At 69.5% G+C, this 53,338-nt stretch carries 50 protein-coding genes and 2 pseudogenes; 27 read left to right on the plus strand and 25 right to left on the minus strand.

Annotated features, from left to right (window positions below; all coding sequences use genetic code 11):
• Positions 1–130: 130 nt before the first annotated feature.
• Complete coding sequence (locus MQH10_RS21430; RefSeq protein WP_242566015.1) at positions 131–475, plus strand: hypothetical protein; 345 nt, start codon at positions 131–133, stop codon at positions 473–475.
• A 65-nt stretch (positions 476–540) separates the two neighbouring features.
• Positions 541–996: a carboxymuconolactone decarboxylase family protein gene (locus MQH10_RS21435; protein WP_242566016.1), complete on the plus strand. Its 456-nt coding sequence runs from the start codon at positions 541–543 to the stop codon at positions 994–996.
• A gap of 7 nt (positions 997–1,003) precedes the next feature.
• Here MQH10_RS21435 and MQH10_RS21440 read toward each other — a convergent pair whose 3' ends face one another.
• Positions 1,004–1,381, minus strand: a complete 378-nt coding sequence (locus MQH10_RS21440; protein WP_242566017.1) for a hypothetical protein — start codon at positions 1,379–1,381, stop codon at positions 1,004–1,006.
• 89 nt (positions 1,382–1,470) lie between these two features.
• On the opposite strand from MQH10_RS21440, the gene MQH10_RS21445 reads away from it, so the two are divergent.
• Positions 1,471–2,739, plus strand: coding sequence for an acetyl-CoA C-acyltransferase (locus MQH10_RS21445; protein WP_242566018.1), 1,269 nt, complete (start codon positions 1,471–1,473; stop codon positions 2,737–2,739).
• On the opposite strand, the gene MQH10_RS21450 is transcribed toward MQH10_RS21445, so the two are convergent.
• A complete protein-coding gene (locus MQH10_RS21450; RefSeq protein ID WP_242566019.1) occupies positions 2,736–3,491 on the minus strand; it encodes a LytTR family DNA-binding domain-containing protein in 756 nt (251 codons plus the stop codon). The two genes, MQH10_RS21445 and MQH10_RS21450, sit on opposite strands and share 4 nt — an antisense overlap.
• Positions 3,492–3,634: 143 nt before the next feature.
• Here MQH10_RS21450 and MQH10_RS21455 point away from each other — a divergent pair, with 143 nt between their 5' ends.
• Complete coding sequence (locus MQH10_RS21455; protein ID WP_242566020.1) at positions 3,635–5,137, plus strand: nitrilase-related carbon-nitrogen hydrolase; 1,503 nt, start codon at positions 3,635–3,637, stop codon at positions 5,135–5,137.
• On the opposite strand, the gene MQH10_RS21460 is transcribed toward MQH10_RS21455, so the two are convergent.
• Positions 5,103–6,371 (minus strand): metal-dependent hydrolase family protein, encoded by a 1,269-nt coding sequence (locus MQH10_RS21460; protein WP_242566021.1) that lies wholly within the window; start codon positions 6,369–6,371, stop codon positions 5,103–5,105. The two genes, MQH10_RS21455 and MQH10_RS21460, sit on opposite strands and share 35 nt — an antisense overlap.
• A 247-nt stretch (positions 6,372–6,618) precedes the next feature.
• On the opposite strand from MQH10_RS21460, the gene MQH10_RS21465 reads away from it, so the two are divergent.
• Positions 6,619–7,701 (plus strand): sensor histidine kinase, encoded by a 1,083-nt coding sequence (locus MQH10_RS21465; protein ID WP_242566022.1) that lies wholly within the window; start codon positions 6,619–6,621, stop codon positions 7,699–7,701.
• Here the strand turns inward: MQH10_RS21465 and MQH10_RS21470 are convergent.
• The 3 genes from MQH10_RS21470 to MQH10_RS21480 form a co-directional block, all read right to left on the minus strand.
• Positions 7,698–9,089, minus strand: a complete 1,392-nt coding sequence (locus tag MQH10_RS21470; RefSeq protein ID WP_242566023.1) for a serine hydrolase domain-containing protein — start codon at positions 9,087–9,089, stop codon at positions 7,698–7,700. The two genes, MQH10_RS21465 and MQH10_RS21470, sit on opposite strands and share 4 nt — an antisense overlap.
• Positions 9,090–9,167: 78 nt before the next feature.
• Entirely contained in the window at positions 9,168–10,238 is a 1,071-nt protein-coding gene (locus MQH10_RS21475; RefSeq protein WP_242566024.1) for an AraC family transcriptional regulator, read from the minus strand.
• Between the two features lie 76 nt (positions 10,239–10,314).
• Positions 10,315–11,505 (minus strand): cytochrome P450, encoded by a 1,191-nt coding sequence (locus MQH10_RS21480; protein ID WP_242566025.1) that lies wholly within the window; start codon positions 11,503–11,505, stop codon positions 10,315–10,317.
• A gap of 371 nt (positions 11,506–11,876) precedes the next feature.
• Here MQH10_RS21480 and MQH10_RS21485 point away from each other — a divergent pair, with 371 nt between their 5' ends.
• The 3 genes from MQH10_RS21485 to hfaB all read left to right on the plus strand — a co-directional run bounded on the left by MQH10_RS21485 (position 11,877) and on the right by hfaB (position 13,951).
• Entirely contained in the window at positions 11,877–12,503 is a 627-nt protein-coding gene (locus MQH10_RS21485) for a hypothetical protein (protein ID WP_242566063.1), read from the plus strand.
• A gap of 76 nt (positions 12,504–12,579) precedes the next feature.
• Complete coding sequence (gene hfaA / locus MQH10_RS21490; RefSeq protein ID WP_242566026.1) at positions 12,580–13,008, plus strand: holdfast anchoring protein HfaA; 429 nt, start codon at positions 12,580–12,582, stop codon at positions 13,006–13,008.
• Complete coding sequence (hfaB, locus tag MQH10_RS21495) at positions 12,995–13,951, plus strand: holdfast anchoring protein HfaB (protein WP_242566027.1); 957 nt, start codon at positions 12,995–12,997, stop codon at positions 13,949–13,951. The genes hfaA and hfaB overlap by 14 nt, the downstream gene beginning before the upstream one ends.
• On the opposite strand, the gene MQH10_RS21500 is transcribed toward hfaB, so the two are convergent.
• Together MQH10_RS21500 and cysK are read right to left on the minus strand one after the other, a co-directional pair.
• Positions 13,948–14,814, minus strand: a complete 867-nt coding sequence (locus MQH10_RS21500; protein ID WP_242566028.1) for an enoyl-CoA hydratase-related protein — start codon at positions 14,812–14,814, stop codon at positions 13,948–13,950. The two genes, hfaB and MQH10_RS21500, sit on opposite strands and share 4 nt — an antisense overlap.
• Before the next feature lie 307 nt (positions 14,815–15,121).
• Entirely contained in the window at positions 15,122–16,168 is a 1,047-nt protein-coding gene (cysK, locus tag MQH10_RS21505) for a cysteine synthase A (protein WP_242566029.1), read from the minus strand.
• A gap of 152 nt (positions 16,169–16,320) precedes the next feature.
• On the opposite strand from cysK, the gene MQH10_RS21510 reads away from it, so the two are divergent.
• The 3 genes from MQH10_RS21510 (at position 16,321) to MQH10_RS21520 (ending at position 19,002) form a co-directional block, all read left to right on the plus strand.
• Entirely contained in the window at positions 16,321–18,147 is a 1,827-nt protein-coding gene (locus MQH10_RS21510; RefSeq protein ID WP_242566030.1) for a DUF885 domain-containing protein, read from the plus strand.
• Between the two features lie 70 nt (positions 18,148–18,217).
• On the plus strand, positions 18,218–18,505 hold the full coding sequence (locus MQH10_RS21515; RefSeq protein WP_272887079.1) for a type II toxin-antitoxin system TacA family antitoxin: 288 nt from the start codon (positions 18,218–18,220) through the stop codon (positions 18,503–18,505).
• Entirely contained in the window at positions 18,502–19,002 is a 501-nt protein-coding gene (locus tag MQH10_RS21520) for a GNAT family N-acetyltransferase (RefSeq protein WP_242566032.1), read from the plus strand. Before MQH10_RS21515 ends, MQH10_RS21520 begins: the two co-directional genes overlap by 4 nt.
• Positions 19,003–19,008: 6 nt before the next feature.
• Here the strand turns inward: MQH10_RS21520 and MQH10_RS21525 are convergent, their stop codons facing one another.
• The gene (locus MQH10_RS21525) at positions 19,009–19,245 is read right to left on the minus strand and encodes a DUF3297 family protein (protein ID WP_242566061.1); all 237 of its coding nucleotides are present in this window, start codon (positions 19,243–19,245) and stop codon (positions 19,009–19,011) included.
• A 152-nt stretch (positions 19,246–19,397) separates the two neighbouring features.
• Here MQH10_RS21525 and MQH10_RS21530 point away from each other — a divergent pair.
• The 3 genes and pseudogenes from MQH10_RS21530 (at position 19,398) to MQH10_RS21540 (ending at position 23,628) form a co-directional block, all read left to right on the plus strand.
• Positions 19,398–20,650: pseudogene (locus tag MQH10_RS21530) on the plus strand (acetyl-CoA C-acetyltransferase).
• Between the two features lie 11 nt (positions 20,651–20,661).
• Positions 20,662–21,876 carry an acyl-CoA dehydrogenase family protein gene (locus MQH10_RS21535; protein WP_242566033.1) on the plus strand — a complete coding sequence of 405 codons (1,215 nt, stop codon included), beginning with the start codon at positions 20,662–20,664 and terminating at the stop codon, positions 21,874–21,876.
• Between the two features lie 207 nt (positions 21,877–22,083).
• Entirely contained in the window at positions 22,084–23,628 is a 1,545-nt protein-coding gene (locus MQH10_RS21540) for an acyl-CoA synthetase (protein WP_242566034.1), read from the plus strand.
• Positions 23,629–23,636: 8 nt separating this feature from the next.
• Here the strand turns inward: MQH10_RS21540 and MQH10_RS26575 are convergent, their stop codons facing one another.
• Complete coding sequence (locus MQH10_RS26575; RefSeq protein ID WP_272887081.1) at positions 23,637–24,287, minus strand: carboxymuconolactone decarboxylase family protein; 651 nt, start codon at positions 24,285–24,287, stop codon at positions 23,637–23,639.
• On the minus strand, positions 24,288–24,812 hold the full coding sequence (locus MQH10_RS21550) for a VOC family protein (RefSeq protein ID WP_242566035.1): 525 nt from the start codon (positions 24,810–24,812) through the stop codon (positions 24,288–24,290).
• A 162-nt stretch (positions 24,813–24,974) separates the two neighbouring features.
• On the opposite strand from MQH10_RS21550, the gene MQH10_RS21555 reads away from it, so the two are divergent.
• Entirely contained in the window at positions 24,975–25,430 is a 456-nt protein-coding gene (locus tag MQH10_RS21555; protein ID WP_242566036.1) for a MarR family winged helix-turn-helix transcriptional regulator, read from the plus strand.
• Between the two features lie 162 nt (positions 25,431–25,592).
• Positions 25,593–27,797 (plus strand): TonB-dependent receptor, encoded by a 2,205-nt coding sequence (locus MQH10_RS21560; protein WP_242566037.1) that lies wholly within the window; start codon positions 25,593–25,595, stop codon positions 27,795–27,797.
• A 13-nt stretch (positions 27,798–27,810) separates the two neighbouring features.
• On the opposite strand, the gene MQH10_RS21565 is transcribed toward MQH10_RS21560, so the two are convergent.
• Positions 27,811–28,992, minus strand: coding sequence for a glycosyltransferase (locus MQH10_RS21565; RefSeq protein ID WP_242566038.1), 1,182 nt, complete (start codon positions 28,990–28,992; stop codon positions 27,811–27,813).
• 203 nt (positions 28,993–29,195) lie between these two features.
• On the opposite strand from MQH10_RS21565, the gene MQH10_RS21570 reads away from it, so the two are divergent.
• Both MQH10_RS21570 and MQH10_RS21575 read left to right on the plus strand, forming a co-directional pair.
• Positions 29,196–30,368, plus strand: coding sequence for an alpha/beta fold hydrolase (locus MQH10_RS21570; RefSeq protein ID WP_242566039.1), 1,173 nt, complete (start codon positions 29,196–29,198; stop codon positions 30,366–30,368).
• Positions 30,369–30,483: 115 nt separating this feature from the next.
• Positions 30,484–31,686, plus strand: coding sequence for an amidohydrolase family protein (locus tag MQH10_RS21575; protein WP_242566040.1), 1,203 nt, complete (start codon positions 30,484–30,486; stop codon positions 31,684–31,686).
• 3 nt (positions 31,687–31,689) lie between these two features.
• On the opposite strand, the gene MQH10_RS21580 is transcribed toward MQH10_RS21575, so the two are convergent.
• The 3 genes from MQH10_RS21580 to MQH10_RS21590 all read right to left on the minus strand — a co-directional run bounded on the left by MQH10_RS21580 (position 31,690) and on the right by MQH10_RS21590 (position 35,179).
• Positions 31,690–32,472 (minus strand): SDR family NAD(P)-dependent oxidoreductase, encoded by a 783-nt coding sequence (locus MQH10_RS21580; RefSeq protein WP_242566041.1) that lies wholly within the window; start codon positions 32,470–32,472, stop codon positions 31,690–31,692.
• Positions 32,469–33,206: an SDR family NAD(P)-dependent oxidoreductase gene (locus tag MQH10_RS21585; RefSeq protein ID WP_242566042.1), complete on the minus strand. Its 738-nt coding sequence runs from the start codon at positions 33,204–33,206 to the stop codon at positions 32,469–32,471. Before MQH10_RS21585 ends, MQH10_RS21580 begins: the two co-directional genes overlap by 4 nt.
• A 122-nt stretch (positions 33,207–33,328) precedes the next feature.
• Positions 33,329–35,179, minus strand: a complete 1,851-nt coding sequence (locus MQH10_RS21590) for an ATP-binding protein (RefSeq protein WP_242566043.1) — start codon at positions 35,177–35,179, stop codon at positions 33,329–33,331.
• Between the two features lie 270 nt (positions 35,180–35,449).
• On the opposite strand from MQH10_RS21590, the gene MQH10_RS21595 reads away from it, so the two are divergent.
• Entirely contained in the window at positions 35,450–37,021 is a 1,572-nt protein-coding gene (locus tag MQH10_RS21595; protein WP_242566044.1) for a S10 family peptidase, read from the plus strand.
• A gap of 6 nt (positions 37,022–37,027) precedes the next feature.
• Here MQH10_RS21595 and MQH10_RS21600 read toward each other — a convergent pair whose 3' ends face one another.
• The 6 genes from MQH10_RS21600 to MQH10_RS21625 all read right to left on the minus strand — a co-directional run bounded on the left by MQH10_RS21600 (position 37,028) and on the right by MQH10_RS21625 (position 42,817).
• Positions 37,028–37,420, minus strand: coding sequence for a hypothetical protein (locus MQH10_RS21600; RefSeq protein ID WP_242566045.1), 393 nt, complete (start codon positions 37,418–37,420; stop codon positions 37,028–37,030).
• A gap of 97 nt (positions 37,421–37,517) precedes the next feature.
• Positions 37,518–37,847 carry a low molecular weight protein tyrosine phosphatase family protein gene (locus MQH10_RS21605; RefSeq protein WP_242566046.1) on the minus strand — a complete coding sequence of 110 codons (330 nt, stop codon included), beginning with the start codon at positions 37,845–37,847 and terminating at the stop codon, positions 37,518–37,520.
• Entirely contained in the window at positions 37,844–38,689 is an 846-nt protein-coding gene (locus MQH10_RS21610) for an ATP-grasp domain-containing protein (RefSeq protein WP_242566047.1), read from the minus strand. The genes MQH10_RS21605 and MQH10_RS21610 overlap by 4 nt, the downstream gene beginning before the upstream one ends.
• A gap of 34 nt (positions 38,690–38,723) precedes the next feature.
• Positions 38,724–40,169, minus strand: coding sequence for an efflux transporter outer membrane subunit (locus tag MQH10_RS21615; RefSeq protein ID WP_242566048.1), 1,446 nt, complete (start codon positions 40,167–40,169; stop codon positions 38,724–38,726).
• A 19-nt stretch (positions 40,170–40,188) separates the two neighbouring features.
• A complete protein-coding gene (locus MQH10_RS21620) occupies positions 40,189–41,715 on the minus strand; it encodes a DHA2 family efflux MFS transporter permease subunit (protein ID WP_242566049.1) in 1,527 nt (508 codons plus the stop codon).
• A 10-nt stretch (positions 41,716–41,725) separates the two neighbouring features.
• Entirely contained in the window at positions 41,726–42,817 is a 1,092-nt protein-coding gene (locus tag MQH10_RS21625) for an HlyD family secretion protein (protein ID WP_242566050.1), read from the minus strand.
• 129 nt (positions 42,818–42,946) lie between these two features.
• Between MQH10_RS21625 and MQH10_RS21630 the strand changes: the two genes are divergently transcribed.
• Both MQH10_RS21630 and MQH10_RS21635 read left to right on the plus strand, forming a co-directional pair.
• On the plus strand, positions 42,947–43,894 hold the full coding sequence (locus MQH10_RS21630; RefSeq protein ID WP_242566051.1) for a LysR family transcriptional regulator: 948 nt from the start codon (positions 42,947–42,949) through the stop codon (positions 43,892–43,894).
• 61 nt (positions 43,895–43,955) lie between these two features.
• Positions 43,956–44,642, plus strand: coding sequence for an HD domain-containing protein (locus MQH10_RS21635; protein ID WP_242566052.1), 687 nt, complete (start codon positions 43,956–43,958; stop codon positions 44,640–44,642).
• Between the two features lie 3 nt (positions 44,643–44,645).
• Here the strand turns inward: MQH10_RS21635 and MQH10_RS21640 are convergent, their stop codons facing one another.
• Together MQH10_RS21640 and MQH10_RS21645 are read right to left on the minus strand one after the other, a co-directional pair.
• Complete coding sequence (locus tag MQH10_RS21640) at positions 44,646–45,041, minus strand: MFS transporter (protein WP_242566053.1); 396 nt, start codon at positions 45,039–45,041, stop codon at positions 44,646–44,648.
• 83 nt (positions 45,042–45,124) lie between these two features.
• Positions 45,125–46,015, minus strand: a complete 891-nt coding sequence (locus MQH10_RS21645; protein ID WP_242566054.1) for a spinster family MFS transporter — start codon at positions 46,013–46,015, stop codon at positions 45,125–45,127.
• A gap of 100 nt (positions 46,016–46,115) precedes the next feature.
• Here MQH10_RS21645 and MQH10_RS21650 point away from each other — a divergent pair, with 100 nt between their 5' ends.
• From MQH10_RS21650 to MQH10_RS21675, 6 genes and pseudogenes are all read left to right on the plus strand, one after another.
• Positions 46,116–46,751, plus strand: a complete 636-nt coding sequence (locus MQH10_RS21650) for a glutathione S-transferase family protein (protein ID WP_242566055.1) — start codon at positions 46,116–46,118, stop codon at positions 46,749–46,751.
• A gap of 297 nt (positions 46,752–47,048) precedes the next feature.
• The gene (locus MQH10_RS21655; protein ID WP_242566056.1) at positions 47,049–47,528 is read left to right on the plus strand and encodes a helix-turn-helix domain-containing protein; all 480 of its coding nucleotides are present in this window, start codon (positions 47,049–47,051) and stop codon (positions 47,526–47,528) included.
• A 110-nt stretch (positions 47,529–47,638) separates the two neighbouring features.
• Positions 47,639–48,505, plus strand: a complete 867-nt coding sequence (locus MQH10_RS21660; RefSeq protein WP_242566057.1) for an SIMPL domain-containing protein — start codon at positions 47,639–47,641, stop codon at positions 48,503–48,505.
• 142 nt (positions 48,506–48,647) lie between these two features.
• Positions 48,648–49,652, plus strand: a complete 1,005-nt coding sequence (locus MQH10_RS21665; protein ID WP_242566058.1) for a TonB-dependent siderophore receptor — start codon at positions 48,648–48,650, stop codon at positions 49,650–49,652.
• A 5-nt stretch (positions 49,653–49,657) separates the two neighbouring features.
• Positions 49,658–50,731 (plus strand): TonB-dependent siderophore receptor, encoded by a 1,074-nt coding sequence (locus MQH10_RS21670; RefSeq protein ID WP_242566062.1) that lies wholly within the window; start codon positions 49,658–49,660, stop codon positions 50,729–50,731.
• 14 nt (positions 50,732–50,745) lie between these two features.
• Positions 50,746–51,872: pseudogene (locus MQH10_RS21675) on the plus strand (PepSY-associated TM helix domain-containing protein); the annotation flags it as partial.
• A gap of 89 nt (positions 51,873–51,961) precedes the next feature.
• Here the strand turns inward: MQH10_RS21675 and MQH10_RS21680 are convergent.
• On the minus strand, positions 51,962–53,056 hold the full coding sequence (locus MQH10_RS21680) for a YeiH family protein (protein ID WP_242566060.1): 1,095 nt from the start codon (positions 53,054–53,056) through the stop codon (positions 51,962–51,964).
• Positions 53,057–53,203: 147 nt separating this feature from the next.
• A partial coding sequence (locus MQH10_RS21685) for a flagellin (RefSeq protein WP_272887084.1) occupies positions 53,204–53,338 on the minus strand: 135 nt, incomplete at its 5' end.

The raw sequence follows: 53,338 nt of genomic DNA on the forward strand, positions 1-53,338 counted from the left end.
GCCCCGACGGCGACCCCAACGGCCCCCTGACCCCGCCCCAGCCGGGCCAGCCCGGCGCCCTGCCGGACGACCGCACCCCGATCTCCGAGACCCCGGCCGGCCGAAGAGCCCGCAGGCCGCCGCCACCCTGGTGGAGACCTATTTCAGCCTGATCGAACAGGGCAAGTACGCCGAGGCGCGCAAGCTGTGGGGCGCCGACGGCGAGGGCAGCGGCATGACCGAGGCCGCCTTCGCCGCCCAGTTCGCCCCCTATCAGAGCTATCACGCCCTGGTCGGCAAGCCGGGCGACCCGGAGGGCGGAGCGGGCTCCATCTATGTGCAGGTGCAGGTCCAGGCCTATGGCCGGCTGAAGACCGGCCCGCAATTCAACCTGCTGGGCCCCGTGACCCTGCGCCGGGTCAATGACGTGCCGGGCGCCACACCCGACCAGCTGAAATGGCACATCAGCCAGGTGGAGCTGAAGCCCGCGCCCTGAAGGATGTCACAGGTCGGGCGGTGAGCACGTCCTTGTCGCGAACCCACGTGACAAGGACACCCGCCATGACCACCCGCATCAACGCCTATCAGGTCGCGCCCCAGGCCCTGGAGCCGATGATGGCGCTGGAGGCGCAGATCGCCGCCTCCGGCCTGGAGACCAGCCTGATCGAGCTGGTGAAGTTTCGCGCCTCGCAGATCAACGGCTGCGCCTTCTGCCTGCACATGCACAGCCGCGACGCCCGCGCGGCCGGGGAGCGGGAGGAGCGGCTGCACCTGATCGCCGCCTGGCGGGAGAGCAGCTACTACACGGCCCGCGAACAGGCGGCGCTCGGCTGGACCGAGGCCCTGACCCTGGTCGCCCAGACCGCCGCGCCGGACGAGGCCTATCTGCCGCTGAAGGCGGAATTTACGGACGAGGAAATCGTCCATCTGACCCTGTTGATCACCACCATCAACGCCTGGAACCGCCTGGCCGTCGGCTTGCGGTTCGCGCACCCGAAGGCGTGGAAGGCGGCGTAGGCGCGCCTCAGTCCACGCACAGCCCGCGCAGATAGCGGCCGTGCTCGACCTCGGCGAAACAGCCGCAGGGGTTGGAGGTCGCCTGGCACTGGCCGGTGACCGGGGTCTCGGGATCGGCGGGGCGCTCGCCCTGATAGAGGCAGCGTCCCTGGCAGTCGGTCTTGTCGCGGCAGGTCTTGCCGGCGTCGCGATAGGGGACGACGCAGACCGGAACGCCGCGCATGCAGACCGGCTGGATCCGTCCGCCCCCGGCGGCGCAAGCCTTGGCGTCCGGACCCTGGGCTGCGGGAACGGGCTGGGGGGCGGCCGGGGAGGGCGTCGGCGCGCAGGCGGCGAGCATCGCGGAGGCCAGTAGGGCGAGACCGAGGCGCAGGGCGTTTCGCATGGGGATCCTTGGGGGTGGCGCCTTGAGGCCGGTTGTGTTCGCAGCCACATCATCACCCAGGGTCAGCGCGTGGCAATGGGAGTCGAAGCATGGGCGAACAGATCTGGCTGGCGGCGGGGGTGCGGTCGCCCTTCGCCAAGGTGGACGGACCCCTGGCGGGCCTCGACGCCATCGGGCTGTCGGTCCCCGTCGTCCAGGCGATGGTCCAGCGGGCCCAGGGCAAGCCGGACCTGCTGGTCTGGGGGGCGGTGATCCCCAACCTGACCTGGAGCAACATCGCCCGCGAGGTGGTGCTGGACGCCGGTCTCGACCCGACCATTCCGGCCTATGGGACGGTGATGGCCTGCTCGACCAGCATGGCCGGGGCGTTCCAGGCGGCGGGGCTGTTGGACGGACGGGGGCGCGACCTCGCCCTGGTCGGCGGCGCCGAGAGCATGAGCCAGGTGCAGATCGGCCTGTCCCAGAAGCTGTCCAACCGCTTCCGCGCCGTGCAGCAGGCGAAGACCGGCGGCGATCGGCTGAAGGCCCTGGGCCGGATCCGACCCGCCGACATCGGCCTGTTCATCCCGAGCGTGGTCAACCGCACCACCGGCATGAGCATGGGCGAGCACACCGAGATCACGGCCAAGCAGTGGGGCATCGGCCGGCAGGACCAGGACGCCGTGGCGCTGGCCAGCCACCAGAGCGCGGTCGCAGCCTGGGCGGCCGGGTTTTTCAAGGATCTGGTGATCCCGGTGGCGGGGATGGAGCGCGACAACATTCCGCGCGCCGACACCTCGCTGGAGCGGCTGGCCCGGCTGAAGCCGGCCTTCGATCGGACCAGCGGCCAGGGCAGCCTGACGGCGGGCAATTCCTCGCCGCTGACCGATGGCGCCGCGGCCCTGTGGGCGGCGACCGAGGCGGGGCTGAAGCGGCTGCCGGCGGCGACGCCCCGGGTGAAGCTGGTCGATTTCGAGATCACCTCCATCGACCTGCGGAACGAGGGGCTGTTGATGGCGCCGGCCTATGGGGTTCCGCGGCTGCTGGCGCGCAACGGCCTGGCCTATGCCGACATCGGGCTTTGGGAGATCCATGAGGCCTTCGCGGCCCAGCTCCTGTTCCACATCAAGGCCTGGGAGGACCGGGGCTTTGTCCGCGACAAGGCGGGCGTGTCGGTCGATCTGGGCGACTTCCCTCGCGAGCGGGTCAATCCGACCGGGGGCAGCGTGGCGCTCGGCCATCCGTTCGGGGCGACCGGCGCCCGGATCCTGTCCCAGGCGATCCAGGAGCTGGCGGGCCGCGGCAAGGGCGAACGGGCCATCGTCTCGATCTGCGCCGACGGGGGCCAGGGCACCATGGCCCTGCTGGAGGCGGCCTAGGAGAGCCAGCCCTGGGCGCGCAGGTCGGTGACGCGGTTGCGGGCGACCGGGGCGACGAGGCCGTTGGTCAGGGTGAGGCTGGCGGCGCGGCCGGCGGGCTTCGCCTCCGTGACGGCGCGGCGCGCCACCCACCAGGAGCGGTGGACCTGCAGGCCCTCGAGACCGCCGAGCGCGGCGATCGCCTCGCGCATGGGCATCAGCACCAGCTCCGAGCCCGAGGGCGTGTGGACCCGCACATAGTGGTCCTCCATCTGCAGGCAGAGCGCCTGGTCGCGCAGGCGGGCGGGCAGGCGGGGATCGTCGGTCGGGCCGGGCGCGGGAGACGGCGGGTCGGTCCTGAGCCGGCCCTCGATCCACAACAGGCCGGCGACCAGCAGGGCCGAGACGATCAGGGTCTGGCCGTACCAGTCCAGCGGGCCGAGGTCCCGGGTGTATCTGGGCCAGGCGAGGTGGCCGATGAGGGCCGAGGCGGCGGCCAGCGGGACGGAGGCGATGACGATCCCGGCGGCGACGGAAAACGACCGGGGCAGTCGCCAGCGCGCGCCGAGCGAGACGGCCGCCGCGAAGCCCAGGCTGTGCAGGACGGTCCCCAGCCAGACCAGGCCGGTCCAATAGGCCATGCGGGCGACGGCGTTGTCGTTGAGGTAGCTGCCGAAGGGACCGATCAGGCCGAGCAGCATCCCGGTCGCCGTGGCCAGGGTGAGCCGCCGCGCCCATAGGGCCGGATCGCCGATCAGGTCGCGAAAGCGCATGCCCGCCCTTATGCCGTCGCCGCCCCCGCCTCGCAACGCGCCCGCTCGCCCGCCGCCGAACCCGTTCGCCCATTGGCGAAGATCAGCTCGCGGCCAGGGGTTCTGGCGGGCAGGTCGAGGTCTCGATGATGTCGGAGGACCTGATGACGACCGTGACCCTGGACACCCGCCGCGCCGAGACCGGCGGCCTGCCGCTGGGGGCGGCGCTGGCGCTCGCCGCCCTGTCCGGCGGCCTGCTGGCCCTGAGCTACAGTCTGAACCCCCTATGGCCGGCGGCGTGGCTGGCGCCCGCCCCGGTGCTGGCGGCGGCGGTCGCCGGACCGCGCGGACGCACCTGGCTGCTGGGGGCGGTGATGGGGCTGATCGGCGGGGTGACGACGCTCAGCTATTACCTGTCGGTTCCGGGGCCCGTGGCGACGGCGATCATCATGCTGCTGCATGTCCTGCTGTGGGGCGGAGCGGTGAGGTTCGCGGCTTCGATGACGCGGCGGCTGCCCCTGGCGGTGGCGGTCTTCGCCCTGCCGGCCCTGCTGGCCGGGGCCGAGACCCTGGTCCTGGCGATGTCGCCGCACGGCAGCGCCGGCAGCCTGGCCTACAGCCAGATGGACGCCTTGCCGGCGATCCAGGTCGCGGCGTTCGGCGGGATTCCGGCCGTCGTGTTCCTGGTGCTGACGCCGGGCGCCTGGCTGGGACTGGCGGCCGGGCGGCTGATGGGGGCGGAACTCTCCTGGCGCGGGTTGATCGCGGCCGGAGCGGTGGTGGTGGCGGTGACTGGCGCGGCCCTGGGGTATGGCGTCTGGCGGCTGGGCCAGGCGGAGACGGGTCCGCGCCTGGCGGTGGCGATGCTGGCCACCGACCATTTCGCTCGCGAGCCGGAGGACTGGGGCACGGTCTGGGCGGTCTATGGCCCCGCCGCGGAGCGCGCGGCGCCGGCGGGCGGGATCCTGGTCCTGCCGGAGAAGATCGCCCTGCTGTCGACCGCGCAGGCCCAGGTGGCGGCCGGACAGGTCGCCGACCTGGCGCGGCGCAGGGGCGCGACCGTGCTGGTCGGGCTGGAGGTGCGTGACGGCGCGGGGCGCTATCGCAATCAGGCGGTGCTGGCCCAGCCGGACGGCCGGGTCACGCTCTATGACAAGCAGCACCCGGTGCCGGGCCTGGAGGCCCGCGACATTCCGGGGCGCAGCGATCTGGTCGTGCCCTCGTCGGCCGGACGGGTCGGGGTGGCGATCTGCAAGGACATGCACTTTCCCGACCTGGGGCGCGGCTATGGCGGCCGGGGCGCGGGCCTGATGCTGGTCCCGGCCTGGGACTTCGTCCGCGACGCCTGGCTGAGCGACCGGCTGACGGCATTGCGCGGGGTGGAGAGCGGCTATGCGATCGTCCGCGCCACGCGGGAAGGGATCTCCAGCCTCAGCGACAGCCGCGGCCGAATCCTGGCCGAGGGCATGAGCGGGCCGGGCATGACGTTGGTGACGGGGATGGCGCCGACCGCGCGGACGCCGGCGGTCTATGGGCGCGTGGGGGACCTGTTCGGCTGGCTGTGCCTGGCGGGGTGCGCGGGGGTTATGGCCCTCTCCCCGCGTGCGGGGAGAGGGAGCAGGTCAGCGCCCCTCAGGGCGCCTTCACCACGGCGCCGCCCTTCATGACGAAGACCACATGGCGGACGGCGGAGATGTCGGCGGTGGGGTCGCCGGTCACGGCGATGAGGTCGGCGGTGAGGCCTGGCTGGACGCGGCCGAGGTCGGCGCGGCCGAGCACCTTGGCGTCGGTGGCGGTGGCGGCGATCAGGGCCTCGACCGGGGTCATGCCGTCCTTGACCAGCCATTCCAGCTCGCGGCCGTTGTCGCCGTGGCGGAAGACGCCGACGTCGGAGCCGTTGGCGACGATCACCTCCAGCTTGCGGGCCAGGCGGAAGGCGCGCTCGGCATTGACCATGGCCGGGGTGGGCGGGGTCACCCCGGCGACATAGTGGGCGAAATAGGTCGAGGTGGATTCGGTGGCCGTGAGCGTCGGCACATAGGCGATCCCCTTGGCGGCCATCAGCTTGAAGGTGGCCTCCGAGCCGCCATAGCCGTGCTCGATCGAATCCACGCCGGCGACCGCGGATCGGCGCATGCCTTCGTCGGTGGAGGCGTGGACGGCGACCGGGCGGCCGAGGTCGTGGGCGGTGGCGACCAGGGCGTCGAGCTCGGCCTGGCTGAAGGTCGGGCGGGTCGAGCCGTCGGGACCGACGCGATAGTCGGCATAGACCTTGATCCAGTCGGCGCCGGCGGCGGCCTGGCGGCGGACGACCTTGACGATCTCGTCGACGCCGGAGGCCTCCTCGGCGCCCTGGGGCAGGTCCTGTTCCGCATAGGCCTTGCGGGCCGGGCCATAGGCGCCCTGGGCGACAATGGCGCGGGTGACGACATAGAGGCGCGGGCCGGGGACGATCCCGTCGTCGATGGCGCGCTTCAGGCCGACATCGGCGTCGCCGGCCCCCTCGGTGCCCAGGTCGCGCAGGGTGGTGAAGCCGGCCTCCAGCGTCGCGCGGGCCTGGGCCACGGCGCGGGCGGTGCGGTAGGCGAGCGGCTCCTTCAGCACCTGATCGTCCCACAGGGTCTCGTTATAGGGGTGCAGGAAGAGGTGGCTGTGCAGGTCGATCAGGCCGGGCAGCAGGGTGGTTCCGGGCAGGGCGACGACGCGGGCGCCGGCCGGGGCGGCGAGGTCGGGCCCCACCGCCTTGATCGTCGTCCCCTCGACCAGCACCGACCAGCCGGGATGGGCGACCTGGTCGGCGGCCGTGAACACCCGGTCGGGCTTGAGCAGCAGGGTCTCGGCATGGGCGGCGCCGGCGAGCGAGGCGGCGGCGAGGACGGCGGCGAACAGGCGGCGGGACAAGGCGGGCTCCGGATCAGGTTTGGGGCGACGATAGCCAGGGCCCGAGCGGCCGTCGCGCAAGATCGCGGTCGGCCGCCGCGTTTCCCGTGGGCTGCGTCGGGAAATCGCGAAAAATCAACAAGCTAGACCATGGCGCGGCGGCGGAATTCGCTTTCGCTTTGCCGCGCCAGGCCCTAGGGGCAGTCAGGGGCCGCGTTGGTCGATCGGAGCCGTCCGCCGACGGACGTCGAGCTGGGAGTAGGGTGAGATGGTCTCCGAGGAATCCCGCGAGGGGGTCGAGCGTCTGATGGAGACGCCCGATCTGGCCTCGGCCCTGGAAAGCGATCTCTTCAAGCAGTTCCTCGATCAAGCGCCCGTCGCCGTCGCGGTCGCCGAACTGAACCCCTCGGAACGCATCGTCTACGCCAATGAGGCCTTCCTGCGCCTGATCGGCCAGGAGCTGGACTCCATTCTGGGCGGCCGCTGGGAGGGCCTGCCGGGCACGGCCACGGCCGCGCGGGACGCCCGCACCCTGGCCGAGGCGGTGGGCGGGGAGCGTGACTTTGTGGGCTCGTTCACGATCCCGCGCTCGGAGACCAACATTGTCGTCGACGCCTGGTCCAATGTGATCGAGGACGACGCCGCGCGCGCGGTGTTCCGCCTGGTCGCCCTGGTCGAGACCACCGGCCGGGACGGCGCGGTGCTGGACGAGCTGCAGGAGCTGGCGCGGGTCAAGGACCTGCAGCTGCAGGAGCTGCAGCACCGGGTGAAGAACAATCTGCAGATGATCACCGCCCTGATCCGCCTGGAGTCCAAGGGGCTGAGCGACCGGTCGCTGGGCGATGGGTTCGACCGGCTGGCGGGCCGGGTCGAGGCGCTGGGCCTGCTCTATCACGCGCTTACCGACACCGGCCTGGACGGGGCGGTCGACCTGGGGGTCTATCTGAGCGAGATCGCCTCGGCGGTGATGCGGGCCCATGCGGTCGAGGGCATCCACCTGAACCTGCAGGTCGACACCTGGCTGGTCACCCTGGATGTCGCCATGCCGGTCGGGCTGGTGGTCAATGAGCTGCTGACCAACAGCCTGAAGCACGCCTTCAAGGGCCGGGACGGCGGGACCATCACCCTGCACAGCCTGAACGCCCCGGAGGGATGCCAGGTGATCGTGGCTGATGACGGGATCGGCCTGGCGCCCGGCGACGCCTGGCCGAGGCCGGGCAAGCTCTCGGCCCTGATCGTCCGCTCGCTGCTGCAGAACGCCCGGGCGAGCATCGACGTCCAGTCGGCGCCCGGAGCGGGCGTGCAGGTGACCATGTCGTTCCGCAACGAGGACGCCGCGCCCTCCGTCTAGGGCTTGGCGCCGATCGACGCGAGGGTCTCGCGGGTCAGGCGGAACAGGCCTTCTATATCGCCGCCGACACTATTGCTCGGGCCCATCTGGACGATGACCAGACGGTTCGCCGGGCTGACCAGCATGAACTGGCCGAAGCTGCCGCGGGCCATGAAGCTGTCGGCGGGCAGGCCGTTCTCGCGGCGATGATTGACCGCCCAGCCCTCGCCGCGCTCGGTCCAGAAGCCGGCGCCGTAGCCGATCCGCTCGGAGCCGGGGGTCTGCCGCGCCGAATAATCGACCCAGCCGGCGGGCAGGATGCGCTCGCCCCCGACCACCCCGTCCTGGACATAGAGCTGGCCGAGCTTGGCCCAGTCGCGGGCCGGGGCGTAGAGGTGGCTACCACCGAGCGGCGTGCCCAGGGCGTCGAGCTCCAGCACTGCGCCGGCCATGCCGAGCTTGTCGAACAGCTCCCGGCGCATGAAGGCGTGGACGGCCGCCGCATCGCCGCCGGCCAGATCGCGGATGATCCGTGACAGGATCAGGGTCTCGCCGTCGGCATAGGCGAAGCTCTGGCCGGGGACGCCGTCCAGCGGGGCGGCGGCGGAGAAGCCCGCCATGTCCCGCTCGGCGAACATGGCGCGGGCGGAGATGTCCACGGCCGAGTTGGTCGAGGCGTTGGACGAGTCCCCCAGCTTCAGGCCCGAGCGCATGCGCAGGAGGTCGTCGGGCGTGATGACGTGGCGCGGGTCAGAGGCGTCGGCCCATTCGGCCACGGGGGCGGGCTTGGTCATGTCGAGCCGGCCCTGGGCGACCAGCACGCCCAGCAGGGCGTTGGTGGCGGACTTGGTCATGGACCAGCCGTGCAGCGGGGTCTCGGGTCCCACGCCGGGAGCGTAGCGCTCGGCGATCACCCGGCCGTCATGGACGATCACCACGGCCTTGATGTTGCGCCGGATCTTGCCGGGCTCGGCGAAGGCGTGATCCAGGGCGGCGACCAGGGTGGGATCCTGCGGCGTGACGATCTGCGGGCCGGCGATGGGGGCCAGCAGGGGCGCGGTGGCCGGGGCGTCGTGCAGAACGACCGGTTCGGGCGGGGCGCCGCGCAGGACCAGACAGCCGAGCGGGCCGCGATAGATGGCGCGGGCCCGGCTCAATGGCCCCAGCCGGGCGGTCACCTCGCCCGTCTCGCGGTCGACCTTGTGTCGGACCAGGCCGGCGAAGGGGCCGAGCACGGGGGCGAGCGCCTCCCGGTAGGTCTGGTCGGGGTCCTGGCCAGAGATGAAGGTCGCCGAGCAGAGCTGGTGGCTCACCAGGCCGGTGGCGACGTCCGGGGCATGGCTGAGGCCGGCGCAGGCCGAGAGCGGCAGGGCGGCGGCGAGGAGAAGGGCGGCGGGGATCGGGCGCATTCGAGGCTCCAGGGCGAAGTGTCGCCGGGAGCTGTCGGACGGGGGCGGCGCAGGCGTCGCGCCGAATTCGAACTCGGCCTAGCCGATTTCGGATTCGGCCAGAGCCCGGCGGCGATAGTCCGAAGGGGTGAGGCCGGTCTCGGCCTTGAAGGCGCGATTGAAAGGGCCCAGCGAGGCGAAGCCGGCGTCCAGCGCGATGGTCAGGATCGGCACGCCCGCCTGGGTGGGATCGACGAGCGCGGCGCGGGCCTCGGCGATGCGGTGGCTGTTCAAGAAGGCGTTGAAGTTGCGGTGGCCGAGGCCCTGGTTGATCAGCCGGCGCAGGCGATGCTCGGTCAGCCCCTGGCGGGCGGCGAGGGCCCCGATGGTCAGGCCGTCCTGGCGATAGACCCGGTCCACGGTCATGGCGTGGTCGAGGGCGCCGGCCAGCTGGGCGTCCTCCGGTTCGAGCTTGGGCGGCGGCGCGCTGGCCTCGCGGCCGAACAGGAGTTCGCCGCCGGGAATGCGCAGGAGGGCGAGCGCCACGGCGGCGGCGACCAGGACGAGGCCGAGGGCGTCGAGCAGGCCGGCGGCCTCCGGCTGGGCCTGGCGCACGCCGGTCAGGTCCGACAGGGCCCGCAGGCCCATATAGACCGCGGCCACCACCACGACCCGCAGGCGCAGGCTGCGGCGGGGCTCGACCAGGTCGCCTTTCCAGGCGGCCAGCACCTGGGCGACCGCCAGGCCCACGAAGAACAGGGTCTCCAGCGTCAGGGCCCCGGCGATCCAGGGGGCGAGCGGCAGATGGCGCGGCGCGAGGACCAGGCCCTGGACGGCGCCGACCGTGACGACCACGAGCCAGATCAGGGCGTGGACCGGGCGGGGCTTGAAGTCGTCCTCGAACAGGGCGCGGCTGAACAGCCAGAACACCACATTGCCGCCGGTGGACAGGACGATGAGCGGGGCCGACCACAGGCCGATCTGGCCGCAGACGCCGGGCGACATGGTGATGGCGTGGGCCGCGCCGCTGATCGCGAACAGGGCGCCCAGGCGGGCGGGGACCAGGCGGCGATGGTCGCGGACCAGGATCGCCGCCACCAGGATCAGCAGCGCGCAGACCCCGCCGCGGACGAGGAGATCAAGGTCGGCAAGGGTCGCGGCCGTGGGCATGGGGAAGGGGTAGCATCGGGGACGCGGGGTGTCAGCGGCGTGGCGTGCCCTCTCCCCACGAGGTGGGGAGAGGGGGTCAGGCCCGCTTGAACCTCAGCGGCATGGTCCGGGGCCCCGAGATGAAGTTCGAGGCCAGCCATTCGGGCGGGGCGGCGAGTTCGAAGTCGGTCATGCGGTTCAGGACCTCGCGCAGCATGGCGTCGATCTCGATGCGGGCGATGTGCTGCCCCAGGCAGTTGTGGGCGCCGGCGCCGAAGGCGATCTGGGCGTTGTCGGGGCGGCTGAGGTCGAGGGCTTCGGGGCGGTCGAACTTGGCGGCGTCGCGATTGGCCGAGCCGAAATACATGACCACCTTCTGGCCGGCGCCGATCTGCTGGCCGGCGAGCTCGACGTCGCGGGTGGCGGTGCGGCGCATATAGATGACGGGGCTGGCATAACGCAGCAGCTCTTCGCGGGCCGAGGGCAGGCGACCCTCCAGGTCGGCCTTCAGCCAGGCCAGCTGGTCGGGATTGTCCATCAGGGCCAGCAGGCCGCCGGAGAGCAGGTTGCGGGTGGTGTCGCCCCCGGCGTCGATCAGCAACAGGAAGAAGAGCAGGAATTCCATATCGTCCAGCCGGCGGCCGTCGACCTCGGCGGCGAGCAGGCGGCTGGCGAGATCGTCGCCGGGTCGGGCGCGCTTCTCGGCCATGACCTTCGAGCCGTATTCGAACATCTTGAAGACCGCCTGCGCGCCGGCGCCGGGGGCCTGGGCCTCGGGCGCGGTGTGGATCGCCTCGGTGAGTGCATAGAGCTCGCGGCCGTCGTCCAGCGGCAGGCCCATCAGTTCGGCGATGACGAAGGAGGGCATCTCGCCGGCGACGTCGGCGACGAAGTCGACCTCGCCCTTGTCAATAACAGCATCGACGATCTGGCGGGCCAGCGCCTGGATCCGCTCGGCGCGGAGCTTGGCCGCGGGCAGGGTGAACTCCGAGCGGATCAGCTTGCGGAACGCCGTGTGGTCCGGCGGATCCATCATCAGCATCATCTTATAGGGGCCGAAGGCGGCGGACTCCGGGCCGGGGTCGGGGATCATCACCGTGGGTTCGGAGGAGAAGGTCTGAAAGTCGCGGTCGACGGTCCAGACATCGTCATAGCGGGTGACCGCCCAGAAGCCGGGGCCGTTCGGCTCCTCGCACCAGTGGACGGGGGAATTGGCCCGGAGCCAGGCGAACTGGTCGTGCGGCTGGCCGGCCGCGAAGCTGCGCGGCGAGACGAGATCGATGTTCATGGCGTCCTCCCTTGGGGCGCAGCATCGACCTGGGCCCCGCCGGGTTCAAGGGCGCCCTGGCGTCACCCGCAGGCGGACTGTGCCGGTTCGATCCAGCCCGGTGGTTCAAAGCGGGCCGGTCCCGAAACGGTCGGCCGCAGGGCCGGTTGGGGCGGCGTTAACGGCCGCGAAAAGGCGCTCCCGCGTGGGGGGAATCGGGGGCGGGGCGGATTCCCCAGGTGAGTCACCGGGCCGCGTTTACTTAGTTTATATTGTCTTAATTTAAGGAATTGGAAATATAGAATCTTAACCCGTGGTATAGATTCCGAATAGACGGCACATCCATTGCGTTGAGGCTTCCGTCGCCACTCCCGGCGACTTGGGAGCTAAACATGACCTTCAAGACCCTGTTCGCCGCCGCCGCCCTGTCGGTTGTCGCGACCGCCGCCTTCGCCGCCGACAATTCCGGCGCACAAAGCGTTTCCAGCAGCCAGACCGACTACGCGACCATCGTCGCCAACCTGAACACCAACATCAACAACGTGACCGGCAAGGTCGACGCGACCGCCGCCGCCATCGGCAACACCGCCTCGATCGCCGGAGACCAGGCGGGCAACATCTCCAACCGCCAGATCTTCAACGGCAATGCGGTGGCCAATCTGAACGGCCATCTGAGCGATGTGGTGGGCGATGTCGGCGTCACCGCCGCGGCCATCGGCAACACGCTCACCGTCGATGTCGCCAAGGCGGGCTCGGTCAACAATGTCCAGTACGCCAGCTATGACCCGTCCGCGAACCTGACGCTCGACAGCTACAATGTCGACGGCGCCCTGTCCTCGACCGCCGCCGCCATCGCCAACACCGCCACGATCTCGGGCGAAGTGGCCTCGATCGGCTCGACCCAGGTGAACGCCGCCTACACCGTGGCCAGCACCAACGCCAAGATCAGCAAGGTCGTGGGCGACGTCTCCGTCACCTCCGCCGCCATCGGCAACAGCCTGACGATCAAGGGCTTCTAAGCCTGGCCGCGCCGCTCCGTCCCCAAGGCGGAGCGGCGCACCCTTTTCGATGACCTTCCGTCCTTCGAGTTCCAAGATGATCCCCGCCCACGCCCGCTGGCTCACCCTGCCGCCCCTGATCCTCGCGCTCGCCCACGCCCATCCGAGCGCGGCCCAGTCGCTGACCGCCAGCCGGCTGAACGCCGGCTATGGCCGGGCGATGGGACAGGAGAACCTGCCGGTCGATCCCTCGACCCGGGACGCCAACAACAACCGGGTGATCGTCAACGGCCTGCTGGCCGACCCGTCGGGTCTGTCGGGAGGCCTGGGCGCGGGGCTGGGCGACAGTCAGGGCGTGTTCTCAGGCACGAGCCAGCTGAATGTCTCGGCCGTGGCCAACCAGATCAACATCGTCGCCGCCGGCTCCTGGAACACCATCATCGTCGACGCCACCCAGACCAATACCGGTTCGGTCCAGGCGACGGCCAACCTCAAGACCGCCACGGTGTCCGATGTCTCGCGCTAAGCTGCTTGCCGCCTTCGCCGCCGTGTCGGCCCTGTCGCTGGGCGCCTGCGCGAGCGTGGAGACGCCGCCGGTCGCCGCCAACGGCCTCTATGCCGATCCGATGGGCGCGGCCCCAGTGACGGCCAACGACACCCCCTATTCGGACGCGCTGGTCTGTCTGTCGGACTATGCGCGCCATTACCGGCTGCCCTCGCCGCGTATCGCGGTGGGGCGTATCACCGACTACACCGGCAAGCAGGAGGACTATCAGGGCGGGCCGAAGCTGACCCAGGGCGCCTCGCTGATGGCGATCACGGCGCTCGCCAAGTCCGGCGCCCGGCTGGTGGAGCGTTATGACAACTCGGTCTCCGAGCTGGAGCTGAAATACGCCAACGGCAAGCTGATCTCCGACGCGGGCCAGGGGCCGGGCCAGTTCCGCCAGATCCCGGTCGGGGCCATGTCGGGCTCGGACTATGTGCTGATCGGCGGCATCACCGAGCTGAACTATAATATCCGCTCGTCCGGCGCCGACGGCGCGGTGGGCGGGCAGGGGACCCGCGACGCCAAGGGCCAGTTCAAGGCCCGCACCTATGTGATGAACGTCGGCGTCGACCTGCGGCTGGTGGACACCAAGACCTCCGACATCGTCGACGTGGTCTCCTATCAGAAGCAGATCGTCGGCAAGGAGGTCAGCGCCGGGGTGTTCAGCTTCCTGGGCGACACGGTGGTGGACCTGAGCGCCGGCAAGGGCGGGCTGGAGCCTTTGCAGCTGGCCGTGCGCGCCGAGATCGAGCGGGCGGTGCTGGAGATGATGGCCGGGCTCTATCGGGCGCCGGGGCCGGAGGTCTGCCTCTCGCCGGGATCGGATCCCCTGGCGGCGCCGGCGCGGCCGCCGGCCGCCTTGGCCCAGGGCGCCTATCGGCCGATCAGCGGCGGCATGAGCTGGGCCGGCCGCTCGCGCTAGAGCTGGTCCCACCAGGGATAGCGCGCCGGCATGTCGGTCGAGACCTTGCCCGGAAAGTCGGGCGCGCGCTTCTCCAGGAAGGCGCCGACCCCTTCGCGGGCGTCCGGTCCGCCGCCCAGCTCCATCGCGAAGGCGCCGTCGAGCTTGAGCAGGCCGAAGGGATCGGGGGCGCCGGCGAAGCGCCACAGCATCTGGCGGGTGAGGGCGATGGAGACCGGGGCGGTGTTCTCGGCGATCTCCAGCGCGATCTCGCGGGCGCGGGCCAGGAGCTGATCGGGCTCGACGATCTCGCTGACCAGCTGGCCGGCCAGCGCCTCGTCCGCCGTGATCAGCTTGCCGGACAGGCACCAGCGCAGGGCCTGGGAGAGGCCCACGAGCCGGGGCAGGAACCAGGCGCTGCCGGCCTCGGGCACCAGGCCGCGGCGGGCGAAGACGAAGCCGAACTTGGCGGCGGGCGTGGTGATGCGGATGTCCATGGGCAGGGTGAGCGTCACGCCCACGCCGACGGCCGCGCCATTGATCGCGGCGATGATCGGCTTGCGGCAATTGAACATCGCCCCGACAAAGCCGGCCCCGCCGCCGCGCACCCGGCCCTTGGAGCCGGAATCCTGGAAGGCCACCGAGCCCTCGGCCTGGGTGTCGAAGGCCCCGGCGCCGCCGGAGATGTCCGCCCCGGCGCAGAAGCCGCGGCCGGCCCCGGTGACGATCACCACCCGGACGCCGTCGTCCTCGTCGGCCCGCAGGAAGACCTCCTCAAGCTCCGCGCCCATGGTGGCGGTGTAGGCGTTGAGCTTGTCGGGGCGGTTGAGGGTGACGGTCGCGATCGCGCCGTCCAGCTCATAGAGCAGGGTCTGATAGGTCATGGCGGTCCTCCCCGGAGGCTGTTTTCAGCAGTGGGCGCGCGGTGACCGAGGGGCAGGCAATGGGGTTTGAGGAGGGGTGCGCGCCATTGGCCCTCTCCCAGCTTGCGGGGGTCGAGAGCGGCGTGTCGCCAAACCATTGGCGCCACGCATAGCCGGACCAAGCGGTCCGGCTCGCTCTAGGCGGTTGGGTGAGGGGCTTTCCGAGGGGGCCGTTGTGATGTTTCGCGCCGAAAGACGCACGGCTTCGCCGCGCGCCCCTCACCCCAACCCTCTCCCCACGAGGTGGGGCGAGGGAGAAGGCGCGCGCCTAAGCCGCCGGCTTCCCATAGGGCGTGGAGTCGAACACCGCCTGCTCGGCTTCAGTCATTTCGGCCGGGACGTCGGCGAAGAGGGGGGTCGACAGGTAGCGTTCGCCGGTGTCGGGGAGCATGCACAGGATGTTCGAGCCCACCGGGGCCTCGGCGGCGACCTTGAGCGCGCCGGCGAAGGTGGCGCCCCCGCTGATACCGACGAAGATCCCTTCCTGGGTGGCGAGCTGCTGGGAGAGGCGGATGGCGTCGGGGCCGGGGATCTCCAGGACCTGGTCGTACAGCTTCTCGTCGATGGCTTCGTTCGCCACGCGCGGGATGAAGTCCGGGGTCCAGCCCTGCATGGGGTGGGGCTTCCAGGCCGGGTGGCCGGCCGAGGGGCTGCCGTCGGGGTTGCGGGCCTGGGGCTCGCCGCTGGCGAACAGCGGGGCGTCGGAGGGTTCGCAGACCACGATCTTGGTCTTGGGGCTCTGCTTGCGCAGGACGCGGCCGACGCCGGTGAGGGTGCCGCCGGTCCCGTAGCCGGTGACCCAGTAGTCGAGGCCCTCGGCCTTGAAGTCCTCCAGGATCTCGACGGCGGTGGTGCGGGAGTGGACCTCGGGATTGGCCTCGTTCTCGAACTGGCGGGTCATGAACCAGCCATGGGCGGCGGCCAGCTCCTTGGTCTTCTCGATCATGCCGGTGGCGCGCAGGGCCGCGGGCGTCAGGATCACCTTGGCGCCCAGGAAGCGCATCAGCTTGCGGCGCTCGACGGAGAAGCTCTCGGCCATGACGATGACCAGGGGATAGCCCTTGGCCGCGCAGACCATGGCGAGACCGATGCCGGTGTTGCCGCTGGTCGCCTCGACCACCGTCTGGCCGGGCTTGAGCTCGCCGGATTTCTCGGCGGCCTCGATGACGCCGAGCGCCAGGCGGTCCTTGACCGAGCCCAGGGGGTTGAAGGCCTCGACCTTGACCCAGAGGTTCACGCCGGGCGGGCCCAGGCGGTTGACGCGGACCACGGGCGTGCGGCCGACCGTCTCCAGAATGCTCTGATACTTGGTCATGGGGTGTTCCTCTCCTGCAGGCGGCGGCACCTTGAACCGCGGCGACGGCGGCGCGAACCCCAAATTTCCTGAGATCGCGATGAGCCGCGCCGGGGAGTGGACGCAGGGTCCGACCCGTCTATGGTCACCGACTTCGGTTCGGAGGTTCGCCCATGCTTGATCGTCGCCTGTTCCTGTCGGCCGGGGCCTCGGCCGCGGCGCTCGCACTTGCCCCCGGCGCCCGCGCCGCGGCGGCGAAGTCGGGGGAGGCGGCCAAGCTCAACCTCCTGCTCGACGCCTTCTTCGAGGAGGGCCTGGTCCGCCAGCCGGAGAACGCCACCGAGCTCGGTCTCGACAAGGGCGCGCGCGCCGGCCTGAAGGCGAGGCTGGAGGATGTCTCCACCGCCGGCATGGCGGCCGAGAAGGCGGCGACCGAGAGTCAGATCGCCCGGCTGAAGGCCATCGACCGGACCAAGCTGACCGGCATGGACGCGGTGAACTATGACACCGTGCTCTATGTGGCCGAGACCACCAAGCCGCTGCTGGACCTGGACATCGGCGGGCGCGATGGCTTCTCGCCCTCCTGCTATGTGCTGTCGCCGATCACCGGGGCCTATCAGCGGGTCCCGACCTTCCTGGACGCCAAGCATTCGATCGAGACGGCCGTCGACGCCGAGGCCTATCTCTCGCGGCTGGACGCCTTCGCCGGCGACCTCGACGCCAACACCGACCGCTTCCGCCATGACGTGGCCAAGGGGGTGGTCCCGCCGGACTTCCTGCTCGACATTACTTTGGGCCAGCTGTCGGCGCTGAGGGTCAATGCGGACAAGTCCGACCTGGTGGGCTCTCTGGACCGCCGCGCCAAGGCCAAGGGGCTGGGCGAGGCCTATGGGACGCGCGCCGCGGCGCTCTATGACCAGAAGATCGGCCCGGCGCTCGATCGGCAGATCGCGGCCCTGCAGAAGACCCGCGGCGGGGCGGTGCACGATGCGGGGGTGTGGCGCTTTCCGGACGGGCCGGCCTTCTATGCGGCCAATCTGCGCTACACCACGACGACGAACATGACGCCGCAGGAGGTCCACCAGATGGGCCTCGATCAGGCCAAGGAGATCGGCGCCCGGCTGGACGTGCTGCTGAAGAAGCAGGGGCTGAGCCAGGGCACGGTCGGGGAGCGGATCAAGGCGCTCTACAAGGACCCGAGCCTCTACTACCCGAACACCGACGCGGGTCGCGCCCAACTGCTGGCGGACCTGTCGACCAAGCTCGCGGCGGTGAAGGCGCGGCTGCCGAAGATGTTCGCCCACATTCCCAACAACCAGATCGAGCCGCGCCGGGTGCCGCCGGCCATCGAGGACGGCTCGCCCCTGGCCTATTCGGAAAGCGCCCCGCTCGACCGCTCGCGGCCGGGCTATATCTACTTCAACCTCAAGGACACGGCCGAGTGGCCGAAGTGGAACCTGCCGTCGACGCTCTATCACGAGGGCCTGCCCGGCCATCAGCTGCAGGGCGGCATCGCCCAGGAGAGCCAGGGCCTCCCGATGCTGCGCAAGAACATGTACTTCTCGGGCTATGGCGAGGGCTGGGCGCTCTATGCCGAGCAGCTGGCCTATGAGCTCGGCATGTATGACGACGACCCGCTGGGCGAGATCGGCTGGCTCAAGGCCCAGATCTTCCGGGCGGGGCGCTGCGTGGTCGACACCGGCATGCACGTCATGCGCTGGAGCCGCGAGCAGGCGATCGACTATCTGATGGGGCTGGACGGCGACGCGCTCGGGTCCACCACGCGGGAGGTTCAGCGCTATTGCGCCATTCCCGCCCAGGCCTGCAGCTACAAGATCGGCCACACCTACTGGAATGCGCAGCGCGACCGGGCCAAGGCGGCGCTGGGCAAGCGCTTCGACATCCGCGCCTTCCATGACGCGGGCCTGCTGTCGGGCGCCATGCCGCTGGAGGTCCTGGGCCACGCGGTGGGGGACTATATCGCGGGGGTGAAGGGGTAGGATGGGATTCACGCTCGATTTGTCCGGCAAATTCCCGTACAATCTGTCGCATTGAGCGAGGTTTTTCAGCATGGCGAGGGCATCTCAGCGAACGGCGCGGCTTGAGGCGCGTATCTCGCCGGACGCCCTGGCGAGGGTGCGCCGCGCGGCCGAACTTCAGGGGCGCAGTCTGAGCGATTTCGTGGTGGCCGCTGCGCAGGACGCCGCCAATCGGGCGTTGGAAGATACGAATCTGGTGCGGCTGTCCCTGGCCGATCAGCAGAGGTTCGTTGATCTGCTGTTGGCGCCGCCGGACCTGTCGCCCGCCATGGAGCGGGCGCGGCGCGCACATGCAAACCTGATCGCGGATGCTGAGTGACCGCCAGGTTGCGGATCGAGGCCCTGGGCGCCGCGCATGACCGCAAGGCCTTCGCCTGTGGGGTCGAGGCCTTGGATCGCTATTTTCACGATCAGGTCGGACAAGATGTCCGGCGGCGGGTGACCGCCTGCTATGTCGCCTGCGACGCGGAGGGCCGAGATCGCGTGGCGGGCTTCTACACCCTGGCGGCGGCCAGCGTGGTGTTGTCGGAGATTCCGCAAGCCCTGGCGAAACGCCTTCCGCGCTATGGCGCCGCGCCCGTCGCCCTGCTCGGTCGACTGGCCATTGACCAGGCTTATCGTGGCCAAGGGCTTGGCGGGATCTTGCTATGGGACGCGGTCATGCGGGCCGCGAGATCAGAAGTCGCGGTCTTCGCCGTGCTGGTCGACGCCAAGGACGCCGAAGCCGAGGCCTTCTATCGCCACCACGGCTTTGTAAGCCTGGATAGCGAAGGCCGTCGGCTGGTCCTGCCCTTGACCGGTCTGCGCCAGACCTGAGTCAGGTCAGCTCTCGAAGAAGGGCTCGACTTCGCCCTGCAGCTTCATGGTCATGGCCTTGCCGCGGCGGTCGACGGTCTTGCCGACGGCCAGGCGCACCCAGCCCTCGCTGACGCAGTATTCCTCGACATTGGTCTTGATGACGCCCTTGAAGCGGATGCCGACCCCGCGGGAGAGCAGGGCGGCGTCGTGATAGGGGCTGTCCGGGTCGACGCTGAGGCGGTCGGGCGGGGTGTCGGAGATGGCTTCGGTCATGGCCGCGTCATAGCCCCGCGCGTCCGCGCCGAAAAGAGGCGCAATTTCGGGACTAGCCTGCCGCAAGGGAGCCTGTTCCATGGTTGCCGGCGAAGCGCCGCAGACTCGCGGCCGCAAGACATTTTGAAGGAGCGGTCATCATGGCTGAAGCTTGGATCATTGATACGGCCCGCACGCCGCGCGCGTGGGCAAGGTGGGCAAGGGCGCCCTGGCCGATCTGCACCCGCAACACCTGGCGGCCACCGTCATGAAGGCCGTGGCGGACCGCAACAACATCAACACCGCCGAAGTCGACGACGTGATCTGGGGCACCTCGTCCCAGCGCGGCAAGCAGGGCAACGACCTGGGCCGCATGGCCGCGCTCGACGCCGGCTTCGACGTCAAGGCCAGCGGCATGACGCTGGACCGCTTCTGCGGCTCGGGCATCACCACGGTGAACCTGGCCGCCGCCCAGATCATGTCGGGCATGGAAGACCTGGTCATCGCCGGCGGCACCGAGATGATGAGCTACACCTCGGCCACCGGCCCGCAGAACGCCGCCTTCTTCGACGGCCCGGCCCTGATGGACGCCGGCAACGCCCACCTGCGCAAGCTGCACCCGCAATCGCACCAGGGCATCTGCGCCGACGCGATCGCGACCCTGGAAGGCATTTCGCGCGAAGCCCTGGACGAGCTGGCCTATGTCAGCCAGCAGCGCGCCGACGTCGCGATCCGCGAAGGCCGCTTCAGCCGCTCGCTGGTGCCGGTGCTGCGCGAGGACGGCAGCGTCGCCCTGGACCATGAGGAATTCCCGCGTCCGCAGACGACCCTGGAAAACCTGGCGGCCCTGAAGCCCTCGTTCGAAGCCATGGCCAATGTGCCGATGGACGCCCAGGGCACGACGCTCGCCGGCCTGATCAACCAGGTCTATCCCGACCTGAAGATCAAGCACGTGCACCATGCCGGCAACTCGTCGGGCGTGGTCGACGGCGCCGCCGCCGTCCTGCTCGCCTCGCCGGACTACGCCAAGAAGAACGGCCTGAAGCCCCGCGCACGCGTGGTCGCCATGGCCAATGTCGGCGACAGCCCGACCCTGATGCTAAACGCCCCGGTCCCCGCGGCCCACAAGGTTCTGAAGAAGGCCGGCCTGACCCCGGACGACATCGACCTGTGGGAAATCAATGAAGCCTTCGCGGTGGTCGCCGAGAAGTTCATTCGCGACCTGAAGCTCGACCGCAACAAGGTCAATGTGAACGGCGGCGCCATGGCGTTGGGCCACCCGATCGGCGCCACCGGCTCGATCCTGATCGGCACCGTGATCGACGAACTGGAACGCCGCGGCCTGAAGCGCGGCCTGGTCACCATGTGCGCCGCCGGCGGCATGGCTCCGGCCATCATCGTCGAACTGATCTAAGGGAGCGGCTCATGGACCTGGCTTGGAGTGCTGAAGATCGGGCGTTCCAGGACGAGGTCCGGGCCTTTCTCGATAAGGAACTGACGCCGGCCCTGCGCGAGCGGGGCCGGCGGATGACCAGCGTCTACGCCGACTACGACACCAGCATGGAGTGGCAGCGCCGGCTGCACGCCCGCGGCTGGGCGGCGCCGGCCTGGCCCACGGAATTCGGCGGGCCGGGCTGGGATGTCGTCAAACGCTATATCTGGGCGCGGGAGACCTCGATCGCCGGCGCGCCGCCGCTGTCGCCCATGGGCATCGGCATGTGCGGACCGGTGTTGATCGGCCACGGCACGCCCCAGCAACAGGCCTATTATCTGCCCCGCATGCTGTCGGGGGAGCACTTCTGGTGCCAGGGCTATTCCGAGCCGGGCTCGGGATCGGACCTCGCCAGCCTGCAGATGAGCGCGGTCGCCGACGGCGACGACTTCATCTGCAACGGCCACAAGCTGTGGACCACCCACGCGGCGGTCGCCAACTGGATCTTCTGCTTGGTGCGGACCAGCCGCGAGCAGATCATCCAGCAGGGCATCACCTTCCTGCTGATCGACATGGCGACGCCGGGCGTCACCGTGAAGCCGATCATCTCGCTGTCGGGCGAGCACATTCAGAACGACGTCTTCTTCACCGATGTCCGCGTGCCCAAGGCCAATGTGGTCGGCCGGGTCGGCGAGGGCTGGACGGTCGCCAAATACCTGATGCAGTTCGAGCGGGGCGGGGGCGTCAGCGCGCCGGGCCTGGCCGCGCGGCTGGGCAAGATCCGGGCGATGGCTGAGGCCGAGGGTCTGACCGAGAACCGCAGCTTCATGGCCCGGGTAGCCGAGGCCGGGATCGCGGTCGAGGCCCTGGAGGCGGTCGAACTGCGGGTGATGTCCAAGCTGTCCAACGGCGAGGCGCCGGGGGCGGAAAGCTCGCTGATGAAGACGGTCTCGACCGAGCTGTCCCAGCGCCTGACCGAGCTGGCGGTGGAGGCGGCGGGCGTCTATGCGACGCCCTATCAGCCGCACGCCGTGGCGCCGGGCGGCCCCTCGCCGGGCTTCACCCCGCCGGCCGACGGCTTCGTCGCCGGGCCGGAGCGCGCCTGGACCGTGACGTCGAAGTACCTCAACGACCGGGCCGGCTCGATCTATGCCGGCACCAACGAGATCCAGCGTAACATCATGGCCAAGGCCGTGCTGGGGATCTGATCCGCGCCCGCGCGACGCCGGAACATCATCAATCTAATTGACAAAAGACCGGCGTCGGCTACCCCTTCGGGAGACGGCGGCGGGCGCGGCTCGCTGTCGAATCCGCCCGCGTCCGACGGGCGGTCGTGACCTCGGGGGACACACCCGGGGCCGTTCGGGGAAACCTCACGCGGCCCGTGGCGCCGGCGTGATCCAGGAGGCGACGCCATGCGGCTGACCCAGACGCTTCTGCGGGCCGAGCTGGTCCGTGCCCAGGCGGTGGCGACCATCGACGGCGACCGGGTGCGAACCTGGCGCGAGGTCGCGAACCGTGTGCGCCGACTGTCGGGCGCGCTTCGCGGCCTGGGAGTGGGCGAGGGGGACCGGGTGGCGGTCCTGGCGCAAAACTGCGACTCCTATTTCGAGGCCTATTTCGCCATCCTCTGGACGGGGGCGGTGATCGTGCCGCTGAACACCCGGCTGGCCCCGGCCGAGACCCGGTTCCAGCTGGAGGACGCGGGCGCCCGCGCCCTGCTGTTCGGGGAGGAGTTCGCCGAGACCGCCGCGATCCTGAAGCCGCACCTCTCCAAGATCACGGCCTGGATCGGCATGGACGGACCGGGCGGGGCGGCCGATCACGCCCTGGAGGACCTGGTCGACCGGGGCCCCGCGGCGGCCGAGACCGAGCGGCGGGCGGAGGATCTCGCCGGGATTTTCTACACCGGCGGCACCACCGGCCTGCCCAAGGGCGTGATGCTGAGCCATCGGGCGCTGGCGGCCATGGCGGTCAATCTGACCATGTCGCTGAAGGTCGACGAGACCATCGTCAATCTGCACTCAGCGCCCATGTTCCACCTGGCCGACATCGGCACCTTCATGGCCACCATGGTCGGCGGCGCCCACGTCTTCGTGCGCAAGCTGGACGAGACGGTGATGCTGGACCTGATCGGCCGGCACGGGATCACCCACATTTTCACCGTGCCGGCCATGATCGACCGGTTGGCCCGCCACCCCAGGGCCGGCGAGACCGACCTCAGCTCGCTTCGCGTTCTGGGCTATGGCGGTGCGCCCATGCCGATGGGGACCTATGACGTGGCCCGCGCGCGGTTTCCCGACGTCGATATCGTCCAGGGCTTCGGCATGACCGAGATGGGCGCCCACACCTTCCTGGAGGCGCGACACCACCGGCCGGGCGCCGATCCGGAGAAGATGAAGTCGGTCGGCCAACCCGCCTATGGCTATGAGGTGCGCGTCGTCGATCCGGAGGGCCGGGAGGTTCCCCGCCGCCAGCTGGGCGAGATCATCGGCCGCGGCGACAACATGATGACCGGCTATTGGAACCGGCCGGAGGAGACCGCCCAGGCCCTGCGCGGCGGCTGGGTCTGGTCGGGGGACGCCGGCTTCATGGACGAGGAGGGGTTCGTCTACATCACCGACCGGTTCAAGGACATGATCGTGAGCGGCGGCGAGAACGTCTATTCGATCGAGGTCGAGAACGTGGTCTCGCGCCATCCGGCCGTCATGGAGTGCGCGATCATCGGCGTGCCCGACGACCGCTGGGGCGAGCGGGTCCACGCCGTGGTGGTGCTGAAGCCCGGCGCGGCCCTGGCGCTGGACGACCTCGACGCCCACTGCCGGGCCGAGATCGCCGGCTACAAGATCCCGCGCAGCCTGCAGATCCTGGATCAGCCCCTGCCGCGCAGCGGGGCGGGCAAGGTGCTGAAGACCGAGCTGCGCGCGCCCTGGTGGGCGGGGCGGGAGCGGAAGGTCTAGGAGGCGGGCTACTCCGCCTTGTCCCCGCGGCCGGTGTCGAGGAAGTCGGCGGCGGCGAAGTCCTCGGGCGGGGCGACCTCGACGATGGGCTCGGCGCGGTCGTCGAATTCGAGCTTCAGGGCCCGGGCCATCACGGCGTGCATGTCATAGAGGCAGGTGATGTAGGTCAGCTCGAGGATCTGCTCGTCGGTCAGGAAGGCCTTGAGGGCGTCGAACACCGCGTCGGGGGTGCGGCCCCCCTGGGCGGTGAGGCAGTCGGCATAGGCCAGGACCGCGCGCTCCTTCTCGTCGAAGCAGTCGGCCACCTGCCAGTGGGGGACGGCGGCGATCTTCGCCTCGGAGACGCCCAGGCCGCGCAGGGACTTGCAGTGCTGGGAGAAGACGAACTGGCTGGCCTTGTTCCAGCCGGCCCGGGTCTGGCCCAGTTCGCGCAACACCGGATCGATCAGGCGCTTGCGGCTGCGATAGAATCCGAAGCCGTCCACGGCGTGCTGCAGGCAGTCGGGCACCAGGGCGAAGACGGTCCACCAGTCGCCGGGCGTGCCGGTGGCCGTGCCGGGCTCGGCGACGGGATCGCGGTCGCCGAACAAGAGGTCGTACATGCGAAGGCCGACACCGGGATCGACCTCGGCGCGGGGCACCTGACGCAGACGGGGCATCTAGACCTCCACCGTGGCGCCCGCGGGGGCGTGGCGCACATCCGCCGGGACGAAGGGTTTCGTCGAGGCGGCGAACTCCATCATGATCCCGTTCGGGTCGGTGAAATAGATCGACCGGACGAAGACCCCGTCGTGGAGGGTGGCCGAGACCGTGGCCTGGCTGTCGTCGTGATTGACCACGGTGTGCATGTGCGGCACCCCGGCGGCCTTCAGGCGGTCGAGGCAGGCGGCGAGATCCTCCTGGGCGACATTGAAGGCCAGGTGGTTCATCGAGCCGACGGCGGACTTGGAATCGGCGGGGAATTCGCGGACCGAGGCGATGCCCGGGGCCGCGGCCGGCGTCTCCGGCCACCAGAAGAAGGCGACGGCCGAACCGCCGCCGCAGTCGAAGAAGAAGTGCTGGCCGCCGTCGGGCAGGCTGATGGTCTTGATGAGCGGCATTTCCAGGACCTCGGTGTAGAACTTCACCGTCTCGGCCATGTCGCGGCAAACCAGCGCCATGTGGTTGATGCCCGTCGTGCGCATGTCGCTATACCTCGTCGTTCGGCGTCCGATATCGGCCGGCAAGGTGGGATGCGCGCCTCATTTCGTCAACTAGATTGATAATCGGACCGGTGGGGCGGGCCTGCGATCGGTTTGACGTGCAATCGGCTGCCTCTAGGGTGGCCGGGCAGTCTTGAGGGATTCATGATCGGCGCCGACAAACTGATCGTACCGTTGTTGCAGGCCTTCCTGTGGTTCGACGACGGCCTGCAGAGTTTCCTGCAGGCGCAGGGCTGGGACCAGGTCACCCGGCCTCAGTCGATGGTCATGGCCAATGTGGTGATCGGGGTCCACAAGCCGTCGGACATCGCCCGCAACCTGGGGATCAGCCGCCAAGCGGTGCACACCACCATCAACCAGATGGTCAAGCTGGGCATGCTGGAGATCCGCGACGACGCCGAGGACCGGCGGGCGACCATCGTGGCGGTCAGCCCCAAGGGCCGGGCCATGGGGGTCGACGCCGACCGCGCCATGGAGGCCCTGGCCGCGGAGCTGCGCCGCCGGATCGGGCCGCGCAATGTCGAGAACCTGGTGAAGGCCTTCGCCGCAGACTGGGGCGATCCCCCCACCGACTGGCCCAAGGCGGACAAGGGAAAATGAGGCCCGAGCGGAACGGACCGGGGATTCCCTGATCAGGTTATGGTCAGTCAAACTGACAAAATTCGCTGAGATACCGTCATCTAGATTGACAAATATCAATGCGACGGCGACGCTCCGATCAACAGCCCGTGGAGGCTGGTGCAGAGATCGGGGAGGACTGCCATGCGCAAAGCGGCGTTCAATCGACTATTCGCGACCACCTGCGGCCTCGCCTTCGGCGTGGCGCTCGGCGGCCAGGCCCTGGCGGCGGACGCCGCGGGCGGGGTGCAGATCGAGGAGGTGGTGGTCACCGCCCAGAAGCGCGAGCAGAAGCTCCAGGACGTGCCCGTGGCGGTCTCGGCCTTCAACGACAAGGCCCTGCAGGCCCAGGCGGTCCAGGGCCTGACCGACCTCAGCGCCAAGTCGCCCAATGTGGTGCTGGCCCCGGTGGGCGCCTATCCCTACGCCAGCGCCTTCTACATCCGCGGTCTCGGCTTCGCCGATGTGGAGTCGACCTTTGAACCGGCGGTCGGCGTCGAAATGAATGGGGTCTATCTGGCCCGCAACTCCGGCGCCCTGCAGGACTTCTTCGACATCGACTCGGTCGAGATCCTGCGCGGACCTCAAGGCACGCTCTATGGCCGCAACACCATTGGCGGGGTGGTCAGCGTCCGCACCAAGCGGCCCAATCCCGGCGATCCCTTCAGCGGCGAGGTCCAGGCGACGGTGGGCGACCATGGGCGCGCCGAGGGCCGCCTGGCCCTGAACGTGCCGCTCAACGACACCTTCGCGGCCCGCGGCTCGCTGCTCTACAAGACCTATGACGGCTATGTTCACAACGCGACGCTGAACAAGACCGTGGGCGACAACGAGACCCTGTCCGGCCGCCTGACCCTGGTGGCCAAGCCCAATGACGTGTTCGACGCGGCCCTGGTGCTGGACGGTGATCGCGAGCGCGGCTCGGGCGCGGCGTTCCGCAACGCGGCCCTGCCGGGCAATGTCTATTACAACTTCAGCCCCGACACCGGCACCGCCACCCCGGTGATCCCGGCGGGAACGTCAAACCCCAAGGACCCCTATACGGTCTATGACAACACCCCGATCTTCGCGAACGTGGACACCTGGGGCGCGGCCCTGACGGCCAACTGGAAGCTCGACCTGGGCACGGTCACCAGCGTGACCGGCTATCGCAGCTTCAAGGACAAGGTGCAGAGCGACTATGACGGCAGCGCCGTCAATTTCTTCTACGCCTATCGCGACCAGAGCCACGAGCAGTTCAGCCAGGAGATCCGGCTGGCCTCAAGCACCGGCGGAGCCTTCGACTATGTGGTCGGCGCCTATTACCTGAACCAGCACTACGCCATCACCAACACCCAGGGCGGCCTGATCTACAAGGGCGCGACGGCGTCGCAGATCGCCGGCCAGCGCAACATCGCCTGGGCCCTGTTCGGCCAGGGCGACTATCACGTGAACGACAGGCTGACGCTCACCGCCGGCGGCCGCTACAGCTACGAGGAGAAACGGTTCACCAACCAGCCGCTCTTCTTCACCGCCTCCAAGTCCTATGATGACCATTGGGACAACTTCTCGCCCAAGCTCAGCGCCAACTACAAGTTCACCCCCGACGTGATGGCCTACGCCACCTGGTCCAAGGGCTTCCGCAGCGGCGGCTATAACGGGCGGGCGGCGTCCTACACCTCGGCCGGGCCCTACGCCTCGGAGACGGTGGAGAGCTATGAAGTCGGGGTGAAGTCGGAGCTGTTCGAGCGCCGTCTGCGCCTGAACGGGGCGGCCTTCTCCAGCAAGTACACGGACATGCAGGTGGGCAGCCAGGGCCTGACCAGCGCCGGGATCTACGAATCCATCGTCACCAACGCCGGCGAGGCGCGGATCGACGGGGTGGAGGGCGAGGCCCTTTGGCTGGTCGGCGGCGGCTGGCGGATCAACGCCAACCTCGCCTGGCTGGACGCGCGGTTCGAGAAGAACTTCACCGACTTCACCAGCGACGGGATCAACAACCCCACCGACAACAGCGACCTGCCGCTCGCCTATGCGCCGAAGTGGTCGGGCAGCTTCGGGGTGACCTATGACCGCGACCTGTCGTTCGGCCACCTCTCGGCCAACGCCAATGCGGTCTATATGGACGACATCTACACCAGCGGCGGGGTGCTGAACCGCACCTCCACCGTCCAGATGCGGCCGGCCAACACCCTCTATGACGCGGCGATCACCCTGGAGGGAACCCAGGGCTGGCGGGTGTCGCTGTGGGGCAAGAACCTGGCCGACAAGGCGGTGATCAACAACACCTTCGGCCTGGGCGCCCTGGGTAATCTGCGGATCTATCAGCCGCCGCGGACCTGGGGCCTGGAGGTCGGCTACAAGTTCTAGAAGGAGAGCACGGTTAGGCGGAGGCTCCGGTCTCCGTCTCCGTCGCCTTGCGCACCGCCTCGCCCTGGGCGGCGTCGCGGCCCTTGGGGGCCACGCCCCAGGCGGCGCGGCTGGCGCTCCAGTAGTTCCACAGCGAGGCGACAACCGCGCCCATGACGCCCGCCACCAGGCGGTGGGCGTGTAGATGGGTGAGGCCGATGGCCACCAGCTCGCTGATCACCGCGCCCGAGGAGCAGGCGAGCGCGAAGCCGGCCAGGCCGCGCCACCAGGCCCGGCCCGTCAGCCGCAGGTCGCGGAAGGTGAGCAGGTTGTTGAGCGCGAAGTTCGAGATCATGGCCACGCTGATCGCGCTGGCCTGAGCCGCCCAGAAGGGGGCGCCCAGCGCGTCCAGGGTTCCGAGGATCGAGGTGTGGACCACCACCCCGGTCAGGCCGACGCCGGCGAACATCACGAAGCGGCTGGGGATCACCCGGCCTGATCGGGTCTCGATCAACTGGGCGGCCAGTTCGACCATGATGCGCAGGTCGAGCTTGGACGCCCCGGCGATGCGGGGACGCAGCTTGGTCGCCACCTCGACGACCTTCGGGGTGCGCTTGCCGCCCGCCAGGACGTCGACCAGGATCTTGAAGCCCACGCCCGACAGACGCGGACGGACCTGGTTGAACCAGTCCCGGCGCAGCATGAAGAAGCCGGCCAGGGGATCGGTGGTGGCGGCGCCGATGACGATGCGGCTGAGCCAGACCCCAAAGATCGAGAGCGCCCGGCGAAAGCCGGTCAGGCCGATGTCGCGGTCGTGGACAAAGCGGCTGGCGATGACGAGGTCGGCGTGCTCGGCGCGCAGGGCGGCGACCATGCGGGGCAGGAGGCCCGCCTCATGCTGGCCGTCGCCATCCATGACGCCGAGGATCTGGCCTTGGGCCGCGTCCCATCCGGCGATGCAGGCCGAGGCCAGGCCGCGGACGCCCTCGCGGCGCACCAGGCGGATGCGGCTGTCCTTGGCGGCGCAGGCGCGAACGACGTCGGCGGTGCGCTCGTCCGGGCTGTCGTCGATGATGATGATCTCGTGGCTCAGCGCGCCGAGCGCGCCCTGCGCCTCGGCGATGACCGGGGCGATGGAGTCGGCCTCGTTCATGGTGCAGATCACCAGGGAGACCTCGATCGGCGCGGGCGCGGCGGTCTGGTCCGGAACGGGCATGGGGGGCGGCTCCTTGTGGCCGGGAGGCCTCAAGCGGGGGCTGGCAGAATCGAACGCCAGCCCTAACAGGGTCTTAAGTCGCAGGCGATAGGGCGCGCCCCGGATCGGCGCCTCCGCTTCGTTCGGTCGCGATGTCCGGGTCGACCTGTGGCGCCGGGGACTCGGTCTAGACTGCCCGCGTTGATCCTCCCGGAGGCCTTTCGATGTTCCGCACCTTCGCCGCCCTGGCCGCCGCCGCGGCCTGTCTCGTGGGTGGGGCCGCCCAGGCCGCCCAGGGCTCCGAGCCGCCGCACCAGGAGGGGGACTATGTGATCCCCTTCTTCAAGTTCGGCACCGGCGAGGTGATGGAGAAGCTGCGCATGCACTACACCACCCTGGGGACGCCGATCCGCGACAAGGCCGGTCACGTCACCAATGCGGTCATGGTGCTGCACGGCACGGGCGGGGACGGCCATCAGTTCTTCCGGCCGCAGTTCGCCAATGTGCTGATGGTCCCCGGCGGGGTGCTGGATCCGGCCAAGTATTTCATCATCCTGCCCGACGGCATCGGGCACGGGAAATCCTCAAAGCCCAGCGACGGGCTGCGCACCCGGTTTCCCCGCTACGACTATGACGACATGGTCGAGGCGGAATACCGCCTGGTGGCCGAGGGGCTGAAGGTCGATCACCTGCGGCTGGTGATGGGCACCTCCATGGGCTGCATGCACGCCTTCGTGCTGGGCGAGAGCCATCCGGACTTCATGGACGCCCTGATGCCCATGGCCTGCCAGCCGACGGCGCTGGCCGGGCGCAACCGGCTGTGGCGCAAGTTCCTGATCGACGCGATCCTGGCCGACCCGGACTGGAACGAGGGCAATTACCAGACCCAGCCGCAGGGGGCGCTGCGCGAGGCCGCAGCCCTGTTGTCGATCGCGGGCTCGGCGCCGATCCAGATGCAGAAGTCGATGCCGACGCGGGCCGAGGTCGACGCCTATGCCGAGGAATATGTCGCCGACGAACTGACCAGCCTGGACGCCAATGACCTGCTCTATCAGGTCAGCGCCTCGCGCAATTACGATCCCTCTGCGGGGCTGTCGAAGATCACCGCCAAGGTGATGTGGGTGAATTCGGCCGACGACTTCATCAATCCGCCGTCGTTGGGCCTGGCCGAAAAGTTCGCGCCGATGATCAGGAACGGGCGCTATGTGCTTATTCCGGAAAGCGAAATGACCCACGGCCATGGCAGCCACACCTGGGCCGTGCTGTGGCAGGACAAGCTGAAGGCGCTGCTGGACGCCACGGCCCCGCCGCCCCCGCCGCCGGTCAAGCCCAAGCCGGTGAAGCGCAAGGTGCGGGTGCATCGCGAGGCGCCTGAATCCCCCGACGCCGGGCATTGAGGCCGCGCGCCCGGCGTGACTTCCGCCGCCGCGCAGGGCAGACTTTCCGTCACGCCACGCGCGGCCGGCCCCGGATGAGGGGTTCAGAGATCGGCGCGGGCGACGGGAGAACGCCATGCCTTACGCCCCCGCCGATCGGGACATCTATGACGCCGACAGCCACATCATGGAGCTGCCGGACTTTCTGAAGAAGTACGCCGACCCCGGCCTGCGCGACGAGATCCCGGAGGTCAGCTATTCGGCCTCGATCGTCACCGACGAGGAAGTGGCGGTGATCATGAACCAGGGCGGCAAGCACAGCCCTGAGCATGTGGCGGCCCAGGTCGCGCTGGGCGACCGGCTGATCGAGGCCTCCAAGGAGATCCAGGCCCTGGGCGCCTTCGACCGGGCCGACCGGACCCAGGCCATGGACCTGCTGGGGTTCAGGAAGCAGCTGGTGTTCGCCACCCACAGCGTGGCCCTTCCGTTCTCGGCGAGCTCGAAGGTGGAGCCGCGCCTGCGCTATGGCGCGGCCCGGGCCCACAACCGGCACATGGCCGACTTCTGCGCCAATGACGCGCGGCTGATGGGGGTGGCGGTGATCCCCCTGGACGACCCAGATCTCGCCATGGCCGAACTGGACGCCGTGCTGGCCCAAGGGCTTGAGGCGGTCTGGATCCCGCACCGGCCCTGCGGCGACCGTTCGCCGGGGCACGTGGACCTGGATCCCTTCTGGGCGCGGCTGGCGGAGAGCGGCACGCCCTTCGTGCTGCACGTCGGCGGCGCGCCGCTGCAGCTGGCCAAGGCCTGGATGAACAATGGCCGGGCCCCGACCAAGGACTGGCTGGGCGGCGGCGAGAACCTGCGCACCAAGGACATCGCCCTGCTGCACGAGGGCCCGGAAGCCTTCCTGACCATGATGGTCCTGGACGGGGTTCTGGAACGCCATCCGGGCCTGCGCGGGGCCAGTGTCGAGCTGGGCGCCGGCTGGGTTCCCGAGCTGCTGCGCCGGCTGGACTGGGTGGTGAAGCACTGGAGCCGCAATGACGCCAATCTGCAGGGGCTGAGCCGCACGCCGTCGCAGCAGATGACCGATCAGCTGGCCTTCACGCCCTTCGTCTTCGAGGAGGTCGGGGCCTTCATCGACCAGTCCAATCCGGACCTCTATCTGTTCTCCAGCGACTATCCGCACATCGAGGGCGGCCGCAATCCGATCGCCCGGTTCGAGACGTCGCTGGGCGAGCGCGCGCCGTCGGTGCGCGACAAGTTCTATGCCGAGAACTTCCTGCGGATCTTCCCCGGCGCGCGGGTCACCAGCCCGCGGGCCGCTGTCGCCTGAGCCTCAGGCGTTGCGGGCGGTGAGCCCGCCGTCGACCGGGATGATCGCCCCGGTGATGTAGCTGGCGGCGGGCAGGCAGAGGCTGACGGTGATGTGGGCCACCTCCGCCGGCTCGCCGTAGCGGCCCATGGCCGTGCGGCGCTTGGCGAAGGTCTGCTTGGCGTCGTCGGGGATATTGGCGGTCATGCCGGTGGCGATGGGGCCGGGACAGACGCAATTGACGGTGATCCCCTCGCGGCCGAGCTCGACGGCGAGCGCGCGGGTCAGGCCGACCACCCCGGCCTTGGCCGCGGCGTAGGGGCTGTCCTTGGCGGTGGCGCCCAGGGCCTCGGTCGAGGCGATGTTGACGATACGCGGGGCCGCCGACTTGCGCAGCCAGGGCAGGGCGGCGCGGATCACCAGCTGGTGGGCCGTGAGCAGGACGGCGAGCGACTTGGCCCAGACGGCGTCATAGTGCGCCTCGTCGTCGATAGCCGCGAAGCCGGAGACGCCGGCGTTGTTGACTACGATGTCGAGCCCGCCCCAGCGCTCGGCCATCTCGGCCACGACCTGGCGGATCTGGGCCGGGTCGGTGACGTCGAGCCCCCAGGCGCGGGCCGACAGGCCCTGGGCGCGCAGGGGGGCGGCGACGGCCTCGGCGGCCTCGTGGGTGTAGTCGGTGACGGCGACGTGGGCGCCCTCGGCGGCGAAGATCTCGGCGGTGGCGCGGCCCATGCCGGAGCCGGCGCCGGTGACCAGGACGATGGAGCCCTTGAGCGAACGCGACAGGTTGAGGGGCGGGCTCATGACAGGGACAGGCCTCCGTCCACGATCAGGGTCTGGCCGCAGACATAAGCCGCGAGCGGCGAGGCGAGGAATAGCACGGCCCCGGCCATGTCGGCGGGGGTGCCGGCCCGGCCCTGGGGAATGGCGCGCAGGGCGCCGGCCATGCGGTCGGGATGCTCGGTGGTGACGGCGGTGAGCTTGGTGGCGACCAGGCCGGGGGCCAGGCCGTTGACCCGGATGCCGTCCTTGGCCCAGGCCTCGCCGAGCGTCTTGGTCAGGCTGACCGCGCCGGCCTTGGAGGCGGCGTAGGCCGGGTTGCCGCGGTTGGACTGGAAGCCGGAGACCGAGCTCACGATGATGATCGAGCCCTTGGCGGCGGCCAGCTTGTCGTGGAAGGCCACGGAACAGGCCATGGGGCTGTCGAGATTGACCGCCATGACGTGGTCCCAGCCCTCCGGCTGGAACTCGCCGCGCTTGTAGACCACCGTGCCCTGGCTCAGCACCAGGACGTTGAGGGCCGGGATTTTCGCGGCCTCGGCATTGATCTGGGCGCGGTCGGCGACATCGACGCAGGCATAGGCGAGGCCGGTGAGATCGGAGCCCTCGATCCCCTCATAGTCCTTGGCCGTGGGCCGGGTGCCCCAGACATGGACGGTCGCGCCGCGCTCGCGGAAGCCATGGGCGATCCCATTGCCTATGCCGCTGGAGCCGCCGACCACCAGGACGGTCTGGCCGGAGAAATCGAGATCGGACATGGCGTAGCTCCCGCAAGGATCCGCGTCTTCGCGCGGGTTCGGGCGCGAGCTTGGCGGGGCGGGGGCGGGGGTTCAAGTGTGACGCCGGGTGAGCGGGCGTCGAATTCCGCGAACGGCGGCGATCAGCTCGCGAGGCTGGTGCGCTCGGCGGCCGTGCGCATGGCCCGGCCGATGGCGGTCATCAGCATGGGGATCTGGATCGGCTTGGGGCTGTGCTCGGTGAAGCCCAGGCCCAGATAGTGGGCGCGCCCACCGGAGGTGACGTCTGCGGTGAGCGCGATCACCGGGCTGCGGCGATTTGGCCCGTCGGCGCCTTGCAGCCGCTGCAGGGCCTCGATCCCCGACATGCCGGGCATCTGGATGTCCATCAGCACCAGGTCGAAGGGGCGTTGGGCCAGAAGGTCGAGGGCCGCGGGGCCGCTGGTCGCCTTCTCGATGCGATGGCCGAAGGCCGATAGGATCTGGTCCAGGACCAGGAGGTTGACCGGGTTGTCGTCGACGATCAGCAGGTCGAGCGGTGCGTCCAGGTCCTCGACGTCGTCGGCCGCCGCCTCGGGAGCGACCGGGGCCTGGGCGAGTTCCAGCGGCAGGGCGATTTGGAAGTCCGATCCGCGGCCGGGCTCGCTCTCGACCCAGATGCGTCCGCCCATCAGCTCGGTCAGCTGCTTGGCGATGGCCAGGCCCAGACCGGTGCCGCCGAACTTGCGCTCCTCGGACTCGTCGACCTGGGAGAACCGTTCGAACAGGGCGCCGAGGTGTTCCTGGGCGATGCCGGGTCCGGTGTCGCGCACCGAGACGTGCAGGCCGATGCGGGCCTCGTCGAGGGAGGAGGCCTTGACCTTGACCACCACCTCGCCGGCGTCGGTGAACTTCAGGGCGTTGCCGATCAAATTGAACAGAACCTGGCGGACCCGCAGGGCGTCCATCCAGACGAAATGGGCCAGGTCCGGCTCGGCCTCCAGGCGCAGGCTGACGCCCTTCTCATCGGCGCGGGCGCCCCAGAAGGCGACCAGCCGGTCGAGGAACTGCGGCAGGTCCTCGACGGCCGGCGTGATGTCCAGCCGGCCGGCGTCGATCTTGGAGACGTCGAGAATGTCGTTGAGGATCGACAGCAGGTACTCGCCGCTCTCGATCAGGGTGTCGAGCCGCTCGCTCTGGACCGGATCGGCCTCTTCGCGCTTGAGCAGCTGGGCCATGCCGAGCACGCCATTCATCGGCGTGCGGATCTCGTGGCTCATGGTGGCGAGGAAGTTGGACTTGGCGCGGTTGGCGCGGCGGGCGGCCTCGCGGGCCTCGTCGGCGGCGGTGCGCTCGGCGACCGCCTGGTCACGGGCGGCCTCCAGCGCCGGGATCAGGGCGAGGTTCTCGGCATAGGCCGTCTGCCAGGCGGTCACGGCCTTGGTCGTGCCATAGGAGACGAGCGCCAGCAGCAGGGTCATGCTGATCAGGCCGAGCACCAGGCCGGCCAGGGTGAGGCCGGTGAAGGTCAGCAGCACCATGGCGGTCATGGCCGCCATGGCCGGGGCGGCCATGGACCAGAAGATGGTGCGCGACAGGGATCCGTTCGCGCAGGCGATGGCGATGGTGATGGCGACGGTCATGGCCAGGAAGGCCATCTCGCCGGCGCCGCCGCGCGCCGAGAGCCAGAGGGGGATCACCAGATAGCTGGTCACCCGGACCGCGCAGATCCAGGCGAGGTTGCGCAGATGCCGGGGCGTCTCCGCCGCGGCGGGCTCGGCGAGCCAGCGGCGCAGGGTGCGCTGGAAATGGGCGTCGACGGCGCAGGCGGTCACGAAGCTGACGACCGCGGCGACGGGGTGGCCGAGCAGGGCGAGCGCCATGCCGGACAGGGCGTTGAAGCCGAAGTGGATGATCGTCGGCAGGATGAGGCCCGCCAGGGTCAGGCGGTAAGAGCTGTCGCCCTCGGCCCCCGTCAGCGCGGGGTCTGCTCGGCTGATCTTGCGGCTGCTCATGCGGCCTCCCTGGATCAATCCTTGAGTGAAACCCTTTAAGATATTGAAAATTCAAGGAATAAATCGAGGGTAGAGCGAGCTGCGAAAACCCACGCCTTGGTGGCGCCAGCGCTCGAGGCGTCGCCAGGCCGGCGACCACCGAACGGCGGTCTCAACATTCCGCTTGCGGCGCGCCGCCGTTCGCGGTGCTAGGTCGTAACAGTTACGGCGCGGCCGGGGGGCGAGCGTGTCTCCCCCGCCTCGCGTTCACGCGACAGCGAGGGGATCGCCATGCGGAAATTCGCGACCATTCTGACGGCCGGCGCCTGCGCGCTCGCCCTGAACGTTCCGGCCCTGGCCCAGGAGGCCAAGCCGCCGGCCGCGGCCTCCGCGAGCAAGGAGGACAAGCCGGGGAAGCTGCCCGAGAGCGAGACCGCCAAGGCGCCCGTGCAGGAGCAGGCCAAGTCGAGCCGCCACAGCGTGACCATCAATGGCAAGGCCATCGCCTATACCGCCACCGCAGGCACGCTGACCCTGCGCGACGACGAGGGCAAGCCGACCGCCAGCATGTTCTACGTCGCCTATGTGGCCGACGGCGGGAAGGGCCAGGCCGACCGGCCGGTGACCTTCTTCTACAATGGCGGGCCGGGCTCCTCGTCGCTCTGGCTGCACATGGGCTCGTTCGGGCCGGTGACGGTGAAGACCAATGCGCCGAACCCGGCGAGCCCGCCGCCCTTCGTGCGCCAGAACAACAATGACAGCCTGCTCGACAAGTCCGACCTGGTGTTCCTGGACGCCATCGGCGCCGGCTATTCGCGGCCGCTGGGCGACACGCCGGGGACCAAGTTCTGGGGCGTGGACCAGGATATCGACGCCTTCGCCCGGGGGGTGACGCGCTACATCACGATCAATCACCGCTGGAACTCGCCCAAGTTCCTGTTCGGCGAGAGCTACGGCACGACCCGCACGGCGGGCCTGGCCTATGAGCTGCAGGACCGCGGCGTCGCCCTGAACGGGGTGCTGATCCTGTCCTCCATCCTGAACTACGGCACCCGCGACGCGGGCTTCGACCACATCTACCAGACCTATCTGCCGAGCTATGCGGCGACGGCGGCCTATCACCACAGGCTGGCGAGCCAGCCTGCGGACATGACCGCCTTCCTGCAGGAGGTGCGCGACTTCGCCAACGGACCTTACGTCTCGGCGCTCGCCAAGGGCGACACCATCTCGCCGGCCGAGCTGGACGCGGTGGCGACGAAGATGTCGGCCTATACCGGCCTCTCCGTGGACTTCATCAAGCGGGCCAATCTGCGGGTCGACCTGCAACGGTTCCGCAAGGAGCTGCTGCGCGACCAGCGCCGCACAGTGGGCCGCTATGACAGCCGCTTCACCGCCATTGATGTGGACGCCGCGGGCGAGGGGCCGGAATATGACGCCTCCGACGTGCAGGTCTCGGGACCGTTCACGGCGGCCCTGCACGACTATCTGGAGCAGGACCTCGGCTATACGACCGACCTGGCCTATTTCCCGTCAGGCCCGGGCATCAACCAGGCCTGGGACTGGAAGCACAAGCCGCCGGGATCGAACCGCGCCGCCCAGGTGGCCGACACCGCCCAGGACCTCTCCATGGCGATGCGCCAGAACCCGAAGCTGAAGCTCTATTCGCTGAACGGGCTCTATGACATGGCCACGCCGTTCTTCGGCACCGAGTACGACATCAACCACATGCAGCTGGATCCCTCGCTGAAGGGTAATGTCCGCTTCGCCTATTACCCCTCCGGCCACATGGTCTATCTGAACCCTCAGGCTCTGACCCAGATGAAGGCCGACGTCGCGAAGTTCTATGACGACGCGATGAAGTAGGCTTGATCAGCCGGCGGTGGGGCTGCGGTAGGACAGGTAGCCGCGCTCCACCATCCGGCGCATGGCCTCATAGGCCTCGATCAGCTCTTGATACTGCATGCGCAGCTCGCCCAGCCGGGCGATGCCCTTGGGATCGGGGCGCATGGTCTCGGTCATGGCGAGCGCCTCCTTGACCCACTGGGCGCGGGCCTGGGCGGCGGCGACGGCGAGCTTCTGGAACTTGGCCAGGTCGGCGTGACCCAGCATGGCGCCGACCACCTCCTTGTTGGAGGCGTAGGCGGTGTAGTCGATCTGCTCCAGCTGACCGCGCAGGCGACGCTGCGCATTGGGGTCGTCGGAATGCTGGGGTTCGAAATGATCGTGGGCGTGGCGCTTGAAGCTGCTCACTGAAGTCGACATAGGCGGCCTCCCGGCCTTCGGCCCCATTGCAGGGGTCTTCCGAGGCCAGACTAACCCATTGGGCTTAATGGGGGATTTAAGCGCTTGCGATGGCCTCTCAGCGGCTGGGCAGGTGGCGCGGGACCTTGGCGCGGAGCAGGGCGATCAGGTCCGGGTCCATGAAGGCGTAGTCGTCGGGGATATCGAGGCAGATCACCCGTGCCCGCTTCAGATGGGCCTTGAAGCGCTGGCTGAGCCGGTTGCGCTGGGCCTTCTCCATCACGAAGATGAGGTCGGCCTCGGCGACCATCTCGCCGGTGAGCGGCTCGACCGCATCATGGTTCAGGCCGGCCGAGGCGACCTCGATGCCCGGCCAATCGGCGAAGACCTGCTCGGCGGTGGGACTGCGCAGCTTGTTCTGGCTGCAGACGAACAGGACGTGCTTCACGCGATGGCCCGGGCCAGGCGCTCGCCGAGATCGGGGGCGAAGTGCGGGAAGAGGTGGGGCTCCACCACTTCGAGCTCCATGAGCAGCAGGCCGCCCTTGTGCGGAACGAGATCAACGCGGGCGGCGAGCGCCGGGACGGGCAGGGCGTCGATGAAGCTTTGCGCCACCGCGATCTCGGCGGCGTCCGGGTGGTGGGCCTGCTCCAGCCCGCCATGCATGACCTGGATGCGGTAGTCGCCCGAGCCCGACGTCTTGCGGACGGCGTGGGAGAATTGGCCGGCCACGAAGATGTAGGAGATCTCGCCCTCGGTGAGGATCTCCGGGATCAGGGGCTGGGCGAACTGGCCGGGCTCGAGCACGCGACCCGCCGCCTCGGCGCGGGTCAGGCGGGCCTGGCCGAAGCCGGAGGAGCCGACCACGGGCTTGAGCACCAGCTCGTCGGCGCCCAGCCGGTCGAAGGCTTCGATGAGCGCGACCGGCGCGTCGGTGAAGACGCTGGGGATCACCGGCAGGCCCCGCGCGGCCAAGCCCTCGAGATAGCGCTTGGAGAGGTTCCAGCGGATCAGCTCGGGGGCGTTGGCGATCGGGGTGACAGCGCCGGCCCGGTCGAGGAAGGCCAGGAATTCGGCCTCGCGCTCGGTATAGTCCCAGGTGGTGCGGATGAAGAGCAGGTCGAAAGCCGCCGGATCGCAGGTCCGCCAGTCGGCCTCGGTGAGGGTCAGGCCGCGGGCGGCGAAGGCCGGGGTGAAGGCGTCGAGCTCGCGGTCGTGCTCATAGGCGTCCACGCGCCGGTTCGCGGCGGTGGTGAGCACCTCGGCGCAGGCGAGATAGGCGACCTTCATGACGGACCTCGGGACACGGGGCCGCAGGCTTAGCCTAGCTGTTGGCGGGCTTCCAGTTGGTGGCGGTGGCGACCAGCAGGCTGACCAGGTCCTGGTCGCGGCGGCCCTGGGCGTTGACCAGGTCGCGGCGGGACTTGGCGAGGTCGCGCTCGGCGGAGATCACCGACAACAGCGTCCCGCCGCCCAGGCTGTACGCCGCACGGGCGTCCTTCAGGCGGGATTCTTGCACCGACTGGACGCCGACGAGGGCGGCGATCGCCTTGTCGTCCTCGGCCAGGGCGGCGAGCGCGTCGGAGACCTGGACGAAGGCCCGCAGCACCGTGCCGTTGTAGCGGGCCAGCGCCGCGCGGGCCTCGGCCTGGGCGGCGTGCTGGCCGGCCTTGAGCCGGCCGCCGTTGAAGATCGGCGCGGTGAGGCCGCCGGCCAGGTTCCAGCCGGTGGAATCGTAGCGGAAGATGTTCTCCGGCTGGATCGAGCCCTGGGTCAGGCCGGCTGTGAGGCGGATGTTGGGATAGAGGCTGGCCGTGGCGACGCCGACATCGGCGGTGGCGGCATGCAGTTCGGCCTCGGCGGCCAGGATGTCGGGGCGCTGGCGGACCAGGCTGGAGGGCAGGCCCACCGGGATCTCGGCGGGGCGGGTGAAGCCGGCCTGGCTGAAGTCCGGCGCGGCCCAGTCGGAGGGGGTGCGTCCGACCAGCAGGGCCAGCTGGTGGCGGGCGAGCGCCAGGTCGCGCTCCACGGCGGGGCGCAGGGCGGCGTCGCGGGCCAGGTCGCCGCGGCCGACGGTGAGGTCGGAGGGGGCCGCGCCGCCGATCGCCTGGGCCTTGCCGACCATGTCGACGGTGCGCTGGTCGTCGGCGACGATGGCGTCCAGGGCGTCGAGTTCGGCGCGCAGGGCGGCGATCTTCACGGCCTGCATGGCGACATTGCCGGTCAGGGTCAGATAGGCGGCGTCGACGCGGCTCACCTGGGCCTGGGTGCGGGCGCGGGCGGCCTCCAGACGGCGCTTGCCGCCGCCGAACAGGTCGAGGTCGTAGCTGACCGTGCCGCCGATCGAATAGAGGTTGATCGTCGGGCTGGGGAAGCCGGTGAAGCCGAAGGACTGGGTGTTGATCCGTTCCCGCTGGGCGCCGGCGCTGCCATCGACCTGAGGACCCAGCGCGCCCTGGGCCGAGGCGGTCTCGGCCTGGAGCTTCTGCAGGGTGGCGTCGGCCTCGGCCACGGTGGGGCTGCCGGCCAGGGCCAGGCGGATGGTCTGGTCGAGCTCGGGCGACCCCAGGGCCAGCCACCACGCGCCCGCCGTCCGGACGTCGGGGGAGAGACGGACGGCGGGCGCTCCGGCGTCGCCGGCCATCGCATAGGCGGGGGCGCCTGGCGCGGCCGGTCGCTGGAAGTTCGGCCCCACGACGGCGCAGGCGCCGAGCGCGAGGGTCAGAGGCAGGGCCAGGGCGGCCCGCTTGGTCATTCTACGACGGGACATGGGGGAAGGATGCATGGGGTCAGTCGACCTCGATGGCGACATGGCCGCCCGGTTGGCGCTTGGCGGGGCGCATGAGCAGCAGCATCGGCATACAGGCGATGGTGATGATCAGCATGAGTTTGAAGTCGTCGATATAGGCGATCATGGTGGCCTGGCGGGTGACCTCGGTGTTGAGCGCCTGGAGGCCGGTGACGCTGCTGAGGTCGAAGCGGCCGGCGAGGTCGGCCCGGACCACCGGATCGGACGGATTGATGTGGGCGGCGAGCGAGCCGTGCATGGTCTGGGTGTTGGCGACCACCAGGGCCTGCATGATCGAGATGCCGACCGCCGAGCCCATGTTGCGGATCAGGGTGTAGAGCGACGAGCCCTCCGGCCGCAGGTGCGGCGGGATGGTGGCGAAGGCGAGCGTCGACAGCGGCACGAACAGGAGGCCGATGCCCAGGCCCTGGATGAAGCCCGAGATCATGAACGGGGTCGGACCCATCGACAGGTCGAAATGGATCATCTGGGTCAGGGATACGCAGGAGATCGACAGGCCGGTGATCAGGATCAGGCGGGTGTCCACCCGGCCGACCAACTGGCCCACCGCGAACATGGCGATGAAGGAGCCGACGCCGCGAGGCATGCTGACCAGGCCCGAGGTCAGCACCGGATAGCCCATCAGCCCCTGCATCATCGGCGGCAGCAGAGCCATGGTCGAGAATAGCAGGATGCCGATGAAGAAGCCGAAGACGCTGGCCGAGACGAAGTTGCGGTCGGCGGCGAGCGCCGGATCGAAGAACGGGTTCTTGGCGGTCAGGGTGTGGGCGATGAACACCCAGACCGAGCAGAGGATCACGACCAGATAGGTCCAGATCTCCGGCGAGGAAAACCAGTCGACGCCGGGGCCGCGGTCGAGGATCAGCTGCAGCCCGCCGATGAAGCAGGTGAGCGAGAAGAAGCCCAGGAAGTCAAAGGGCTTGGCCTTGGTCTCGCGGTCGGCCGAGATGAAGATCAAGACGCCCAGGAAGGCGAGAATCCCGACCGGCAGATTGATCAGGAACACCCAGCGCCAGGAGGCCTGCTGGGTCAGCCAGCCGCCGAGCGCCGGCCCCAGGATGGGGCCCAGGATCGCGCCGGCCCCCCAGATGGCCATGGCCTGGCCGTGCTTCTCCGGCGGGTTGATGTCGAGCAACACCGCCTGGGACAGGGGGATGAGGGCCGCGCCGAACAGGCCCTGCAACAGGCGGAAGCCGACGATCTCCGGCAGGGAGGTGGCCGCGCCGCAGAGCATGGAGGCGACCGTGAAGCCGCCGATGGAGATCAGGAACAGGCGCTTGCGCCCGATGCGATCGGCCAGCCAGCCGGTCATCGGGATCATGATCGCCGAGGCCACGATATAGGAGGTCAGGACCCAGGTGATCTGGTCCTGCGAGGCCTGAACGCTGCCCTGGATATGGGGCAGGGCGACGTTGGCGATCGTCGAGTCCAGCGAGTTCATCACCGTCGCCAGCATGATCGAGATGGTGATCGGCCAGCGGTTCGCGCGGTCCTGGGCGTCGGTCATGGGATGGGCCTCAGCCGGCCGCGGGCGGCGTCCGCTCGACCGCGCCCGGGGACTTGACGTCGACCTTGACCGAGGCCGAGAGGCCGGCGCGGCCGGCCATGGCGGGCGGCGGCTGGTCGAAGTCGATACGGACCGGCAGGCGCTGGGTCACCTTCACCCAGTTGCCGGTGGCGTTCTGGGCCGGCAGGGCGGAGAAGGCCGAGCCCGCGCCGGGGCTGAAGCTGGCGACATGGCCGGTCAGCTTGGCGTCGGCGGCGGCGTCGACCTTGATGTCGACATGCTGGCCGACCTTCATCTTGGCCAGCTGGTCTTCCTTGAAGTTGGCCTCGATCCAGGGCTTGCCGGAGATCAGCCAGAACACCGTCTGGGACGGGTTCACATAGCCGCCGACCTGCAGCTGGTCGACGCGGGTGACGATCCCGTCGGCGGGCGCGACGACCACGCCATAGCTGACGTTCAGCTTGGCGCGCTCGAGCTTGGCGCGGGCGGCCAGCACGGCGGGCTGGCTGTCGACGGCCTGGTCCGGATGGCCGTTCAGATTAGCGAGAGCCTGGGCGGTGCGCTGGCGGGCGGCGGCGACGGCGTCGGCGGCCTGCTGGGCGCTGTGGGCGGCGGCGTCCGCCTCCTGCTGGGAGGCGACGCCGGCCGCGACCAGGGCCTTCTGGCGGGCGGCCTCGCGATTGGCGAAGGCGAGCGTGCTCTCGGCGCCGGACAGATTGGCCTGCTCGGTCTGATAGGCGGCCTGCAGGGAGCGGACCTGCACCTCGGCCTGGGCGACATCGGCCACGGCCTGGGCGGCGCTGGCCTGGGCGTCGCGGGTGTCGAGGCGGAACAGGGGCTCGCCCGCATGGACCTGCTGGTTCTCATGCACATAGACGGCGATCACCCGGCCGCCGACGCTGGCGCTGACGGGCGCCTTGGCGATCTGGACATAGGCGTTGTCGGTCGACTGATAGCGGCCGCCGGTCAGGACCACGACGATGGCGATCACCAGGATCGCGGCGGGACCGCCCACGATCAGGGGCCAGCGCCAGCGGCGCAGCCAGCTCTCACGTCCATAAGTCACTTCGGCGACAGGCCGACCACCCTCTGCATCGCTCAAGAGGTGCGTCCTTTCAGAACTTCATTCGCAGATTGGATCGCGGCGCGACTCTGGTGGGAGGCGCCGTTGCGGAATGTGCAAATAGGCCAAGCGTCATGATGACGGAAATGATATGTAGTCACGCTGTAAATGAATGAATTGCATATCCATAGATTAGACCTGAATCTCCTGCGGGTCTTCGACGTCCTGCTGCAGGAGCGCAACGCCACCCGGGCGGGCGCGCGGCTGGGCCTGTCGCAGTCGGCGGTCAGCCATGCCCTGGGCCGCCTCAGATACGCCCTCGACGACGATCTCTTCGTCCGTGATCCGCGCGGCCTGAAGCCGACCCCGCGGGCGTTGGAGATCGGGCCGCAGGTGAACAGCGCGCTGGCCCAGCTGCAGGCGGCCTTCGCGCCCTCGACCTTCGATCCCGCCACCACAGAGCGGCGCTTCGTGCTGATGGCCGGCGCCTATACCTGCGGCGTGCTGGTCCCCAGGCTGGTCGAGCGCATGGCGCGCGAGGCGCCCAATGCGGGCCTGGTGATCTCGGAGTTCGGGCCCGACATCCTGGAGCAGATGGACAGCCGCCGCGCCGACTTCGTCATCGGTGGCTTCACCTCGGGGCCTGCGCGGCTCGTGCAGGAAGTGCTGCTGACCGAGCATCTGGTCTGGGTGGTGCGGGCCGAGAATCCGCTGCCGTCCGGCCCGATCAGCCTGGAGACCCTGGTCAGCGTGCCTCACGTGGTGATCGCCCGCTCGCGCACCGATGTCAGCGCCGGCATGACCATCCCCGGCAGCTGGGAAGACCCCGACACCTTCGAGTCGATCCTCAGCGCCCAGGGGCTGAAGCGCCGCATCGGGGTGACGACGCCCGACACCTATTCCGCCGTCTCGGTGGTACGCCAGTCGGACATGGCCGCCCTGCTGCCGGCGCGGATGGCGCGGCTGACCAAGCAGAGCGGCCTGCTGCGCATGCTGGAGCCGCCCTATGTGCCGCCGCAGGTGGAACTGGGGCTGATCTATCTTGCGGACCGGATGGCGGACCCGGCCATGGTCTGGATGCGGGACCTGCTGCGCGAGGTCGCCGCCGAGGTCTGATCGCCTTGGCGGGCGGGATGGCCTAGTCTCATGGCGATGCTGCAGCGCCTTGGAGGCCGCCATGAGCCATAGACCGGTCCTGTCGTGGGCGATCGCCCTGGCCCTCGGCCTGAGCCTCGGGGTTCCGGCGCTCGCAGAGCCGCCGCCCGCCGCGTCGGGCTGGCGGGCCAAGGTCCTGGCCCTGGGCGCCGAGCATTTCGGCAATCCGGCCTGGGGCTATTCCCATTCCCAGCGCGACTATGGGCTCGCCAAGCGGCTGGCGGCCGCCGACCATGTGGTCCTGGACGACGACGTCCTATTCGCCGCCGCCCAGCTGCACGACATGGCGGCCTTCGCGCCCTGGCGGGATGCGGCCCGCGACCACAGCGACGTGGCGGCGGAATCCGTGGAGGGGGTGCTGGCGGGGACCGATTTCCCGGCCGCCAAGCTGGACGCGGTGCGGGCGGCGATCCGGACCCACATGTACTATCGCGATCCGGTCGGGCCCGAGGCGCGCTACCTGCATGACGCCGACGCCCTCGACTGGCTGGGCGCGATCGGGGTGGCCCGGATGATCGCCCTGGCCGATCCGAACGGCGGCGCGCCGACGGGACCGGCCACGCTCAAGATGATCGAGAAGAACCTCGCCGCCGCGCCGTCGCGGGTGGTGACCCCGGGTGGCCGGGCCCTGGTGGCCGGGCGGGTCGCGGAGACGCAAGCCTTCCTGGCGCAGCTGCGCGCCGAGACCGACGACCTGGCGACCTTCTAGGGCCTAGCTGACCATCTCTTCGCGGATCGACTTGCGCGCCATCCAGAACAGGCCGCAGGCGACGACGCCCAGGCTGGAGGAACAGATCAGCGCCCAGCGCACCCCGTTGGCCGAGCCCAGACCGACGGGGCCGGCCAGGATGTCGGAGAGCGCGCCGACGAACAGCGGGCCCAGGCCCAGTCCGATCAGATTGATGATGAATAGGATGATCGAGGCCGCCGTGGTGCGCATCTGTAGCGGCACCAGGCCCTGGACCGTCGCATAGATCGGACCGTACCAGAGCGAGCCCAGCAGACCCGGCAGGACCAGCAGGGCGAGCGCGGTGGTGGCGCTCGGCGCCAGCATGGCGGTGATGAAGAAGCAGGGGGTCAGCACGGCGGCGATGGCGGGCACGCTCATATAGGCCCGCAGATCCCGCTTGGCGGCCTTGTCGGCGATGAAGCCGCCGACCCAGGAGGAGACGATGCCGGCGGTCCCGCCGATCAGGCCCAGAGCCAGGCCCAGGAAGCCGGCCGCTTGAGCCCCACTTGGGCGGCCATGGCGGCCACCTCGGCCGGATGGTTGCGGAAGAAGAAGGAGGCGGTGAAGGGGGCGTTGCCATAGCCGATGAAGGCCAGGACCGCCGCGCCGAAGGCGATGAACCAGAAGGTCCGGCGGCCGCCCAGATAGCGCAGGGTGGCCATGAAGTGGCCCTTGCCCGGGGCGTTGGCGCGGGCCTGGACGGCGGCCAGCGCCTTGCGCGGCTCGCGCAGGGTGCCCAGCACGATCACGGCGAAGACCAGGCCCGGCAAGCCGGCCAGCAGGAAGGCGGTGCGCCAGCCATAAGCGTCGGCGACGATGCCGCCCATGGCCAGGCCCAGCAGGCCGCCCAGCGGGGTGCCGATGGAGAAGAAGGCGAGCGCCGAGGCGCGGTTCTCCTTGGGCACATAGTCGGCGATCAGCGAGTGGGCGGTGGGCGTGCAGCCGGCCTCGCCGACCCCGACGCCGATCCGCGCGAGCACCAGCTGGACGAAGTTCTGGGCCAGGCCGCAGGCCAGGGTGAAGCCGCTCCACACGGTGAGCGCCGCGCCGATGATCCAGATGCGGTTCACGCTCTCGGCCAGGCGCGCGATCGGCAGGCCGAGGCCGGTATAGAACAGGGCGAAGGCGACCCCGGTCATCATGCCGATCTGCCAGTCGGCGATGTGCAGGTCGTTCTTGATCGGCTCGGCCAGGATCGAGACGACCTGACGGTCAAGAAAATTGACCGTGTAGACGCAGAGCAGGATGAACAGGGCGTACCGGCGATAGGGCGCGGAGACCAGGGGGATGGGGACCCCGGCGCCGTCGGAGATGCTGGCGCCGTAGGGGGCCGGGGCGGAAGCCTCGGTCATGGGGTGCGTTTCCTCGAATGTCTTTTTTGATCTTGGGTCCACTAGACGCCGGCTTGCGGCGACCGCCAATAGTGTCCGTGCAATTGGGGCGGGGGACGTGATGGAACTGGTGATCGGAACCAAGGCCTGGTCGAGCTGGTCGATGCGGCCGTGGCTGGCGCTGAAGCGGACCGGAGCGCCCTTCACCGAGACCCTGATCTCCCTGCGTCAGCAGAACAACATGACGCGGGAGGCGATCCTACCGCATTCGCCGTCGGGCCTCGTCCCCTGCCTGAAGGACGACGGCCTGGTGCTGGTCGATTCCCTGGCCATCTGCGAATTCCTGCACGAGCGCTTTCCGGACGCCGCCCTGTGGCCCGCCGATCCTGTGGCCCGGGCCCTGGGCCGTGCGGCGGCGGCGGAGATGCACGCCGGCTTCGCCGCCCTGCGCGCGGAATGCCCCATGGCGCTGGAGCTGGCCCCCCGCGACCTGACGCTGTCGGACGCGGCGGCGGGCAATGTGCGGCGCATCGTGGAGATCTGGAACGGACTGCTGGACCGGTCCGGCGGGCCGTTTCTGCTGGGCGCCTGGTCGATCGCCGACGCCTTCTACACGCCGGTCGCCACCCGCATCCGCACCTACCAGATCGACCTGGCGGACCATGGCGCCTCGCCGGCGGCGGTGGCCTACGGCCGCGCCCTGCTGGAGACCCCGGAGTTCCTGGCCTGGGAGGCCGGCGCGAGGTCCGAGGCATAACAGAAGTAGATAACGGTATTCCTAAAGTCGTAATTCGCGCTTCAGGGGAATCTGTTTTCGCTTCAGGCGGGAATTCCGCCCAAACTCATTGCTCAAAATGAGTAGATGAGCCGCGCGCGAGCCTTTGCGTCCGCTATGCTCTTGGAGTCGGTCGTCCCGCCCATCGGGCGAGCATGGCCGCGCGGTGTTTCATTTCTTTGAGTGCCTGGGTTTTATTGCCGGGAAGCCGACCAGTGGGCGGTTGGGTCTCCCGATCCGTAACCTGCGGCTATTTCATAAGTGAGTCAGGTCACGCCCATGCGTCGTTCGGGGGGACGAACCGATACAGAGGAGATCGCCCGGCGGCGCTATGTCGCCAAGGCGAGCCTTGACCATTTCCTGCGCGTGGCCGCGGCCCTGTCGGAGGTCTTCGATGGCAATGTGCTGGCCGGCGTGGTGTTCCTGACCATAGCGCGCGCCGGGGTTCAGCATCTGACCCTGACGCCGGGCCCCGGCGGGCCGGGACCGGACGGGGTGTATCCCGACGAACTGCGCCGTCCGGTCAGCGTGATGAGCGTGGCCAATTTCCTGGGCCTGTCCTACGAGACGACCCGCCGGCACGTCAGCCTGCTGATCGACCGCGGTTTCTGCGTGCGGGTCGGCGCGCGCGGGGTGATGGCGCCCGCCTCGGTGATCCGCGGGTCGATGATGGAGCGCCTGGAAGAGACCAGCTACACGGCCACGCACCAGTTGCTGCGCACCCTGCGCCGGGGACCGGACGACCTGTTTCCCGGCTAGGGCGGCAAGCGGCGCCATAGGGCCTTTGGTCGGGCGCAGAATTGGCTCAATCTCCGCGCGAGCTGAACCGGAGCCGACCGCACGAGTTCGGCCAGCCCCAGGGAGATTCCATGCGCCGCCTCATCCTCAGCCTGTGCCTCGCCGCCGTGGCGACGCCCGTCCTGGCCCAGACCGCGCCCGTCGCGCCGGCCGGCCGCTATGATCCGGCCCCCTGGTGGATGGACAAGCCGATCATCGCCTCGTCCGGCTATGTGACCAGCGAGGTCACCGCCAATCGCGCCACCTTCCAGGCGACCTATCACGTGGTCGATCGCGATCCCGCGGCGGCGACCAAGGCCGCGGCCGACAAGGTCAAGGCCCTGGGCTCGGTGCTGGCGGCCTATGGCGCCGACAAGGTGCGGGTGGCCACCACCTTCCAGATCACTCCGCTCTACGACCAGTACCGGGACAAGGACGGCCAGCTGGTCGACAATGAGCGGGCCGACAAGATCAAGACCTATCAGGTCGCGGCCATCGTCTCGGTGGAGGTGCGCGATGTGCGCCTGATCGAGCAGGTCTATGCGACGGCGCTCTCGGCCAAGCCCTCGACCACCCAGCCGGTCAATTTCCGGCTGGAGCCCGACAATGAGATCAAGACCCAGATGTTCCGCGCCGCCGTGGAGGACGCCGCCCGCCGCGCGCGCCTCGCCGTCGAGGCCAGCGGCGCCAAGCTGGGCGGGGTGAAGCTGATCGATCCCACCGGCCGGGCCTGCGAGACCGACGTGCTGGTCGCCGGGGCAGGGCGCGGAGGAGGGGGAGGCGAAGCCTATGACGTCGCCATGTCGCCGCCCCCGCCGGCGCCCATGGCCGCCATGCCCATGCTGCAGAAGCGGCTCGCCGAAACCGGCTTGAACCCCGACGACTTCCGCCTGCCGCTGCAGCCCCCGGTGCAGAGCCTGGAGGCCCGGGCCTGCGTGGTGTTCGGCCTAGCGAACTAGGCGACGCGGCCCCCGGACGCTTTGGCGTCCGGGATAGGGCTGATCCTTATATGCGAATAAGTCGCACTCGCATTGACTCGCCAGCAGGGAGTCGCCTATCGGGTAATTGCAAGTCATTCGCAATTACATCTAGAGCGGTCCCATGTCCCGAGTTTCCGGCGCCACCCTGTTCGCCACCACCATTCTCGCCGCCGGCTGGCTGGCCGGGGACGCCCACGCCGCGGAGGCGAGCGGCGTCGAGGCGGGGGAGGTGGAAGGGGTCGTCGTCCAGGGCGAACGGGTTTCGACCTCGGCCGTCGCGGGCCTGGGGCTCACCCTGCGCGAAACCCCGCAGTCGGTGACCGTGGTCCCGCGGGGCCAGATCGAGGATTTCGCCCTCACCACCGCCAACGAGCTGCTGACGCAGATCCCCGGGATCAATGTGGAAAAGGTCGAGATCGACCGCACCTATTACAACGCCCGTGGCTTCGACATCACCAACTTCCAGGTGGACGGCGTAGGCATGCCGCTGATCTGGGGCATCCAGTTCGGCGATCTGGACACCGCGATCTATGAGCGGGTCGAAGCGGTGCGCGGCGCCAATGCGATGATGACCGGGACCGGCAATCCCTCGGCCACCATCAACTACATCCGCAAGCGCCCGACCCAGGAGACCCGTGGCGCGATCACGGCGCAATACGGCTCGTGGGACGACAAGCGCCTGGAGGCGGATGTCTCCGGTCCGCTGAACGCGGCGGCCACCGTCACGGGCCGGCTGGTCTACGCCAATGAGGACAAGGGCTCCTATCTCGACCACTACGGCGTCAACCGGAACGTCTATTACGGGGTGCTGTCCTGGGACATCACCCCGAAACTGAACCTGACTGGGGGCTATTCCCTGCAGGATAACCGGGCGAGGGGCGTGCTCTGGGGGGCTCTGCCCATGACCTACAGCGACGGGACGCGCATTTCCTATCCGGTTTCGGCCTCCACCTCGGCCGACTGGACCTCGTGGAACGTCCGCGACCAGACCGCCTTCGGAGAGCTGAGCTACAGCTTCGACAACGGCTGGCGGATCAAGGGCGTCGGAACCTATCGCCGCTCTGACGAGCAGGCCAAGCTGCTCTACGCCTATGGCCATCCGGACGCCGCGAGCGCCTTGGCGTGATCGGCATGACCGGCGTCTATCCGTCCACGCACCAGCAGTACATGGCCGACCTCTATGCGTCGGGGCCGGTCAGCCTGGGGGGACGGACCCATGAGCTGGTCGTCGGGGTCAACGCCTCGCAGGCCTACGCCACCGAATACGAGGGCTTTTCCACGACCGTCCCGACCTATCCGGCGGTCGCGGACTGGAGCACCGCCCAGATCGCCGAGCCCGACTATCCCAGCCCCTCGCTCACCGCCGACCAGACCGACCGTATGTACCGGGCCTATGCGGCGGCGCATCTGAACCTCAGCGACCGGCTGAAGGCGGTGGTCGGGTTCAACGCCCTGAAGCTCACCTCGAAGGGCTATTCCTACAGTGTCGACACCTCGCGGGAGGAGTCGGCGGTCAGTCCCTATGCCGGCCTGATCTATGACCTCACATCCCGGCTGTCGGCCTATGCCAGCTACACCGACATCTTCAATCCGCAGTCCGAGGTTGATGTCGATCACCGCAAGCTGGCCGCCGCCCATGGGGAGAGCTTCGAAGCGGGGCTCAAGAGCGAATGGCTGGAGGGCCGGCTCTACGCCACGGCCGCGGTGTTCCAGTCCCGCCAGCTGGGCCTGGCGGACTACGCCGGCAGCTTCGCGGACGGGAAGAGCTACTATTCCGGTGTCGATACGACCGTCAGCGGCTATGAGCTCGAGGCGAGCGGCGCGATCAATGACCGCTGGGCGGTCTCCGGCGGGTGGACCCAGCTCTGCTTCGAAAAACATGACGGCGCGGCGGTCCGCCCCTACCTGCCGCGCAAGACCTTCAAGCTGTCCACCACCTACCGCGTTCCGGAGCTGCGCGATCTCAAGGTCGGGGCCGCCTTGCGCTGGCAGGACGATGTCCACATCCAGGACATCTCGGTCGTGACCCAGAAGGCCTATGCGGTCCTCGACCTGATGGCGAGCGTCCGGGTGGCCGACCAGGTGCGGGCCACGGTCAATCTGAAGAATGTCGGCGACGCCAAGTATCTGACCAGCCTGATGTGGAGCCAGTCCTATTACGCGGCCCCGCGCAGCGTCTCGCTGAGCCTGAACTACAGCTTCTGACCGGGGCCGGTTCAATGTCGCTGCGCCCCTATCTCGGCTTCCTCCATCGTTGGGTGGGGCTGGCCACGGCCGGGTTCCTGTTCGTCGCCGGCCTCACCGGGGCGGTGATTTCCTGGGATCATGAGCTGGACGAGGTGCTCAATCCCCAGCTGCTCCTGGCCCGGGCCGCAGGGGCGCCGATATCCCCCCTGTCGCTCGCCGGCCAGGTCGAGGCGCGGGACCCGCGGATCCAGGTGACCTTCCTGCCCCTGGCTGCGGAACCCGGCGGGTCGCTGGCGATCGGCGTCTCGCCGCGCCTGGATCCGGCGACCGGGCGACTGTTCGCGCCGAGCTATAATCAGGTCTTCCTGGACCCTGCGACGGGGCAGGAACTCGGCCGGCGCGACTGGGGCGCGGTCTGGCCGATCACCCGGGCGACCTTCGTCTCGTTCCTCTATGTGCTGCACTACAGCCTGCACGTCCCGACCCTGTGGGGCGTTGATCGCTGGGGGATCTGGCTGATGGGGGCGGTCGCCCTGGCCTGGACCGCGGACTGCTTCGTCGGCTTCTACCTGACCCTGCCGGTCGGGCCGACGGGTCGCCGCGGGTTCTGGGCCCGCTGGGCGCCGGCCTGGAAGATCAAGACCGGCGCCAGCGCCTATCGGGTCCATTTCGACATCCACCGCGCCTTCGGCCTGTGGCTGTGGGGCGTGCTGTTCACCGTGGCCTTCACGGCGTTCTCGCTCAACCTCTACAGCGAGGTCTTCTATCCGGTGGTCTCGCGGGTCTCCCAGGTCACGCCGGGGCCGTTCGAGACCCGGAGGCCCCGGTCTCCGGATCACCCGATCACGCCTCGGCTGGGCTATGGCCCCATCATCGCCGCCGCGCAGCGGGAGGCCCGGGACCGCGGGTGGCGCGCGCGGCCGGGAGCGCCTTCTACAGCCCCGAGTTCGGGATCTATGGCGTCGCCTTCCATGTCCCGGGCGGCGATCACGGCGCCGCAGGCGTCGGCCCGCCCTATCTGTATTTCGACGGCGGCGACGGGCGGCTGCTGGGCGCGCGCCAGCCTTGGAAGGGGACTGCGGCGGACATCTTCGTCCAGGCGCAGTTCCCCCTGCACTCCGGGCGCATCCTCGGCCTGCCGGGCCGGATCCTGATCTCGGGCATGGGGCTGGTGGTCGCGGCCCTGAGCGTGACCGGCGTGGTGATCTGGGCGCGGAAACGCCGGGCGCGGCGGTCGCGGCGCCGCGCCTAGCGGCTGAGCAGGACGGCGGCGAGGACGAAGCCGCCGATCCACAGGGTCTCGCCGACCATCAGGGCGATGGGCCGCCAGCCGACGGCGAACACGTCCTTGAACGAGGTCTTCATGCCCAGCGCCGCAATGGCGGTGACCAGGCACCAGCTGGACAGCCCGCTGGCGGCGGTGACGACCGGCTTGGGCACGAAGCCCAGGCTGTTGATCGCCACCAGGGCGGCGAAACCCAGCAGGAAGATCGGCGGGGCGGGGATCTTGCCCTTGCCGCCGGCCGCGCCGTTGCGGGCGACCACGACCGAGATGGTGAAGACTACGGGGGCCAGCATGGCGACCCGCAGCAGCTTCACATAGGTGGCCGTGTCGCCGACCGTGGGCGAGATCGAATAGCCCGCGCCCACCACCTGGGCCACGTCGTGGATGGTGCCGCCGAGGAACACCCCGGCCTGGGCGGGCGACAGGTGCAGGCGCGCGGCCAGCAGCGGATAGAGGATCATCGCCACGGTGGACATGGCGGTGACCGTGACCACGGTCAGGATGGTGTCGCGCTCGCTGTCCTTGCTGCGCGGCAGGACCGAGGCGATGGCCAGGGCCGCCGAGGCGCCGCAGATGCCGACCGAGCCGCCGGACAGCACGCCGAACGCCTTGCTGCGGCCCAGGCGCGGGGCGACCAGCAGGCCCAGCGTGATGGTCGAGATGACGCCGACGATGACGATCAAGATCGGCTGCGGCCCCAGGCTCATGATCTGCTCGGCGGTGACCCGCACGCCCAGGAGGGCGACGCCCAGGCGCAACACGGCCTTGGACGAGAACTCGATCCCGGCGACGCAGCGGCCTTCCTCGTGCAGGAAGTGGAAGGCCATGCCGAGCAGCAGGCCGAACAGCATGACCGGGGCGTGATAGTGCTGGGAGAGCCAGGTGGCGGCGAGCGCGATGGTGAGCGCCACCACGACGCCCGGATAGACGGCCCGCAGGGTCTGGATGAGGGATCGCCTGGCCGGGGCGATGACGACCTCGGGCACGCCCTCCATGCCGTCGAACGACCGGAACATGGCGTGGGCGGCGGCCGTGTCGGTGTCCAGGTCGCTCGCCATCGAATCCGATCCCCCTAGAGTCTGGCGCTCACTATCAGCAAACCTCGTAGCTGACACAGCAAAACTATCAGGCGGGGACGGGCGGACATGAAGAGGGCCCCCGGCGATCCGCCGAGGGCCCCTTCGAAATGAAAGCCGTCGTTCGGCTTAGCGGAAGAGCGACAAGAGACCCGAGGACGAGCTGTTGGCGATGGACAGCGCCTGGACGCCCAGCTGCTGCTTGGTCTGCAGCGAGGTGAGCTTGGCGCTTTCCTTGGCGAGGTCGGCGTCGACCAGGTTGCC

The sequence above is a fragment of the Phenylobacterium aquaticum genome, from assembly GCF_022695515.1.
Lineage (GTDB): Bacteria > Pseudomonadota > Alphaproteobacteria > Caulobacterales > Caulobacteraceae > Phenylobacterium > Phenylobacterium aquaticum.

What these genes read in the sequence shown, in the direction of transcription:
- MQH10_RS21575 (WP_242566040.1), top strand. Translation starts at nt 30,484, where the DNA reads ATGCCTTACGCCCCCGCCGATCGGGACATCTATGACGCCGACAGCCAC.
- MQH10_RS21635 (WP_242566052.1), top strand. Translation starts at nt 43,956, where the DNA reads ATGAGCCATAGACCGGTCCTGTCGTGGGCGATCGCCCTGGCCCTCGGC.
- MQH10_RS21620 (WP_242566049.1), bottom strand. Translation starts at nt 41,715, where the DNA reads ATGACCGACGCCCAGGACCGCGCGAACCGCTGGCCGATCACCATCTCG.
- hfaB (WP_242566027.1), top strand. Translation starts at nt 12,995, where the DNA reads ATGTCTCGCGCTAAGCTGCTTGCCGCCTTCGCCGCCGTGTCGGCCCTG.
- MQH10_RS21580 (WP_242566041.1), bottom strand. Translation starts at nt 32,472, where the DNA reads ATGAGCCCGCCCCTCAACCTGTCGCGTTCGCTCAAGGGCTCCATCGTC.
- MQH10_RS21440 (WP_242566017.1), bottom strand. Translation starts at nt 1,381, where the DNA reads ATGCGAAACGCCCTGCGCCTCGGTCTCGCCCTACTGGCCTCCGCGATG.
- MQH10_RS21500 (WP_242566028.1), bottom strand. Translation starts at nt 14,814, where the DNA reads ATGACCTATCAGACCCTGCTCTATGAGCTGGACGGCGCGATCGCGACC.
- MQH10_RS21645 (WP_242566054.1), bottom strand. Translation starts at nt 46,015, where the DNA reads ATGACCGAGGCTTCCGCCCCGGCCCCCTACGGCGCCAGCATCTCCGAC.
- MQH10_RS21550 (WP_242566035.1), bottom strand. Translation starts at nt 24,812, where the DNA reads ATGCGCACGACGGGCATCAACCACATGGCGCTGGTTTGCCGCGACATG.
- MQH10_RS21450 (WP_242566019.1), bottom strand. Translation starts at nt 3,491, where the DNA reads ATGCGCTTTCGCGACCTGATCGGCGATCCGGCCCTATGGGCGCGGCGG.
- MQH10_RS21510 (WP_242566030.1), top strand. Translation starts at nt 16,321, where the DNA reads ATGCTTGATCGTCGCCTGTTCCTGTCGGCCGGGGCCTCGGCCGCGGCG.
- MQH10_RS21660 (WP_242566057.1), top strand. Translation starts at nt 47,639, where the DNA reads ATGCGCCGCCTCATCCTCAGCCTGTGCCTCGCCGCCGTGGCGACGCCC.
- MQH10_RS21665 (WP_242566058.1), top strand. Translation starts at nt 48,648, where the DNA reads ATGTCCCGAGTTTCCGGCGCCACCCTGTTCGCCACCACCATTCTCGCC.
- MQH10_RS21610 (WP_242566047.1), bottom strand. Translation starts at nt 38,689, where the DNA reads ATGAAGGTCGCCTATCTCGCCTGCGCCGAGGTGCTCACCACCGCCGCG.
- MQH10_RS21670 (WP_242566062.1), top strand. Translation starts at nt 49,658, where the DNA reads ATGACCGGCGTCTATCCGTCCACGCACCAGCAGTACATGGCCGACCTC.
- MQH10_RS21465 (WP_242566022.1), top strand. Translation starts at nt 6,619, where the DNA reads ATGGTCTCCGAGGAATCCCGCGAGGGGGTCGAGCGTCTGATGGAGACG.
- MQH10_RS21570 (WP_242566039.1), top strand. Translation starts at nt 29,196, where the DNA reads ATGTTCCGCACCTTCGCCGCCCTGGCCGCCGCCGCGGCCTGTCTCGTG.
- MQH10_RS21435 (WP_242566016.1), top strand. Translation starts at nt 541, where the DNA reads ATGACCACCCGCATCAACGCCTATCAGGTCGCGCCCCAGGCCCTGGAG.
- MQH10_RS21595 (WP_242566044.1), top strand. Translation starts at nt 35,450, where the DNA reads ATGCGGAAATTCGCGACCATTCTGACGGCCGGCGCCTGCGCGCTCGCC.
- MQH10_RS21455 (WP_242566020.1), top strand. Translation starts at nt 3,635, where the DNA reads ATGACGACCGTGACCCTGGACACCCGCCGCGCCGAGACCGGCGGCCTG.
- MQH10_RS21555 (WP_242566036.1), top strand. Translation starts at nt 24,975, where the DNA reads ATGATCGGCGCCGACAAACTGATCGTACCGTTGTTGCAGGCCTTCCTG.
- MQH10_RS21560 (WP_242566037.1), top strand. Translation starts at nt 25,593, where the DNA reads ATGCGCAAAGCGGCGTTCAATCGACTATTCGCGACCACCTGCGGCCTC.
- hfaA (WP_242566026.1), top strand. Translation starts at nt 12,580, where the DNA reads ATGATCCCCGCCCACGCCCGCTGGCTCACCCTGCCGCCCCTGATCCTC.
- MQH10_RS21650 (WP_242566055.1), top strand. Translation starts at nt 46,116, where the DNA reads ATGGAACTGGTGATCGGAACCAAGGCCTGGTCGAGCTGGTCGATGCGG.
- MQH10_RS21475 (WP_242566024.1), bottom strand. Translation starts at nt 10,238, where the DNA reads ATGCCCACGGCCGCGACCCTTGCCGACCTTGATCTCCTCGTCCGCGGC.
- cysK (WP_242566029.1), bottom strand. Translation starts at nt 16,168, where the DNA reads ATGACCAAGTATCAGAGCATTCTGGAGACGGTCGGCCGCACGCCCGTG.
- MQH10_RS21600 (WP_242566045.1), bottom strand. Translation starts at nt 37,420, where the DNA reads ATGTCGACTTCAGTGAGCAGCTTCAAGCGCCACGCCCACGATCATTTC.
- MQH10_RS21630 (WP_242566051.1), top strand. Translation starts at nt 42,947, where the DNA reads ATGAATGAATTGCATATCCATAGATTAGACCTGAATCTCCTGCGGGTC.
- MQH10_RS21470 (WP_242566023.1), bottom strand. Translation starts at nt 9,089, where the DNA reads ATGCGCCCGATCCCCGCCGCCCTTCTCCTCGCCGCCGCCCTGCCGCTC.
- MQH10_RS21640 (WP_242566053.1), bottom strand. Translation starts at nt 45,041, where the DNA reads ATGAGCGTGCCCGCCATCGCCGCCGTGCTGACCCCCTGCTTCTTCATC.
- MQH10_RS21445 (WP_242566018.1), top strand. Translation starts at nt 1,471, where the DNA reads ATGGGCGAACAGATCTGGCTGGCGGCGGGGGTGCGGTCGCCCTTCGCC.
- MQH10_RS21480 (WP_242566025.1), bottom strand. Translation starts at nt 11,505, where the DNA reads ATGAACATCGATCTCGTCTCGCCGCGCAGCTTCGCGGCCGGCCAGCCG.
- MQH10_RS21515 (WP_272887079.1), top strand. Translation starts at nt 18,218, where the DNA reads ATGGCGAGGGCATCTCAGCGAACGGCGCGGCTTGAGGCGCGTATCTCG.
- MQH10_RS21590 (WP_242566043.1), bottom strand. Translation starts at nt 35,179, where the DNA reads ATGAGCAGCCGCAAGATCAGCCGAGCAGACCCCGCGCTGACGGGGGCC.
- MQH10_RS21680 (WP_242566060.1), bottom strand. Translation starts at nt 53,056, where the DNA reads ATGGCGAGCGACCTGGACACCGACACGGCCGCCGCCCACGCCATGTTC.
- MQH10_RS21535 (WP_242566033.1), top strand. Translation starts at nt 20,662, where the DNA reads ATGGACCTGGCTTGGAGTGCTGAAGATCGGGCGTTCCAGGACGAGGTC.
- MQH10_RS21615 (WP_242566048.1), bottom strand. Translation starts at nt 40,169, where the DNA reads ATGTCCCGTCGTAGAATGACCAAGCGGGCCGCCCTGGCCCTGCCTCTG.
- MQH10_RS21485 (WP_242566063.1), top strand. Translation starts at nt 11,877, where the DNA reads ATGACCTTCAAGACCCTGTTCGCCGCCGCCGCCCTGTCGGTTGTCGCG.
- MQH10_RS26575 (WP_272887081.1), bottom strand. Translation starts at nt 24,287, where the DNA reads ATGCCCCGTCTGCGTCAGGTGCCCCGCGCCGAGGTCGATCCCGGTGTC.
- MQH10_RS21585 (WP_242566042.1), bottom strand. Translation starts at nt 33,206, where the DNA reads ATGTCCGATCTCGATTTCTCCGGCCAGACCGTCCTGGTGGTCGGCGGC.
- MQH10_RS21565 (WP_242566038.1), bottom strand. Translation starts at nt 28,992, where the DNA reads ATGCCCGTTCCGGACCAGACCGCCGCGCCCGCGCCGATCGAGGTCTCC.
- MQH10_RS21540 (WP_242566034.1), top strand. Translation starts at nt 22,084, where the DNA reads ATGCGGCTGACCCAGACGCTTCTGCGGGCCGAGCTGGTCCGTGCCCAG.
- MQH10_RS21655 (WP_242566056.1), top strand. Translation starts at nt 47,049, where the DNA reads ATGCGTCGTTCGGGGGGACGAACCGATACAGAGGAGATCGCCCGGCGG.